This is a genomic window from Synechococcus sp. CC9605 (genome assembly GCF_000012625.1).
GTDB lineage: Bacteria > Cyanobacteriota > Cyanobacteriia > PCC-6307 > Cyanobiaceae > Parasynechococcus.
This window is the reverse complement of the sequence record NC_007516.1, coordinates 391,195-444,879: the sequence shown is the minus strand read 5'-3', so window position 1 is coordinate 444,879 and position 53,685 is coordinate 391,195. Positions and strand designations below refer to the sequence as shown.

65 protein-coding genes and 3 tRNA genes (2 of these 68 cut by a window edge) are annotated in these 53,685 nt (G+C 56.4%); 48 read left to right on the top strand and 20 right to left on the bottom strand.

The window, feature by feature from the left end:
- From SYNCC9605_RS02270 to SYNCC9605_RS14415, 3 genes are all read right to left on the bottom strand, one after another.
- Positions 1–290: the 5' portion of a hypothetical protein gene (locus SYNCC9605_RS02270; protein WP_011363462.1), read on the bottom strand. It extends 229 nt beyond the left edge of the window; only the first 290 of its 519 coding nucleotides appear in the window; its start codon is at positions 288–290; its stop codon lies beyond the left edge, outside the window.
- Between the two features lie 384 nt (positions 291–674).
- A complete protein-coding gene (locus tag SYNCC9605_RS02265) occupies positions 675–869 on the bottom strand; it encodes a CCRG-2 family RiPP (protein WP_041434358.1) in 195 nt (64 codons plus the stop codon).
- A gap of 473 nt (positions 870–1,342) precedes the next feature.
- A complete protein-coding gene (locus SYNCC9605_RS14415) occupies positions 1,343–1,519 on the bottom strand; it encodes a hypothetical protein (RefSeq protein ID WP_257929893.1) in 177 nt (58 codons plus the stop codon).
- Between the two features lie 168 nt (positions 1,520–1,687).
- Here SYNCC9605_RS14415 and SYNCC9605_RS02260 point away from each other — a divergent pair.
- Positions 1,688–1,760: transfer RNA gene (locus SYNCC9605_RS02260), tRNA-Phe, on the top strand.
- A 22-nt stretch (positions 1,761–1,782) separates the two neighbouring features.
- Positions 1,783–2,022, top strand: a complete 240-nt coding sequence (locus tag SYNCC9605_RS02255; RefSeq protein ID WP_011363461.1) for a hypothetical protein — start codon at positions 1,783–1,785, stop codon at positions 2,020–2,022.
- Here the strand turns inward: SYNCC9605_RS02255 and SYNCC9605_RS02250 are convergent, their stop codons facing one another.
- Positions 2,023–2,451 carry a hypothetical protein gene (locus SYNCC9605_RS02250; RefSeq protein ID WP_156782947.1) on the bottom strand — a complete coding sequence of 143 codons (429 nt, stop codon included), beginning with the start codon at positions 2,449–2,451 and terminating at the stop codon, positions 2,023–2,025.
- Positions 2,452–2,570: 119 nt separating this feature from the next.
- Between SYNCC9605_RS02250 and SYNCC9605_RS02245 the strand changes: the two genes are divergently transcribed.
- The 11 genes from SYNCC9605_RS02245 to SYNCC9605_RS13580 all read left to right on the top strand — a co-directional run bounded on the left by SYNCC9605_RS02245 (position 2,571) and on the right by SYNCC9605_RS13580 (position 11,219).
- Positions 2,571–3,227 carry a TVP38/TMEM64 family protein gene (locus SYNCC9605_RS02245; RefSeq protein ID WP_011363459.1) on the top strand — a complete coding sequence of 219 codons (657 nt, stop codon included), beginning with the start codon at positions 2,571–2,573 and terminating at the stop codon, positions 3,225–3,227.
- A gap of 109 nt (positions 3,228–3,336) precedes the next feature.
- The gene (locus SYNCC9605_RS02240) at positions 3,337–3,762 is read left to right on the top strand and encodes a hypothetical protein (protein WP_011363458.1); all 426 of its coding nucleotides are present in this window, start codon (positions 3,337–3,339) and stop codon (positions 3,760–3,762) included.
- Positions 3,696–4,334 (top strand): phycobilisome polypeptide, encoded by a 639-nt coding sequence (locus tag SYNCC9605_RS02235; RefSeq protein WP_257929892.1) that lies wholly within the window; start codon positions 3,696–3,698, stop codon positions 4,332–4,334. The genes SYNCC9605_RS02240 and SYNCC9605_RS02235 overlap by 67 nt, the downstream gene beginning before the upstream one ends.
- A 71-nt stretch (positions 4,335–4,405) precedes the next feature.
- Positions 4,406–5,164: a phycobilisome rod-core linker polypeptide gene (locus tag SYNCC9605_RS02230; RefSeq protein WP_011363456.1), complete on the top strand. Its 759-nt coding sequence runs from the start codon at positions 4,406–4,408 to the stop codon at positions 5,162–5,164.
- Between the two features lies 1 nt (position 5,165).
- Positions 5,166–5,885, top strand: coding sequence for a pentapeptide repeat-containing protein (locus SYNCC9605_RS02225; protein ID WP_011363455.1), 720 nt, complete (start codon positions 5,166–5,168; stop codon positions 5,883–5,885).
- Positions 5,886–6,057: 172 nt separating this feature from the next.
- Complete coding sequence (locus SYNCC9605_RS02220) at positions 6,058–6,942, top strand: phycobilisome linker polypeptide (protein WP_011363454.1); 885 nt, start codon at positions 6,058–6,060, stop codon at positions 6,940–6,942.
- A 55-nt stretch (positions 6,943–6,997) separates the two neighbouring features.
- Positions 6,998–8,647 (top strand): phycobilisome rod-core linker polypeptide, encoded by a 1,650-nt coding sequence (locus SYNCC9605_RS02215; RefSeq protein WP_011363453.1) that lies wholly within the window; start codon positions 6,998–7,000, stop codon positions 8,645–8,647.
- 75 nt (positions 8,648–8,722) lie between these two features.
- Positions 8,723–9,457: a phycobilisome rod-core linker polypeptide gene (locus tag SYNCC9605_RS02210; RefSeq protein WP_011363452.1), complete on the top strand. Its 735-nt coding sequence runs from the start codon at positions 8,723–8,725 to the stop codon at positions 9,455–9,457.
- A 288-nt stretch (positions 9,458–9,745) separates the two neighbouring features.
- A complete protein-coding gene (locus SYNCC9605_RS13590) occupies positions 9,746–10,288 on the top strand; it encodes a phycobiliprotein lyase (protein ID WP_071812995.1) in 543 nt (180 codons plus the stop codon).
- Positions 10,289–10,297: 9 nt separating this feature from the next.
- A complete protein-coding gene (locus SYNCC9605_RS13585; protein WP_011363450.1) occupies positions 10,298–10,912 on the top strand; it encodes a chromophore lyase CpcT/CpeT in 615 nt (204 codons plus the stop codon).
- Between the two features lies 1 nt (position 10,913).
- Complete coding sequence (locus SYNCC9605_RS13580; RefSeq protein ID WP_011363449.1) at positions 10,914–11,219, top strand: hypothetical protein; 306 nt, start codon at positions 10,914–10,916, stop codon at positions 11,217–11,219.
- A gap of 8 nt (positions 11,220–11,227) precedes the next feature.
- Here the strand turns inward: SYNCC9605_RS13580 and SYNCC9605_RS13575 are convergent, their stop codons facing one another.
- The 3 genes from SYNCC9605_RS13575 to SYNCC9605_RS13570 all read right to left on the bottom strand — a co-directional run bounded on the left by SYNCC9605_RS13575 (position 11,228) and on the right by SYNCC9605_RS13570 (position 12,127).
- Positions 11,228–11,461: a Nif11-like leader peptide family natural product precursor gene (locus SYNCC9605_RS13575; protein WP_071812994.1), complete on the bottom strand. Its 234-nt coding sequence runs from the start codon at positions 11,459–11,461 to the stop codon at positions 11,228–11,230.
- A 61-nt stretch (positions 11,462–11,522) separates the two neighbouring features.
- A complete protein-coding gene (locus tag SYNCC9605_RS02195) occupies positions 11,523–11,804 on the bottom strand; it encodes a Nif11 family protein (RefSeq protein WP_041435415.1) in 282 nt (93 codons plus the stop codon).
- Between the two features lie 2 nt (positions 11,805–11,806).
- On the bottom strand, positions 11,807–12,127 hold the full coding sequence (locus SYNCC9605_RS13570; RefSeq protein ID WP_011363447.1) for a hypothetical protein: 321 nt from the start codon (positions 12,125–12,127) through the stop codon (positions 11,807–11,809).
- Positions 12,128–12,376: 249 nt separating this feature from the next.
- On the opposite strand from SYNCC9605_RS13570, the gene SYNCC9605_RS02190 reads away from it, so the two are divergent.
- The 6 genes from SYNCC9605_RS02190 (at position 12,377) to SYNCC9605_RS02165 (ending at position 17,531) form a co-directional block, all read left to right on the top strand.
- Positions 12,377–13,573 carry a HEAT repeat domain-containing protein gene (locus SYNCC9605_RS02190; RefSeq protein ID WP_011363446.1) on the top strand — a complete coding sequence of 399 codons (1,197 nt, stop codon included), beginning with the start codon at positions 12,377–12,379 and terminating at the stop codon, positions 13,571–13,573.
- 181 nt (positions 13,574–13,754) lie between these two features.
- On the top strand, positions 13,755–14,291 hold the full coding sequence (locus SYNCC9605_RS02185) for a bleomycin hydrolase (protein ID WP_006850273.1): 537 nt from the start codon (positions 13,755–13,757) through the stop codon (positions 14,289–14,291).
- 46 nt (positions 14,292–14,337) lie between these two features.
- On the top strand, positions 14,338–14,835 hold the full coding sequence (mpeA, locus tag SYNCC9605_RS02180; RefSeq protein WP_006850994.1) for a class 2 C-phycoerythrin subunit alpha: 498 nt from the start codon (positions 14,338–14,340) through the stop codon (positions 14,833–14,835).
- A 338-nt stretch (positions 14,836–15,173) separates the two neighbouring features.
- Positions 15,174–16,040 (top strand): phycobilisome rod-core linker polypeptide, encoded by an 867-nt coding sequence (locus SYNCC9605_RS02175; RefSeq protein ID WP_011363444.1) that lies wholly within the window; start codon positions 15,174–15,176, stop codon positions 16,038–16,040.
- Between the two features lie 136 nt (positions 16,041–16,176).
- Positions 16,177–17,076, top strand: a complete 900-nt coding sequence (locus SYNCC9605_RS02170; RefSeq protein ID WP_011363443.1) for a HEAT repeat domain-containing protein — start codon at positions 16,177–16,179, stop codon at positions 17,074–17,076.
- A gap of 110 nt (positions 17,077–17,186) precedes the next feature.
- Entirely contained in the window at positions 17,187–17,531 is a 345-nt protein-coding gene (locus SYNCC9605_RS02165; protein ID WP_011363442.1) for a Nif11-like leader peptide family natural product precursor, read from the top strand.
- Between the two features lie 9 nt (positions 17,532–17,540).
- Here the strand turns inward: SYNCC9605_RS02165 and SYNCC9605_RS02160 are convergent, their stop codons facing one another.
- From SYNCC9605_RS02160 to cpeB, 5 genes are all read right to left on the bottom strand, one after another.
- Complete coding sequence (locus tag SYNCC9605_RS02160; RefSeq protein ID WP_011363441.1) at positions 17,541–18,179, bottom strand: HEAT repeat domain-containing protein; 639 nt, start codon at positions 18,177–18,179, stop codon at positions 17,541–17,543.
- A 73-nt stretch (positions 18,180–18,252) separates the two neighbouring features.
- Positions 18,253–19,578 carry a HEAT repeat domain-containing protein gene (locus SYNCC9605_RS02155; protein ID WP_011363440.1) on the bottom strand — a complete coding sequence of 442 codons (1,326 nt, stop codon included), beginning with the start codon at positions 19,576–19,578 and terminating at the stop codon, positions 18,253–18,255.
- 498 nt (positions 19,579–20,076) lie between these two features.
- Positions 20,077–20,511, bottom strand: a complete 435-nt coding sequence (locus tag SYNCC9605_RS13565) for a DUF2656 family protein (RefSeq protein ID WP_011363439.1) — start codon at positions 20,509–20,511, stop codon at positions 20,077–20,079.
- Positions 20,512–20,645: 134 nt separating this feature from the next.
- On the bottom strand, positions 20,646–21,140 hold the full coding sequence (cpeA, locus tag SYNCC9605_RS02150) for a class 1 C-phycoerythrin subunit alpha (protein WP_006851808.1): 495 nt from the start codon (positions 21,138–21,140) through the stop codon (positions 20,646–20,648).
- 61 nt (positions 21,141–21,201) lie between these two features.
- A complete protein-coding gene (gene cpeB / locus SYNCC9605_RS02145) occupies positions 21,202–21,756 on the bottom strand; it encodes a class 1 C-phycoerythrin subunit beta (RefSeq protein ID WP_006850931.1) in 555 nt (184 codons plus the stop codon).
- A gap of 309 nt (positions 21,757–22,065) precedes the next feature.
- Here cpeB and SYNCC9605_RS02140 point away from each other — a divergent pair, with 309 nt between their 5' ends.
- From SYNCC9605_RS02140 to SYNCC9605_RS02105, 9 genes are all read left to right on the top strand, one after another.
- Positions 22,066–22,299 (top strand): hypothetical protein, encoded by a 234-nt coding sequence (locus SYNCC9605_RS02140; protein ID WP_041435411.1) that lies wholly within the window; start codon positions 22,066–22,068, stop codon positions 22,297–22,299.
- A gap of 62 nt (positions 22,300–22,361) precedes the next feature.
- Positions 22,362–22,973: a phycobiliprotein lyase gene (locus tag SYNCC9605_RS02135; protein WP_011363437.1), complete on the top strand. Its 612-nt coding sequence runs from the start codon at positions 22,362–22,364 to the stop codon at positions 22,971–22,973.
- Between the two features lie 5 nt (positions 22,974–22,978).
- Positions 22,979–23,686: a 15,16-dihydrobiliverdin:ferredoxin oxidoreductase gene (locus SYNCC9605_RS02130; RefSeq protein ID WP_011363436.1), complete on the top strand. Its 708-nt coding sequence runs from the start codon at positions 22,979–22,981 to the stop codon at positions 23,684–23,686.
- Entirely contained in the window at positions 23,683–24,498 is an 816-nt protein-coding gene (locus tag SYNCC9605_RS02125) for a phycoerythrobilin:ferredoxin oxidoreductase (protein ID WP_011363435.1), read from the top strand. The genes SYNCC9605_RS02130 and SYNCC9605_RS02125 overlap by 4 nt, the downstream gene beginning before the upstream one ends.
- A 136-nt stretch (positions 24,499–24,634) precedes the next feature.
- Positions 24,635–25,153 carry a phycocyanin subunit beta gene (locus SYNCC9605_RS02120; protein WP_011363434.1) on the top strand — a complete coding sequence of 173 codons (519 nt, stop codon included), beginning with the start codon at positions 24,635–24,637 and terminating at the stop codon, positions 25,151–25,153.
- A 37-nt stretch (positions 25,154–25,190) separates the two neighbouring features.
- Positions 25,191–25,679: a phycocyanin subunit alpha gene (gene cpcA / locus SYNCC9605_RS02115; RefSeq protein ID WP_011363433.1), complete on the top strand. Its 489-nt coding sequence runs from the start codon at positions 25,191–25,193 to the stop codon at positions 25,677–25,679.
- Between the two features lie 79 nt (positions 25,680–25,758).
- Positions 25,759–26,337 carry a chromophore lyase CpcT/CpeT gene (locus tag SYNCC9605_RS13560; protein ID WP_071813080.1) on the top strand — a complete coding sequence of 193 codons (579 nt, stop codon included), beginning with the start codon at positions 25,759–25,761 and terminating at the stop codon, positions 26,335–26,337.
- A 41-nt stretch (positions 26,338–26,378) separates the two neighbouring features.
- A complete protein-coding gene (locus SYNCC9605_RS02110; RefSeq protein ID WP_011363431.1) occupies positions 26,379–27,857 on the top strand; it encodes a HEAT repeat domain-containing protein in 1,479 nt (492 codons plus the stop codon).
- The gene (locus SYNCC9605_RS02105; protein WP_011363430.1) at positions 27,850–28,326 is read left to right on the top strand and encodes a low molecular weight protein-tyrosine-phosphatase; all 477 of its coding nucleotides are present in this window, start codon (positions 27,850–27,852) and stop codon (positions 28,324–28,326) included. The genes SYNCC9605_RS02110 and SYNCC9605_RS02105 overlap by 8 nt, the downstream gene beginning before the upstream one ends.
- Here the strand turns inward: SYNCC9605_RS02105 and SYNCC9605_RS02100 are convergent.
- Entirely contained in the window at positions 28,310–29,827 is a 1,518-nt protein-coding gene (locus SYNCC9605_RS02100; protein WP_071812993.1) for a bifunctional pantoate--beta-alanine ligase/(d)CMP kinase, read from the bottom strand. The genes SYNCC9605_RS02105 and SYNCC9605_RS02100 overlap by 17 nt on opposite strands.
- Positions 29,824–30,363, bottom strand: a complete 540-nt coding sequence (locus tag SYNCC9605_RS02095) for a septal ring lytic transglycosylase RlpA family protein (RefSeq protein ID WP_011363428.1) — start codon at positions 30,361–30,363, stop codon at positions 29,824–29,826. Before SYNCC9605_RS02095 ends, SYNCC9605_RS02100 begins: the two co-directional genes overlap by 4 nt.
- Positions 30,364–30,683: 320 nt before the next feature.
- Here SYNCC9605_RS02095 and purM point away from each other — a divergent pair, with 320 nt between their 5' ends.
- Both purM and SYNCC9605_RS02085 read left to right on the top strand, forming a co-directional pair.
- The gene (gene purM, locus SYNCC9605_RS02090; RefSeq protein ID WP_041434355.1) at positions 30,684–31,721 is read left to right on the top strand and encodes a phosphoribosylformylglycinamidine cyclo-ligase; all 1,038 of its coding nucleotides are present in this window, start codon (positions 30,684–30,686) and stop codon (positions 31,719–31,721) included.
- 119 nt (positions 31,722–31,840) lie between these two features.
- Entirely contained in the window at positions 31,841–32,473 is a 633-nt protein-coding gene (locus tag SYNCC9605_RS02085) for a hypothetical protein (protein WP_011363426.1), read from the top strand.
- A 9-nt stretch (positions 32,474–32,482) separates the two neighbouring features.
- On the opposite strand, the gene SYNCC9605_RS02080 is transcribed toward SYNCC9605_RS02085, so the two are convergent.
- Complete coding sequence (locus SYNCC9605_RS02080; RefSeq protein ID WP_198002464.1) at positions 32,483–33,499, bottom strand: aldo/keto reductase; 1,017 nt, start codon at positions 33,497–33,499, stop codon at positions 32,483–32,485.
- Here SYNCC9605_RS02080 and SYNCC9605_RS14995 point away from each other — a divergent pair.
- Positions 33,498–33,656, top strand: coding sequence for a hypothetical protein (locus SYNCC9605_RS14995; protein ID WP_011363424.1), 159 nt, complete (start codon positions 33,498–33,500; stop codon positions 33,654–33,656). The two genes, SYNCC9605_RS02080 and SYNCC9605_RS14995, sit on opposite strands and share 2 nt — an antisense overlap.
- Positions 33,656–34,129: a hypothetical protein gene (locus SYNCC9605_RS02070; RefSeq protein WP_257929891.1), complete on the top strand. Its 474-nt coding sequence runs from the start codon at positions 33,656–33,658 to the stop codon at positions 34,127–34,129. Before SYNCC9605_RS14995 ends, SYNCC9605_RS02070 begins: the two co-directional genes overlap by 1 nt.
- An 11-nt stretch (positions 34,130–34,140) precedes the next feature.
- Here SYNCC9605_RS02070 and SYNCC9605_RS02065 read toward each other — a convergent pair.
- Positions 34,141–34,211: transfer RNA gene (locus tag SYNCC9605_RS02065), tRNA-Cys, on the bottom strand.
- A gap of 54 nt (positions 34,212–34,265) precedes the next feature.
- Here SYNCC9605_RS02065 and SYNCC9605_RS02060 point away from each other — a divergent pair.
- Both SYNCC9605_RS02060 and SYNCC9605_RS02055 read left to right on the top strand, forming a co-directional pair.
- Positions 34,266–35,486 carry a lipid-A-disaccharide synthase-related protein gene (locus tag SYNCC9605_RS02060; protein WP_041435401.1) on the top strand — a complete coding sequence of 407 codons (1,221 nt, stop codon included), beginning with the start codon at positions 34,266–34,268 and terminating at the stop codon, positions 35,484–35,486.
- A 19-nt stretch (positions 35,487–35,505) separates the two neighbouring features.
- Entirely contained in the window at positions 35,506–35,763 is a 258-nt protein-coding gene (locus SYNCC9605_RS02055) for a hypothetical protein (RefSeq protein ID WP_011363421.1), read from the top strand.
- Positions 35,764–35,772: 9 nt separating this feature from the next.
- Here SYNCC9605_RS02055 and SYNCC9605_RS02050 read toward each other — a convergent pair whose 3' ends face one another.
- On the bottom strand, positions 35,773–36,417 hold the full coding sequence (locus tag SYNCC9605_RS02050; protein WP_011363420.1) for a ribonuclease D: 645 nt from the start codon (positions 36,415–36,417) through the stop codon (positions 35,773–35,775).
- A 115-nt stretch (positions 36,418–36,532) separates the two neighbouring features.
- Here SYNCC9605_RS02050 and SYNCC9605_RS02045 point away from each other — a divergent pair, with 115 nt between their 5' ends.
- Genes SYNCC9605_RS02045 through SYNCC9605_RS02035 form a run of 3 tightly spaced genes read left to right on the top strand, consistent with a single transcriptional unit; the run spans position 36,533 to position 38,370 of the window.
- Positions 36,533–36,916, top strand: coding sequence for a helix-turn-helix transcriptional regulator (locus SYNCC9605_RS02045; RefSeq protein WP_011363419.1), 384 nt, complete (start codon positions 36,533–36,535; stop codon positions 36,914–36,916).
- Positions 36,917–36,966: 50 nt separating this feature from the next.
- Entirely contained in the window at positions 36,967–37,521 is a 555-nt protein-coding gene (locus SYNCC9605_RS02040) for a cofactor assembly of complex C subunit B (protein WP_011363418.1), read from the top strand.
- A gap of 3 nt (positions 37,522–37,524) precedes the next feature.
- Entirely contained in the window at positions 37,525–38,370 is an 846-nt protein-coding gene (locus SYNCC9605_RS02035; protein WP_011363417.1) for a hypothetical protein, read from the top strand.
- Here SYNCC9605_RS02035 and hemF read toward each other — a convergent pair.
- Positions 38,367–39,455, bottom strand: a complete 1,089-nt coding sequence (hemF, locus tag SYNCC9605_RS02030) for an oxygen-dependent coproporphyrinogen oxidase (RefSeq protein WP_011363416.1) — start codon at positions 39,453–39,455, stop codon at positions 38,367–38,369. The genes SYNCC9605_RS02035 and hemF overlap by 4 nt on opposite strands.
- 115 nt (positions 39,456–39,570) lie before the next feature.
- Here hemF and SYNCC9605_RS02025 point away from each other — a divergent pair, with 115 nt between their 5' ends.
- From SYNCC9605_RS02025 to SYNCC9605_RS01990, 8 genes are all read left to right on the top strand, one after another.
- Entirely contained in the window at positions 39,571–40,647 is a 1,077-nt protein-coding gene (locus SYNCC9605_RS02025) for an Mrp/NBP35 family ATP-binding protein (protein WP_011363415.1), read from the top strand.
- Positions 40,648–40,649: 2 nt separating this feature from the next.
- Positions 40,650–41,888: a rod shape-determining protein RodA gene (gene rodA, locus SYNCC9605_RS02020; protein ID WP_011363414.1), complete on the top strand. Its 1,239-nt coding sequence runs from the start codon at positions 40,650–40,652 to the stop codon at positions 41,886–41,888.
- Positions 41,885–43,234, top strand: a complete 1,350-nt coding sequence (locus SYNCC9605_RS02015) for a sensor histidine kinase (RefSeq protein WP_011363413.1) — start codon at positions 41,885–41,887, stop codon at positions 43,232–43,234. The genes rodA and SYNCC9605_RS02015 overlap by 4 nt, the downstream gene beginning before the upstream one ends.
- Before the next feature lie 102 nt (positions 43,235–43,336).
- A complete protein-coding gene (locus tag SYNCC9605_RS02010; protein WP_011363412.1) occupies positions 43,337–43,768 on the top strand; it encodes a photosystem I reaction center subunit II PsaD in 432 nt (143 codons plus the stop codon).
- 60 nt (positions 43,769–43,828) lie between these two features.
- Positions 43,829–45,346 (top strand): anthranilate synthase component I, encoded by a 1,518-nt coding sequence (locus SYNCC9605_RS02005; RefSeq protein ID WP_011363411.1) that lies wholly within the window; start codon positions 43,829–43,831, stop codon positions 45,344–45,346.
- The gene (gene gshA, locus SYNCC9605_RS02000; RefSeq protein ID WP_011363410.1) at positions 45,325–46,485 is read left to right on the top strand and encodes a glutamate--cysteine ligase; all 1,161 of its coding nucleotides are present in this window, start codon (positions 45,325–45,327) and stop codon (positions 46,483–46,485) included. Before SYNCC9605_RS02005 ends, gshA begins: the two co-directional genes overlap by 22 nt.
- Before the next feature lie 32 nt (positions 46,486–46,517).
- Positions 46,518–49,511, top strand: a complete 2,994-nt coding sequence (gene ppc, locus SYNCC9605_RS01995; protein ID WP_011363409.1) for a phosphoenolpyruvate carboxylase — start codon at positions 46,518–46,520, stop codon at positions 49,509–49,511.
- Between the two features lie 6 nt (positions 49,512–49,517).
- A complete protein-coding gene (locus tag SYNCC9605_RS01990; protein WP_011363408.1) occupies positions 49,518–49,973 on the top strand; it encodes a hypothetical protein in 456 nt (151 codons plus the stop codon).
- A gap of 16 nt (positions 49,974–49,989) precedes the next feature.
- Here SYNCC9605_RS01990 and SYNCC9605_RS01985 read toward each other — a convergent pair.
- Positions 49,990–50,063, bottom strand: a tRNA-Arg gene (locus SYNCC9605_RS01985).
- A gap of 82 nt (positions 50,064–50,145) precedes the next feature.
- Between SYNCC9605_RS01985 and recF the strand changes: the two genes are divergently transcribed.
- Positions 50,146–51,261, top strand: coding sequence for a DNA replication/repair protein RecF (gene recF / locus SYNCC9605_RS01980; RefSeq protein WP_071812992.1), 1,116 nt, complete (start codon positions 50,146–50,148; stop codon positions 51,259–51,261).
- Between the two features lie 31 nt (positions 51,262–51,292).
- Entirely contained in the window at positions 51,293–51,760 is a 468-nt protein-coding gene (gene speD, locus SYNCC9605_RS01975) for an adenosylmethionine decarboxylase (protein ID WP_011363406.1), read from the top strand.
- 16 nt (positions 51,761–51,776) lie between these two features.
- On the opposite strand, the gene larE is transcribed toward speD, so the two are convergent.
- Positions 51,777–52,604 (bottom strand): ATP-dependent sacrificial sulfur transferase LarE, encoded by an 828-nt coding sequence (larE, locus tag SYNCC9605_RS01970; RefSeq protein ID WP_011363405.1) that lies wholly within the window; start codon positions 52,602–52,604, stop codon positions 51,777–51,779.
- Between the two features lie 53 nt (positions 52,605–52,657).
- On the opposite strand from larE, the gene SYNCC9605_RS01965 reads away from it, so the two are divergent.
- A protein-coding gene (locus SYNCC9605_RS01965; RefSeq protein WP_011363404.1) for a cob(I)yrinic acid a,c-diamide adenosyltransferase crosses the window boundary here: on the top strand, positions 52,658–53,685 show its 5' portion. 121 nt of this gene lie beyond the right edge of the window; 1,028 of the gene's 1,149 nt are visible here — the first part of the coding sequence; it begins with the start codon at positions 52,658–52,660; its stop codon lies off the right edge, out of view.

Genomic DNA, 53,685 nt, shown 5'->3' with positions numbered 1-53,685 from the left:
TGCTGACGGTCAGCAACAAATTGCGGATAGTGATTCCACAGATCACGTTGCGCCTGTTGACTCAACTCTTGGCCTGATTCCAATTCAGCCAAGGTCGCAACGGAAAGTCCACCATCGGCTGCAATTCGCCACTCAGCAGCTTGTAATGGATCGATCTCAGCTACTGCAACCTGCAGCATGTCAGCCACCTTTCCAGACTTTTCGAATAGGTTAGCTGGAGCAATCTTGCTGGCATCGATTCCCGCCACCTGAAAGGCTTTTACCAACAATTCAATTTCAGTTTTGGTCATCCTTTTTGCGGGCTTCAATGTCCCGGATAGACCCCTTAATTTTAGTTGGCGCTAATAAACAAAATCTCAGCAAAAACCCCGCCATTGCTGACGGGGTGAAGTGTGTGTGTGAGGTTCTGTCGTGAGATGGATAGCAACAACAACGCCCCCTGCTTTCCCCCAAAGGGTCTTGTATTGCTTTCAGTTAGTAATGGCGTCGTGCTTCTCGGCGTTGAATGAATCCATAATGACCGGTGTGACTGATCTCGATGATGATCTGAGCCAGGGACAGCTGTGATGTTGCTCAAGCGTCCCTAGGGGTGGGCCCAGTGGCTTAGGTCACATGATCTTCAATAAAATTGCCCCGCCAAATAGACAAGTCCCTGTAATTTTGGAGATTATTTATCAATACATATCTCCTGGAATAAAACGATACATCTCACCAGGGATATACTTCATCTTCTTAACAAGCTCGCCAGAATCTGCTAGTTGCTTGAGATTGTTGGAACGTTTTGCATTACGCATTTTTTGGCGCCAGTGGGTTTCTGTTCCTGCACCGCTAATAGATTGCAGCTGGTCAAGAGTCAGTTCGTAGTTCATTGGTTTGTTGGAGTTGTAAGTGATGTCGTCGGGCTGTCCCCTCCGACGTACACACCATCTCCGGAATCACAGATCCAGTTGATGACCTGCCTCATGCAGGGCTGTGAGTTTGCTCACAGGTGCTCAAACACGCTGCAATAACTACTTTTAGAGGCTCTCCCCCCGTGAACACACTATCTCCGTTCCAGCTGAAATTCACCTCCCCCATCTGAGGGATTTATTCAGCGGGCTTCATCCCCCAAAAGGGTTAGACCGAATCTCGCTCCGCAACCGCGCGCTTAGCTCGCTGAATCTCCTCAATTAACTCCGCAGATCCGTGCTCTTCAAACACCACTAAACCCAACCTTTTCCACCTCATACTTCCCATTCCGCATCTCCACCGGTTGCCCCAATCCATTCACCATCCGGCCCCATGAATCACGCCGGTACTGATGCCGATCACCCCATGGCCCAAACCGCTCCGAACGGCGCTGCTAGTACTGCCCCACGCTCGAGCAGCCCGCCTGCCGCACCTTGTTGAACATCCGCGATGCCTTCCGTTGCATCACATCCCGCGGCCCCTGCAGACCCTTCTCCGCCATTTCTTGCAGCTGCTGAGCGGCATCTCCCCTCACCTTGAGGGTCATGACCTGTTCTGTAGCGGTGTCCATTCGTGGCTGGTACTAAACAGCACCCCTCACGACCGGGTCCACCGCTTTGGCTGCCGGTCAGGCCCTGAAGCTGCTGGTCACCACGTGGCTGGATTGATCTGCCTGGGACGAACCCCCGCAAGAGAGCGCAGGCGGTGATTTAAGATTCCGTTGTCGCTTCGGCGGCGCGCCGGGATAGCTCAGTTGGTAGAGCAGGCGACTGAAAATCGCCGTGTCCCCAGTTCAAATCTGGGTCCTGGCATCACATTGATGCCAAAACTGCCGTGTCATTCATCTCCCCAGATGCAGGCACAGACCGCGTTTTCGACAACGCCGACAGTTTTGCCATGGTGTTCGACCGCACCTGGAAGCAACTGCGAGACAGAAACAAGACTGAACTCAGCCAGGAAGAGCATCTCGAAGCCGTGCTCCAGGCGATGGCCGATCACCCCTTTCTGATCAGTTCCCCTGACATGGCACGCCAGGTGGCCGCCTTCCGGATCAGGCTGCTGGAACTGGCCTGATCAGGCGGAGAGCAGATCGATCTGGGGATCATCCACATATTCCGTGTCATCGCTGAGGGTCTCGTCACTGAAGGCCTCGTCCTCGACGCGGTCGTCGTCCCTCGCCATTTCAAGAGCTTCTGAGATGTCGTGATCTTCGTCTGCTGGAGCTTCCTCGGCGTGGGAATCAGGGTGAAGCTCCACCACCTCGCCTGGGCTCAGACGATCCCGAAGCATCCGCACCTTCTCTTCGCTGGCCAGGAGCAATTCGCCGGCGTCATCGCTGACCGCGGCGATTTCAGCATCCTCCTGTTGCTGGCCCTCAACGGCGGCCAACCGCGTCTCCAGCTCCATCAACCGATCCGCCAGCGTTTCCACCACTTCACTGAGGCTGAGTAGGTGGGTGCACAGCTGTTGCTCGAACGCGGTGCGCGGGGAGGTGGTGGTCACCGGGCTGGCCTCGTGTTGAGAAATCTCGCTGATGGTATCGATGCTGAGCTTCGTGTCCACGGCCCTGGGAAAAGCCACGACTGGCCTACATTCCCCAGGGCTTTCGAGCGATTGAAGAGATGTCCAGGCTGAAGACAGGGCTGAAGGTCAGCGCCTGGGTCGCCATCTTCATTGTTGCCGTCGTTTATCTGCAGCGATACGGCATCGCACCGCTGCAAAGCGCCGTGAATGACATGGGCATCTGGGCCCCACTCGGCCTTTTCCTGCTGCGGGGGGTGAGCATCATCCTGCCGGCGCTGCCGAGTTCGGTGTATTCCCTGCTGGCCGGCTCGCTGCTGGGCTTCAAAGCGGGCTACCTCACGATCATCCTGTCGGACCTGGTGTTCTGCAGCGCGGCTTTCTTCATTGCCCGCCGCTGGGGACGTGGACCGGTGAGCCGCCTGGTGGGGGCCAGCGCGATGAAACGCATCGATGGCTTCAGCAAGAACCAGCTGGAGGGCAACTTCTTCTTGATGACAGGCCTGCTGATGACCGGACTGTTTGATTTCCTCAGCTATTCCATCGGGATCAGCCGCACCCACTGGCGTCTGTTCGCTCCGGCCCTGCTGATCAGTGTGCTGATCAGCGATTCGATCCTCGTTGCCGTCGGAGCTGGAGCGGCTCAGGGCGCCAGCCTCACCCTGGGCTTGGCTCTGCTGGCCATGTTTGCTCTTGCCACCATCACTGGTGTGCTGAAAAAGAAATCCTCAGAGGCGCCCTCCAACAACGACTCCTGACAGGAGCCCTGGGGGATGACAGCCGATCCATGTCGATTCCCACGAACCGCTGATTGGGTCGAGGAAATTCCTGGACACTGGTTACATTCGTGTTGATCGGCGTTTCTCGATGAGCGCACTAGCAGATCCGAGAATTGCCACCCTGCAGAACCAGGCCGGCAGCAGCGGTGAGCTGGATCTACCGGTGGGAGACGGTTGTTTTCGGATCAATCTCCGTGATGAAAACATCGCGCTCTGGCAGGAGACATTTGATCAACACACCACGGCGGCCAACCTTCTGCTGGCTTGCGAAGAAAGCAATGGAGACCTCAAGGACACCCGACTGACCTGGGTGGTGGGATCTGCCATCCGTACAGCGACAGCCTCAAGCCCAGACGCCGTCGGCTGGCTGTTGACACAGTTGGGGGTACCTACTGAACTCACGGAAGCAGCCATCAGCCGTTGCCCTGGGTTGGGGAACGACCTGGTGTGGGCCTTTTACCTGGAACGCCACGGCTGGCTGATCGCCACGCCGGTGGCCAGCGTCAACCCTTGAACCTTGAAAACACCGACTTCAAGACCCTGGTGCATACCGCGCAGGTTCAAGGACTGAGCCTCAACCAAGATCTGCCACAGGCCACGCGCAGAATTCTTGAGCGTGCTGATCATGCCCGGCGCCAGCTCTCGAGCGATGAGCTCACAACGATCTGCCAGGTCTCCGGCATTGACGGATCGCTCGCCGACAACCTGATCAACCGATCGGATCACCTGGTGAACCAGGCACGGGCACATCTGCTTGAAGCCCAGCCGCATTTGGTGCAACCTGGCGGGGCTCTTCACCCGGAAGACAGAGCAGAGGCCTGCTGGCGCGACTGTTGGAACTTTCTTCGCGTCATCACGTATGCGGTGGCCTGCAACCAGAGCTGCTTTACAAACCCGAGTGGCATGGCTGCCCTGCGGGAGCTGTACAGACGAATGAACGTGCCCATCGAGGGGATGAACATCGCCCTCGATCAGCTCAAAGAGAAGGCCCTGGAGGGGGTCTCGCGATCGAACGACCGGCAGTTGATCCGCGACTGCTTCCAGCATTTACACGACGAGCTCAACAAATCTGCAGTTAAGAGCTGATAAGCGCTACGACCAAAATTTTTTGCTCAAGAGAGGATTACACCCAAGTATTTCTACTCACGGAGCACCCCATGGCCATCCCGCTTCTTGGGTACCCGCTCAACACCCAAAACGGTCGCGTTAGCAACCTGGCCGGCGACAACAGCACCATCAAGCCCCAGACATATGCCTCCTCTGCAGCAGGCGATGACAGCGCCAGAACAGAGATGGACAGCTTGATCGAACAGGCCTACCGCCAGGTCTTCTTCCATGCGATGCGCAGTGATCGCGAACCATTCCTGGAATCACAGCTCCGGAGCGGCAACATCACGGTGCGGGATTTCATCCGTGGCCTGCTGCTGTCGGAACGCTTCCAGCAGGGCTACTACCAATGCAACTCGAACTACCGGATGGTGGATCAGGTGGTGGGACGGGTGCTCGGCCGCCCGACCCATGGCGACGGCGAACGCCGGGCCTGGTCGATCGTGATCGGCGAAAAGGGCTCTACCGCCTTCGTCGACGCCCTGCTCGACAGCCCCGAATACATGAACTGCTTCGGGTACGACTTGGTTCCGCAGCAGCGCTCGCGCATGCTGCCCGGGCGGCCCCTTGGGGAAATCCCGATCTACCAACAATTCCCGCGCTACGGAACCGACTGGCGCGACGCCCTTCAAGATCGGGCGCCTATCCATCAAGGCGCGCCGTCAGAGCGACTGGAGGTTGCTGCCACGTGGGTGAAGGAGGAACCCCCTGCTTTCGCTCTCAAGCTCTGGCTCGGCCTGTTTGCCATCGGTGGATTCGAAATCGTGCGGGTGCTCCTTACCATCGTTGTCGCGATGCTGCGCAACTGAGATGTCGATGCCCAAATCTGGGGCTCTAAATCTGCGTGAGTGGAAGGCACCCGAAACCTGCGGAGCAACAAGCTCAGCCAAAAATCCAGTCGATGCTCGAGGGGCTGACTGGAGCGGTCAGGACTTGGGTGTGCTCGACCTAAGAGACGCCAAGCTCTGTCGCTGTGATCTGCGCGGCACAAACCTCAGCCAGTGCCAACTCGAAGGCGCTGATCTACGCCTGGCCCGTTACGACCAGACCACCCTGGTGCCTGAAGGCTTTGCACTTCACACAAGCGGTGCCGTTGGGCCGGGGGCGAAGCTGAATGGAGCTTTCCTCAACAGCACAGATCTGCGCGGGATGGACCTCAGGGGGAGCGTGTTGATGGGTGCCTATCTGAGTGGTTCGGATCTGAGTGGAGCATTGCTCGATGGCGTTTCCTTAGCAGGCGCTGACCTGCGATCAGCCACGTTTCGCGGCGCCATGTGCCGGGGGACCAGGTTCGGAACCTGCGAGATGGACATGGCCGATTTTCGCGGAGCCAACCTTGAGGGAGCAGCTCTCGAAACAGTTACATCGATTCGCGGCGCGGACTTTTCGCTCTGCACCGGGCTGGAGGACCAAATTGGAGCTCTTCTCAGTCGATCCGTCCAAGAGCTCGACTGCTGGAATCCGATGACCCGCTCCACGACGAGGGCGAGCCTTGAGTCCCTCTTCAAGGGGCAAGGGCAGGACGCCTAAAGCGAGCCATTTGAATCCAAACTTTTCCTACAGAACCCTCCGAGATCGCCGTCAAGCCGCGGGAATCAGTGCGTGACGCAACAGTCGGACACAATTGATTGAGGTTTATAAAGAATGCCCTTCGAGCGTGAGCTTCTGAAGGACTATTAGTCGAACCACTGCGTGTGAATTCATGCCTTTCGGTCCAGCCTCGCTTCTAGGGGTCGAACGCTTCTCTGAGGAGAGTGAAGCCCCTCTCGAGCTGATCCCAGGCGATGAGGACGCCAGGAAAGAACAGATCATCCGTGCTGTGTACAAGCAAGTGCTTGGCAACGCTTACGTGATGGACAGCGAGCGGCAGATCGTCGAAGAGTCGCAGTTCAAGCTCGGTGAAATCAGCGTCCGTGAGCTCGTGGGTCGCATTGCTAAAAGCGACCTGTACCGCAGCCGCTTCTTTGATAACTGCTCGCGATACCGCTACATCGAGCTGGCCTTCCGCCATCTTCTCGGTCGCGCACCTGCTGACTACGCGGAAATGCGTGAGCACGCCGATCGCCTGGACAGCCAAGGATATGAGGCTGATATCGACAGCTTCCTGAACAGCGAGGAATACCAAAACACCTTCGGCGAGTGGACGGTCCCCTATCAGCGGGGCTGGAAGACCGAAAGCTGTGCCACCTTGCAGGAATTCACCTGGAGCTTCCAGTTGCTGCGAGGCAACAGCAGCAGCAGCCTCAAGGGTGATCTTGCTGGCAACAGGAGCAAGCTGGGTGGCTCGGCTTATCTGAACCGACCCCTCGCAGTCGTTCCCCCATCCTCCAAAGAGACCGCTGGCTGGAGTTTCCGTCCCTCGACCAACCTTCAGGACGCACCCACGCGTCTAGGGGTTGGCGCAGGTGACCAAGGCATCACGTATCGGGTCGAGGTCACGGCCTACAAAGCCAACAATGTCAGGCGGATTTCCCGCTACACCCGAAGCAACCGCATCTTCTACGTGCCGTTCGACAAGCTCTCAGAGCAGTTCAAACGCATTCATAACGAAGGCGGCAAAATCGCCAGCATTACGCCGGTGACTTAGGCCAAATCCGAATTCCTCTCGACGCTCACACCTCCCCTCTCCCCTCACCAAAACAATGGCCAGCACCCAATCCTCCCTTGGTTTCGGCGCAACCACCAAGTGGAATGATCCCGTTCGCTTCCAGCGCAAGGGAGGCGCAGAACAAAGCGCTGCTCTCACCATTGGTGAGTTTCTGAAGCAGTCTTGTGATCAGATGGCGATTGGGGTTGGTCCCCGGAGTCACGCTGACTGCCCGCATCGCGTCACAAGCGAGTGCTACTCGCCAGAGGATGACGCGTCTTTGGAGACCGTGATCAGTGCGTCATATCGACAGGTTTTTGGTAACGCCCACGTGATGGATTTCGAGCGGTGCTCGGAATTGGAAGCTCAGCTGCGGGACGGTCGATTGACCGTGCGTGACTTCGTTCGTGGCCTGGCCAAGTCCAGCTTTTACAAAGACCGCTTCTTCAGAAGCGTTGCGCCACAGCGGGGTGTCGAGCTGAATTTCAAACATCTGCTGGGTCGTGCGCCTGAAACGCAGGCTGAAATCTCCGCCAAAATTTCCCTCCTGGCAGAACACGGTCACGACGGCTTGGTCGACAGCATCGTCGACTCCGCTGAATACCTCGAGGTCTTCGGCAGCGACGTGGTTCCGTATGCCCGTTCATGGTCTTCTCCCGCTGATTTATCGACAGCAGCATTCCCGATGCTGGCCGCTCTTCAAAAGAGTTTTGCTGGCAGTGATAGTGCCCGCGGCGCAGGTCCAGCGCTAACACGCAGCCTCGCCAATGGCGTGGCACCTCGCATCAGCCTGCCAAGTCAGCCTGTTGGTCTGCGTCCATCGTCTGGAAGCTTCACTGCCAAGAAGTTCAGCAGCAAAGCACCTGGGATCACTTCAGGCAAAGACTCTGCACCCATGCGCGGTGATATGTACGTCACCTTCGGCCTCGGCCAGCGAGAGCAAGAAACTTTCCAACGTTGCCCTGGTGACGGCCCCGATCAGCTCGCCGCGCTGATTCGTTCCACCTACAAACAGGTGATGGGCAATCCCCATCTGATGGAATTCGAACGGGTTATCTCAGCGGAAAGCAAATTCATCGATGGCTATCTGAGCACACGTGAATTCGTTCGTGCTGTGGGCCTTTCAGCCGAATACAAGCGTCGTTTCTTCGAAACCAGCGCGCCGTATCGATTCATCGAGCTGAACTTCAAACATTTCCTGGGAAGAGCACCGCGGTCCCAAGCCGAAATCAGCGAACACACCAAGATCCTTGCCGAAGGTGGCTATGAGGCTGAAATCTCCAGCTACGTGGATAGCCAGGAATATCAGAACACCTTTGGTGAAGACACAGTTCCATTCGCTCGAATTCTTACCGAAAGCGGCCGCTCTCAAGTTGACTTCAACCGTCAACTGAGCCTGGCAGAAGGGTACGCAGCGAGCGATACAGTCCTCGGAAGCTCTGCTTTGGTGAGTTCGGTCGCAACAGGGCTGGCACCCAGTGGCTGGAGCAAAACCACCAGCCGGGCCAACCGCACCGGAACCCAATCGGGTGCAGCTGATCCCACCAAGAAGCGGTATCGCATCGTTGTTGCTTCTCAGGCAGCACGCTCCCGCCAACGCACAGCTGGAAACAGCTACGTCGTGTCCGGAAAAGATATGAGCAGCCAAATGAAGTACATCCATGCTCGGGGAGGCAAGATCGTTTCCATCACTGAAGTGATGTAAAAGCATTCGATTGCTGCAACAGGGAGCCACTGCCTGAAGGGTGGCTCACTCACATCACCTTCTATTCAGACAAAAATGACTGGGCCAACAACTCTTTCCTCAGCTGCCAACGTCGACACATCACATGCTTCAGATGTGGTACGCCAAGCGTACCGCCAGGTGTTTGGCAATCGACACCTGATGGAACTCGATCTGAACCCTTCCATTGAGGCACTGTTCATGAACGGTGACCTAACGGTTCAAGGATTGGTAACTGCTCTCGCCCAGTCGGAAACCTATAAAAAGCTTTTTCTGGAAAGCAACAGCCCCTACCGCTTTGTTGAACTGAACTTCAAACATCTACTAGGCCGTCCTCCCCGTGACCAAGCTGAGTTGATGAGCCATGTTCGACTGCTGCAAGAAGAGGGATACGAAGCAGAAATCGCCAGTTACACCTACAGCGATGAATATCTTTCTGCCTTCGGCATCGATCAAGTTCCATACAATCGTGCCACGCAGACCGTGGTGGGCGGAAGCACGCTGTACTTCACACGTGCGAAAGCTTTGGATGCCGGATATGCCGGATACGACAACGCAGAAACAGATTCGAAACTTTTGAGTAGTCTCTGCACTGACAGTTCACCAGAGGCACAGGATCGCAGAAGCGTAGGCAACGCCAAGGCGTTGACGATCAACTGGACATCACGTCGTCAGGTGGGTGCCAACCGCCGAGCAGTCCAAAAATCGGTGGTGAATCAAACCTCCATGTCAGCCACCATCAAATCAATTCTGTCGCAGGGTGGGCAGATCCTTTCTATTGCGAAGGCTTAACCCTTGGGTAAATCTGGCAGATTTGACTGGTTGCTCAGTCATAATCTTCAAGTGATATTCAACCGGTCAATACGACCCTGTCGACAGGTACAAAACAAAATTTAGTTCCAGACATGCCCATTCTGCGTCCACCATCCAGCGAAAACCCAAACAGGAACACAACATTCCTGCAGTCGGTCTCATCAACACCCATGGCCATGTCCATGATGGTCGACTCTATGGTTAACATGATGCACATCAACTCTCCTTCACTGGATGAGCTCAGCTCAGAAAACAGCACAAGCCTGCATGAAGATTGAGCAATTTGTTGCTCAAAGCACAGGTAGATGGCGCTCAATGCGATCGGGTCACTCCTTAGCCTTCCAGCAGTTCGAAGAGGTACTGAGCGAAGTTACGATCGAAGAAATCAGCAGAGAGGACTCCGTAGTCAAAGAATTACTTGAGTCATCTTTAGTAAATCAATATAATTTAGATACAATTTCGTCTCCGTTTAAAATGGAATGGCGCGCGGAAAGTGACTGGGAACCAGATGATCCATCAGAAGTATCATCAGGATCTTGCATAATTGTTCCATTTGCAAAAGATATTTCTTCGGGGACGCTGATCAGAAGCGTTGGATATGCAGAAGCCGAGGCAGCCATCTCGGAATACAAGTTTTCCAACGACGGTACATTCACGCTCACAACAAATTACGAGCAGTCAATTGCCGAAGAAAAAATTTGGTTTGTCTCAGAGAATGTGCGCTGCAGATCATCTGTTTTAAGGACTTCAGCCGGATCAGGCGTGCTCCAAACATCCTTCGCCTCAGAAGTCAGACGAATTAATGCATAACTCACAAGGATGGACAAGAATTTAGCCCTTGCCGAGTTCGCCAAAACTCTTGCGGGCGTCTACGACAACATTGAACAGTCACAAAAAGACCCGAAGGATTTTGCTCGAATCAATATCTTTTTTCGACCATTGCCCTGGCATATTTTCGAAGGGCCAGGGTTTTATTCAGAACAATGTTACGACTATGCGCCTTGGGATCCCTACCGGCAAGGCATTCACCGATTAACTACGCATGAAGATACTTTTGTGGTTGAGAACTATGGATTCACAAATCCCAGAAGATTAGCGGGAGCTGGTCGGGATCCCCAAATCATGAATGCAATCAATTCCACAACACTAAAGGAACGCTGTGGGTGTGCCATGCACTTTCATCGCAAAGAAAAGGGACATTACATTGGAAAAGTTGAACCAGGAAAAAACTGCTTGGTTCCACGAGACGGAAAACTAACTTATCTTGTAAGCGAAGTTGAGGTAGACCAAGAAAACTGGATTAGTCGCGATCGAGGCTTTGATCCAAACACTGACGAACAAATTTGGGGCTCTGAACACGGACTTCTCAGATTTAAAAGAACCCAAAGCTTCTCCGCGGAAATCAATGAAGAGTGGCTGAATTCGAAAACCTAGAATGGAAGATGTCAAAAAACAAATGAAGTCTTGGATACGCTCACAACATCTAATATGTGTTGGCACAGACTTTATATTCGAAACAGTTGATCAAACTCAACTTGATAAGTTTGAGGCTTCTGTTCAAGCAATTGGGGGGAGAATAAGAACAGTCAAGGCAATTGGAAATTGGCCGATGGGACCAAGACGATCGTTCAAAATACTGCAAGCCACAGCAAGTGTACCCAGACCAGGAGGAGAAGATATTGTCACTTATTGGGCCAAAAAAGGCAGTAAAACAACAAGATATTCAGAAATCAATTCTTGAGTGAGTACTCATTCTTCGAACCAGCCCATCCAGGTGTCTTGAGTAAAATCAGTGTGTTTACTCCATTTTCTCAAAATAGCGGAGGAATCAATATCAAAACCATTAGCAGCAGCTATTTCAATAACTTGGTCCTGATTAAGGGCAGCCTTGATCTGAGCTTTTAGATCTGAATTTTGTCGAACTAAAGCAATAAAAGCCTCTAAGACTTGATCTTGACTTGCACTAAGAGCTGAACCGGTCATCAGAAGCCATCGAAATCACAAAAGCAATCTTAAACGAAACTTCTACCAGCAGGCCGTCAAACTAGGCACCATCCATCAACATGGCTCTCCACGGAGCAATCTGACGGAATGCCCACGACCAATGATCGGTCGCAATAGCTTGGATTGCCATGGCTTCAGAGTCAGATAAGCCAGCCGAATCTGATTCAACATACTGCAGCCAAGCTGTGATTGAAAATAAGTAATCACGGGAGGCCGCAAAATCCACGATATCTTGATCTGACTGGCAAGACTTCAATCCAGTTGCAACAGAATGGTCGTAAATAACCATCTGCACAAAATCAGCAATAACTGAATCGGACATCGTCAGCAGCTTTCGATCCAAAGCGCAAAATTTACCTTCTCACAAATCATCTGCAAAACCAAGGGCCCACCCGGGCATCGCAATAGCCGCCATGGAATATTTTTTTCTAAAACACCTGAATCAATGGTAATTTTTGGAGGGCTCGTCGCTTGTTCATAGGGAATCAATGCCGAACCCGTCAATGAAGGCTCAACATCATTAACGATTGCTTTTAATTGCTCCAAATCAACAACCAAGTTCAATTGATCTTGGACATCTGTTGATTTCTGGACAGCTTCAACAAACCGAGGAAGAGCCTGCTCGAGCTCGGGAGAGACTGGCATGATACAAAAATCCTTCTATTTACGATAACAGATGACGAGGACCTAATTCATGAAGGGACAGGGCAGATTAAAGAAGACAATCAACCAGTCATAAATCATCACTGAGACTAAGAGCTGAATGCTATGGTCAAAGAGAAGATGGAATTTCAACGTCACTACGATTCATCAGAATCAGGTCAGCTGCTCTAAAACTGCAGCTCAACACCAGCTGACAGAAAATCCAGGTTTTTCATTGATGACTCTTTAAACATGGCCGAGCGATTCGACAACTTAGTTGAAGGCTTGACGGAAGAGCGGGCCATGGCGGTGATTTTGGCTGATCCAGACTCACTCGAGAGGCCCGTTGACAAATACATGGCAGCCACAAGGCTTGGGGCAAGTAACAGCGAAGAATCACTCGATGTGCTGATTCAGGCTGCAGAGCTGGATCCAGAGCATCTTTTTAATCGAATCACGCGACGCAAGGCGATCGACGCCCTTGGCAGACGAAAAAGTCCAAAAGCACTACCCTCTTTATTTAAGGCCTTAAAATGCAGCGATGAAGCTGCAGTAATTAATTCTGTAGAAGCGATTACAAAAATCGACGCACCTTTAACAGAAGCAGATCATAGAAAATTACTTGAAGCCCTTGAGGGCGAGGATATTCAAAAGCGGGCTGTCATACAGGCATTTTGTCGTTTAGGGGTCCCCGGAGTCATTAACAGCATCAGCCCCCTCCAGAATGATTCCAATCCCTTGGTTGCGGGTGCAGCGAGGGCATACATGTCGAAAGTTGCCCAACAACCAAATGGGCTTGAAGTCCTGATCCCACAACTTGTTGACCCAATCGCCGGACGCAGGCGCTCTGCCGTAATTGATCTGGGCGATGCAGGTGACGTTACAAGGCTAGAAGCTCTTGTCACAGCTCCCGTGTCTATGTCTTTGCGAGCTAGGAGTGCATTTCAGTTGGTGGATCCTGATAAGAAATGCCAGGTACCGGAAAAATATGCAGAGCTGATAACACAACTCTTACAAGACAACCCTCAACAACTCAAACTTAGGAAAGAGTGGATTTGTGATATTGAGCCTACAGAGATCGAAAACAACCTTCAACATCGCGACGAAGCACGCCAATACGGTGGTGCCTCAAGCTTGATGGGCATGCCTAAAGCAGAGAGAATGATTTTAATTAACGAAATCAAAGAAAAATTGTGGAGTGATTACGTTACGCACTATTACCTGACTTCCGTCGTCGGTCTTCAGGGTTTGGAAGAACGAAGTGATCTAATCAGGCTTGCCTTAGCCGAAACAATTCCTCAATACACCAAATCCCGCATTGCTGCTGCATGGGGGTGCCTCCGCTTGGGCCTTGTGGACCAAAAGCCGCTCCTGGAGGAGCTTTCAGCCAGTGCCTTCTGGCTACCACTGAAATGGACCTGCCAACGCGTCCTTAAACAGTTGTCATAAAAAGACGAGCAGTAAATAAGGTGAACTAGCGGACGTTGGTTGACGACACACCCTTACTGATTTCGCCTTTGTCAACTTGTGTGTCCTGACGTCCTCCTTCAGGAAGACGGCCTGGGAAGCAGGGGTAGTGTCATTCGTGATGCGGAATGCATCTCCCCAAACAACGTATTCCACAACCCCCATGCTCGACGCATTCTCCCGGGCTGCTGTCTCGGCCGATTCCAGCGGCTCCTTTATTGGTGGCGGCGAACTGGCTTCCCTGAAGTCCTTCATTGCTGATGGCAACAAGCGCCTGGACGCTGTGAACGCCATCACCTCCAACGCCAGCTGCATCGTGTCTGACGCCGTCGCCGGCATCTGCTGCGAGAACACCGGCCTGACCGCCCCCAACGGTGGTGTGTACACCAACCGCAAGATGGCTGCTTGCCTGCGTGATGGCGAGATCGTTCTGCGTTACGTCTCCTACGCGCTGCTCGCCGGTGACGCTTCCGTGCTGCAGGACCGCTGCCTGAACGGTCTCCGCGAGACCTATGCCGCTCTGGGCGTTCCCACCGGTTCCGCCGCACGTGCTGTTGCCATCATGAAGGCCGCTGCTAGCGCCCTGATCACCAACACCAACAGCCAGCCCAAGAAGATGGCTCTGACCTCTGGCGATTGCGCCAGCCTGTCTGGTGAAGCTGCTAGCTACTTCGACATGGTGATCAGCGCCATCAGCTGAGCCAGGTATCGATTTTCTGCACACCTGAACACCCTTCTTCTGAATTATGAAGTCCGTTATCACCACCGTCGTCGGCGCAGCCGACAGCGCATCCCGCTTCCCCACCGCCTCCGACATGGAGTCCGTCCAGGGCTCCATCCAACGCGCCTCTGCTCGTTTGGAAGCCGCTGAGAAGCTGGCCAGCAACTACGACCAAGTTGCCCAGGAAGCTGTTGATGCTGTCTACGCCCAGTACCCCAACGGTGCCACCGGCCGTCAGCCCCGTAAGTGCGCCACCGAAGGCAAAGAGAAGTGCAAGCGTGACTTCGTTCACTACCTGCGTCTGATCAACTACTGCCTGGTCACCGGCGGCACCGGCCCTCTGGATGAATTGGCCATCAACGGTCAGAAAGAGGTGTACAAGGCCCTCAGCATCGACGCTGGCACCTACGTGGCTGGTTTCTCCCACCTGCGTTCCCGCGGTTGCGCCCCTCGCGACATGAGCGCTCAGGCTCTGACCGCTTACAACCAGCTGCTCGACTACGTGATCAACTCCCTCGGCTGATCACAGTCAAGCTGTGTGATTTTTTGATCTAACCAAGGGGTGGGCCAAAAGCCCACCCCTTTTTGTTTTCAAAATCAAAAAACACAAATTCTTGACAATTAAGAGCAAACAATTCTGGAGTGATCCAGAAAACCTGTGGCTAATTAACAAGCAATTTTGCCACAGTCATAGACGCAATGTTTACTCACGGTGGCAATTAGCGAATTATGAGCATCGATTCGCATCAATACTCAATTTCGCTGAAATATTCTCGGCAAAGCTTACTAACAACGACTCAAAGAGTTGTTTTAAAGCATGTTGGGAAGAGTCACCACAAATTACCTCCCCTCACCACACTTATGTTAAGCACACAAACCAGCCCCGCTGGAATGGCTTCGGCGAGTCGCACCAAGCCAGCCTCGTACGCCATGCCAAGCAAAGCTGGCAAAAACACTGTTCATCGGACAGTAGCTGGATCAATCGCTGAATTTAAGCGCAACACTTGTTCTCAGATGGGGCTCGGAATTGGCCCAAGACTGCACAGCGAATGTCCCTTCGGTGCAGTTTTTGATGAATATCACCCCAGTGATTCCTGGGCTTTGGAAAGAACCATTAATGACGCGTATAGACAGGTCTACGGAAACCTGCCTCCCACTGAAAACGAGCGGTACACCTCCCTTGAAGCACGCTTGATGAACGGGGAAATTACGGTCCGCGACTTTGTCAACGGGTTGGCAAAATCTCCTTTCTATAAGGATAATTACTTCCACAGTGTTGCCCCACAACGTGGGATCGAGCTTAATTTCAAACACCTCTTAGGGAGAGCACCTCTCAATCAAGAAGAAGTTCAAAACAGTATCAAGCTTCAAGCAGAAGAGGGTTTTGATGCTCTGATCGATAGCCTCACAGATTGCGCAGAATATGCAGAGGTTTTTGGATCGGACATCGTTCCCTATATGCGGGCGGGAGATTCCTACGCGGGAATGATGACCAGCTCCTTCAACATGATGAGAGAGCTTGCTGGCACAAAGGTTGCCGTCAGCGACAATGCACAAGGAAGTCGCAGTCGCACCAACACACAGCTGGCTGCGGCATCGATCAGCATGATGAAGCCGATCTTTAAGGGCGCACCAACTCTGCCCCAACAAAAGTATGGTGCACAACAGCCTCCCAAAAGGACAGGAGCTGTTCCGTTCCGACCGTTCGGAGTTAAACCGTTTGCCTGAGGTAAATTCAGGCAATTTATGCCATAACTCTTGCCCTCTTCCCAGGAAGGGGGCTTTCTAATTCAACACAACAATGAATGGCATGAGCCTGATCAGCGTCGCTTAGATTGCTGCACAGCAAAGAGGAACGTGCAAGATGCTCCAGGATCTCACCAATATTTCATCAATCAGCGACAGCCAGCTCACGGCAGAAGAAGCGCTCCAGCTCGCTGACGAGCTCAGTGGAAAATTAAGCGAAGGTGAGATCCCAAGATCTGATGCCGAATCTCTCAAACGCATGGTCGCCGGACTTGGGGACGCGAGAGGCGCTTTACGACTCACCTTTGCAAAAAGTCTAGGGGCGGTTGGGGATGAAGCTCTACCCATTCTTTGTAAAGCACTTCGCCAACACCAAAATGTAATCGTAAGACGAGCATCAGCTAAGACACTCAATTTGATTGGCAACAAGGAGGCGTTGCCTTATCTGCTTGAAGCCTTTTTAGAAGATGATGACCCAGTTGTTCTCGGTTCATCTGCTGGAGCGATGGCCACGATTGGACCAGACGCCATGGATTCGTTGCTTGGAATCCTAAAAAATCCAGACTGCACACCATTTCAGGTTGGATTAATCAATCTCGCACTGAGTTTCATCGGATCTAAGGCACCAGAAGCGTTGCTGAAAGCTGCAGATTCAGACGTGGCTGAAGTTCGAGTCGCCGCAATTTCAGCGTTGGGAGATCAAATCCAAAAGAGTGACGATTTAAGAGCAAAAAATAGAGTATTCCAAGCGCTCGAGGATGTCTCAGCGGACGTAAGAGCAGAGGCGGTAACTCTCATCGGTAAGTCATGCGATGCGGAAGACGTAGAAACATTGCTGCTGAACAAACTAAGCGACGAAGACACACAAGTTCGGAAAAATACTGCATTATCCTTGATGAAGCTAGACGCACTAGGAGCCATTAATCAGCTAAAGATTGCAGAACAAAATGAAATTGATACAGACGTAAAAGCCGTTCTCAGAGTCGCAATTAATATTTTATCGGCGAAAACCAGTTAAACCGCTCCCAAAAGGCTCGTCTAACTAAACAATCAATAAGTTTCAGCTCGTTGTCGCTTTAACGGTGAAGTTAGCGATATAGTTGAAGAGGCGGTCTATACAACAGGCAGATGTCAAGAGCTGAGTTCATCCGTTTTCTTGGTGTGCTCGAAGAAGACACCACCTTTAGGTCCTTATTTCGTGAGGCTGAGCCCGAGGAGATCCTCAAGCTCGCTGATCAACATGGATTTATCTTTTCTGATGAAATAAAGGGGCGTTTTCTTAATCGATGGGCGGGTGTGTACTTCTGCCCATTTGCCAATGATGTTGGGAGGCTGTGTCCCAAGATGGTGCCAGAAGGATTTAGTACTCTTCTGCACTATTCACAGACGACTTGTGCAAAAGACGACAAAGTAGAGCGTTTTGATTTCCGGGCTGGTGGTTACTACAAAGGAGTGGAAACTGTAGCTCGATAAAAAAACAATCTAACTCTTTGAGTTGAGCAGATTCTGAAGTCGTGCCAATGCAGACTGTGCAGCCTCCTGAATCAAGGGATCGGCATTGTTGTTCTGCAGTGCACGTAAAGCGTCTTCTGCCAAAGGATTGGGAATATCGGCAAGAGCCTGAGATGCACTGAAGATTAAAGCAACATTTTGGCTGCCGAGAGACTTTGTCAAAATTCTGATTGCCTCTTCAGACTTAAATTGTTGCTTACCGATCTGACCAAGACACATCAGTGCACCCTGCACCACAACCATATCTGAATCATCTATGCCTTGCTCAAGCATTTCCATGACTGAATCAGGAAACGGCTGATCTGGGAAGTTTTTGAACACCTGCACAAAGGCCTTAGGGCAGCAACGCCTTGCAGTTTGATTCTCTGTTGTTGCATAAAGTGCGATCAATGGATCAAACGCAGAGCTCCCAAAAAAACCAACACCTTTAACAGCCGCTCTATAGACCTTAGGATCATGATGACAGAAGAGATCCAATAATCTTGGCAACGCCTCTTCCCGATAGTTCTCAGAAAGAATTAAACAAGCTTCTTCTTGAATCCGAGGGTTGGGATGCATTAGATCTTCAAACAAAGCATCAACTGAAGGAATGCTCGAATCCCAGTTCATTTAAAAGCCTAAATCACTATCGTTCAATATTAGCATTTCAAGTCATGGGGCATGAAGAATTACCACTTAGTACTCAACCACGATCCAGAATGCTCTGTGCTTTTAGTCGCAGCAATCTATCGCCATCAGACTCAATAAGCTGTTGTAGCTGACGTTGATATCGAAGATGAAAATGCTCGGTCTGATCAGATTGGATCAAGAGGAGGCCTGCATAACGCATACCCCAACTAAGATTGTTTTCTAAAGACAAACATTTATCCAGAAAACAATCGCATTGGCCAGGGAACAGTAAAGCGAATGATAGCAAAGCAGCTGGGGGTGATTTTCTAAATTGAGGACGCTTATCTGTAATAGCATCTGAGAGAATTTTGCGAATATCAAGCAGTGCTTCGTCTGTCCAACCTTCGACAAGACCAAACAATCGCATCAAAAAATAATGTGCGCCATAGTCATTCTGGGCTTTATCTTGCCAGCAATTCTCGATAGCACTCCAAATCTCTTGAGCATCACGTTTTATTAGTGCCTGCATCGCAAGATAACAACGACTAAAATCGGGATGAAACAAGCCATCAATCAGTAACTCTGTAGGCAAAGGATCACCGTAATGATGAAGGACAGTGATCAAACGAGGATCATCAAGCAAAACTTGATCTACCGCTGATAGTGAATCATTATCTGAGAGTTTGTTTGACGGGTTATTCAAGAGGGATCTCACAGCTCGCATGCGAAATGCAGGCGATATGGGTGCTTCCATCAAATCAGACAAAAGCTCAACAGCATTCGCATCGATCACATCCTGCACTGCCGACTGGCGATCCATTTGATTAGAGCCATACAAATGATCTGAAAGATCAGCCAGATGAGATTGATCTCCAGATAGATGAATCATGGCAGCGATAGCAGCACCGCGAACCGACGTCTTCTCATGAGCTGTGTGAACAGAAATAGTCGAAATTGCTGATTTAACAGAAAGCTTTGAAAGACTTTGAATTAAGACTCTTTGATTCTGGCTAGCATCATCCAACAAATCAATCATATGTTGGTGCACTTCAGGATCTTGACAATTCAAATGAGACAAAGCCCAAGCAGCATTCTCAACCATATACACATCAGAGCTTCCTAAAAAACTAGCAATTTTTGGCGTAGCCTCTGCAACCCCTAATCGCGCAAGAACTTCTACAGCTTTTCGTTGTGCAAGACCTACTGGCACATCTTCAGAGCACTTATCTAGAAAAGCCAATAACGCTTGGCTTGTTATCGAGCCAGGAAAATTAATCAAATGAGAAACAGCCATATAATAATCACTCTCACTCTCAATATTATCAACTTCTTTAGATAAAATATCAACTGCCCCCTGTTGATCCAAGCCTGCATGAATATTATCGAAAAGACCAGTCATCGGTAATGGTCAACATTCGGACAATTCTACTTGAGGTGCGTAATTCAATAAGGCCTGTCGGGATAAGAAAGTAATAGCAAGCTTGCCATCAGGCGACACCGGAGGCAAAATTCTTCTAAGCCACTACAAAAAATATGGGACCTTTCCCAGGACGTTTGATCCATGTTTCCACTGGTGTGATGGACGGCTGCAGGCCCTCAACTTCCCACACAGTTTGTGTTGACACCCGTTTCATGGCGCAATGGATGAAATCCTTTAGAAATTGCAGTACACCGATAACATCTGTTGGCTGGAGCGCAGCAGATCAGCCTTCGATACCAGCACCTAAAAAGCAATCTTCTACATCCAAGGTTCGGAAACTAGTAGAGAAATTAACACCCCAAAAAGAAACCACTCCTAACAAGAAAGATAAAGCAGACTCAGACAAGCCAGAGGCCAACAAACGTAGAAGTACCTCTAGCCGCCGTAGGAATCGCCGGAAACAAGCCTGATTAAGATCTATGAGGCTCTCGAAGAGACTTCAAAGATCGCATCTTCGGGTCGTCCAGCTTTGAGAGCTTCCCAGTTGATCGCTTGAAGAAAAGTGCTTTCATCGGGCGTTTCAACCAAATCAACACCCCAATATCCCTCCTGGAGTGGAGCTCCAGGAGAGGCTTGGGAATCTTTCCTTCCACCAAGTGCCAGGACAACGTGGTTCATGTCGTGTCCGAGTTGACGACGGCATTCAGACCAAGTCTGCACTAAATCAACAGCCATATCTTGCGGAGATAAATCAGATGATATAGATAATTTCCAATGAGGATGACCAAGAACTTCCGTTGAAGAAATTTTTTTCGAAAGAGATTTAAGTTTTTGGGCAAGTAGTTCAAAATTCAATGCAGGCACGAGATCTGATTGAACCTGCAAGTTATGAGATAGAACAAACGTTGTCATCAAAAAAATACACCTTTGATGAATCTAATGGAATTTCAGCTTGTCTGTGATGGATGATCGGTAGTCTTCCATCTGGCTTACACAAAAAAAGGGGGGAGCTACTGCTCCCCCCTTTCCCTTAGATCTTGGATTGATCAAGACAGAGCGTTGATAGCGTAATCAAGATAGCTCTTGAACTCGTTAAGAGCCTGAGGGCTCATGTCGCGAGGAGCGCAAGCACGATCGCGAGTGTAAGTCAGAGCTTCGATGTAGGCGTTGGTGGGCAGACCCAAGGTGCGATACACCTCACGTGCGCCTGCAATACCCCACTCATCGAGAGGACCAGTACCACCCACGATGAGGCAGTAGTTGATCAAGCGCAGGTAGTGACCGAGGTCGCGGTAGCACTTGTCGACCTTCACTTGGCTATCACCGGCTTCACCGGGTTGCCGCAGATAGGCGTACTTATTGAAGCAAGCATCACCTGCTTCGCGGGTGACGTTGTCCAGACCGGCGGCCAGCTTTTCGGCAGCTTCCAGACGTGCAGCTGCACGCTGGATATTGCCCTGAACAGCCTCAAGATCGTTCTGGGAAGGGAAGCGACCGGCTGCATCAGCTGCGGTCACAACAGTGGTGACGACGGATTTCATTTGAGATCCTTTGGTAAAAGGTGCTGAGAAGGTAAGGAGAAAAGACTTGATCGTCCGCAGATCAGCTGATTGCGCCAATCACACGATCGAAGTAAGAACCTGCTTCAGCCACCAGTGCAGAGCAGTCGCCCTGAGTGGTTTCCATCTTGCGGTACTTAGCACCACCGCTGGCAGGAGAGTTGGTCTGACCAATCAGAGCCGTAGCAGCGGATTTCATGATCGCGACAGCACGGGCCGCAGACTGGGTAGGAACACCTAAAGCGATATAGGTTTCCTTGAGGCCATTCAAGCAACGGTCATCCAGCACGGACGCGTCACCAGCCAGCAGTGCGTAGCTGATGTAGCGAAGCACAATCTCACCATCGCGAAGGCACGCAGCCATCCGACGGGTGGGATAGCAGTTGCCGCCAGCCTGGATCAGACCTGTGTTTTCGCAGATCATGCCGGTGACTGCATCGGAGACGATGCAGTAGGCGTTGGAAGTAATGGCATTCACAGCGTCCAAACGCTTGTTGCCATCTTGCACGTAGGAGCGGAGGCTAGCGAGATCGCTACCACCAACAGGTGCAGTTTTGGCGTCAGCGCTGACGACTGTGCGGGAGAATGCGTCGAGCATTGGGGGCCAGACAGTTTTGGGGATGCAGTGCTTCGGAAACCGCCGGGTGAACAGGCCTAAGAAGCCCGGAGACCCAAGGGTGGTGGAAGCGCTGACCCAAGCTAAACTCAGTTATCAGCAGGGTTCGTCAAACAGACCCCTTTACGCAAAAGTTTGTCACCTTGGGCCAAATACCCCGGTTAGCGCCCTAGGAAATAGGCCGATCCGAGGGCAATCTCTCCTTTATTGACGCAAACCCGAGCAAAGGTTCACAAAAGCCTTGGGCAGGCTTCTGACAGGCTTAGGATCTTTTGGCTCAATCAGAACTTCATGGACAACGCAGCGTCCGATTTACCTACCCTTGAAGAGTTGCAAGAGTCCATCGATGAATTAGCTGCCTACAGGGAAAGACTGTTTCAAGATGTAGTTGGTTTGGGCAAAAAACTGCGCTTATCACAAAAGAAGATTGACACCACTGTTGCAGCACATCCAGAGCTTCAAAGACTCGACGAAGTGATGTCACAGCTGGTTGCACAGAGAAATGCACAGCAGAGCAAGCCTTGAATTGCAAAAAAAAATTTTACCGGCACGCCTATTTTAATTAATTTTCTTCAAAGCACAAACCAATGGTGCAGACACTTTCCCCGCCGATGACAATGGCGGATTTCTTCGAAGCCAGCCGCGGAACTTGGTTAAATAGGCGCGCTGTTCATCACCACGACTATCAAGATGATGAAGCTGCAGATTCCAATCTTGTCATTGAACCTTTCAATGCTGATGACCCAGTCGTCACCAAGATCTGCAATTCTTTGAACATTAAAACCGAAGACAGCTCAGGTGGAGCACGATTTTGGTGGGAAAGCAATATCAAAAAGGGTGTCCGTAACGATGATTACGCTGCAGTAGTCATCGACGTTCCTGACCATAAAGACTCCCGCAAGGGATTTCTACTTCGAGATGTTGGATATGTTGAAAAGCAATCTGTTTTAAGCACTTACAACTTCGCAGACGATGGCGTCGTGACGATCACGACGCGATACGACACCAACATTGGCATTGAACGCTGTTGGTTTGTGACCGATCAAATCAGAATGAGAGTGAGTTCTGTTCAGTGCTTGGATGGCGTTGCAATGACCACATACTGCACCGAGTTTCGGTGCCCTACTGATGCCGAAATTTCAGATATCACCCAGCGGGCACAACAACTGGCGATGGCGTCTTCAACAGGTAACAACTGATCACCATGTTTGATCCATTTCTTGAGGAATTGCTTTCAGGAATCAAAGCCCGGGGCGCAGTACCCGTTGAGGTTCCTCATGGACTTGAGCACAATCAATCATCCAAACGCTCGAGCACCATCAAGAGCTGGCTTTGGGACGTGCCTGGCTTTAGGAGGTGGCGCGTTACCCGGTTGGATGCTGGTGACAGCTTGCAGGTCCTGAATTCCGTTGCCTATCCCGACTACACCTACGACCATCCATTAATGGGGGTTGATCTGCTGTGGTTCGGTGCCAAGCAGAAGTTGGTTGCTGTTCTTGATTTCCAACCACTTGTTCAAGACAAGGACTATTTGGAGCGCTACTTCGATGGACTGAAGTCACTCAACGCTCAATTTCCGGATCTCAATGGTGAAGAGACCATGCGTTCCTTTGACCCAAATCAATACTTTTCCTCATGGCTACTGTTCTGCCGGGGCGGAGCAGAACAGGCGACATCATCGCTACCCACAGCTTTCAGCGCTTTTCTAAAAACCTACTGGGATTTACACGACAAGGCCGTTAAAATTCCTTCTTCCATTAATCCCATCGAAGTGGCACAACTTCAGAAAAATTATGATATTTACAGTGCAGAGAGAGATCCTGCACACGGCCTATTTACCAGCCATTTCGGAAGCGAATGGTCTGACCGTTTTCTGCACGAATTTCTCTTCCCCGCCAGCCAGCCCAAATGACCCTCCCTCTTCGCACGACGAGTCTTGATCCTGTCCAGATTCCCGGATGGCGCTGGCAGCCTTTTCTCGACACAGCCGTTGCGGCACTGAGCTCTCTGCAGCCGGATCCTTATCCAATTGCGGAACGATTTCTGCAGAAAGAGGGCAGCACAGGATCAAAGGCCAAACCAGTGCCAGTCAGGACTGCAACCTGGGCCTGTTCAACAGAAAAGCTGCGCCAAGTGCGCTGTGCCTGCGTTGAAGCTGGTGCCGCTGCATCGGTGCTCAACTTCGTGATCAACCCCAGCAGTCGTTTTGATCTTCCTTTCTTCGGAGCCGATCTCGTAACACTGCCCAACGGGCACTTGCTCGCTCTGGATTTGCAACCTGTCGACAAGACAGATCCCGATCACACGGGCCCGGTTTGGCAGCGGCTAATGCCGCTGTTCGAGCGCTGGCGCGCCCAACTGCCCGATGGGGGGCCCATTCCTGAAGAAGCACAGCCCTATTTCTCACCTGCCTTTCTCTGGACCAGGATCCCCCTTGGGGAGGAAGGCGACGCGCTGATTGACCGCGTGATCCGTCCGGCTTTTGCGGACTACCTCCAGCTCTACCTGGCGTTGGTGGAGGAGGCTCAGCCCGTTGACCATGAGCGTGCTGCACACCTGCTCTTGGGCCAGAAGCGCTACACGGCCTACCGCGCCGAGAAAGATCCAGCCCGCGGCATGTTGACGCGCTTTTACGGCAGTGAATGGACGGAGTCGTACATCCACGGCGTGCTGTTTGACCTCGAAGAAGCCACCGCCACTTCCTTGTCGCCGCAAGGGAGTTAAGCATTATGAACAGCTTTCGGGAGGCTCCCGAGCTGTTGGCCAGAATCACGGGCGACGGGATGGAGGCAATAGCCTTCAACTATCCCCTTCAAGTCTGAGATTCCCGCTCCAGACGTAGTTCACAGGAACAACAACCATGTTCGACGCCTTCACCAAGGTTGTCGCCCAGGCCGATGCCCGGGGACAATTCATCAGCACCAGCGAGATCGACGCCCTCGCTGCCATGGTTTCCGACAGCAACAAGCGTCTGGATGCCGTTAACCGCATCTCCAGCAACGCCTCCAGCATCGTTGCTTCGGCCGCTCGTCAGCTTTTTGCCCAACAGCCTTCTCTGATTTCCCCTGGCGGTAACGCTTACACCTCCCGTCGTATGGCTGCTTGCCTGCGCGACATGGAGATCATCCTGCGTTACGTCACCTACTCAGCTTTCACCGGTGATTCTTCAGTGATGGAAGATCGCTGCCTGAACGGCCTGCGCGAGACCTATCTGGCCCTTGGCACTCCCGGCGCATCGGTTGCAGCTGGAGTCAACCTGATGAAGGAAGCCGCTCTGGCACTCGTCAACGACAAAGCTGGCATCTCAGCTGGTGACTGTGCCTCTCTGAACAGCGAAATCGGCACCTACTTCGACAAAGCCGCAGCTTCCGTCGCCTGATCGACGCCTTGATTCGACGTCTTACTTCTCCTAACCAATGAAAACCCCTCTCACCGAAGCTGTTGCAGCAGCCGACTCCCAGGGTCGTTTCCTGAGCAACACAGAAGTTCAGGCTGCCTCTGGGCGTTTCAATCGCGCCAAGGCCAGCCTTGAGGCTGCCAAGGCTCTCACCGGCAAGGCCGACTCCCTGGTGAACGGCGCAGCTCAAGCTGTGTACACCAAGTTCCCTTACACCACCCAGATGGCGGGGCCCAACTACTCAGCAACTCCCGAAGGCAAAGCTAAGTGTTCCCGTGACGTGGGCTACTACCTGCGCATGATCACCTACTGCCTGGTCGCTGGTGGCACCGGCCCCATGGATGACTATCTGATTGCTGGTCTGGCCGAAATCAACCGTACTTTTGAGCTCTCCCCCTCCTGGTATGTGGAAGCTCTGAAGCACATCAAGGCCAACCACGGCCTCAGCGGCGACGCTGCTACCGAAGCCAACAGCTACATCGATTACGCCATCAATGCTCTGACCTGATCGGTTAGATCACAATCTGACAGCCCTCCTGATGGGGGGCTTTTTTATTGTTCAAACAGCTTGGGCCAGGATTCTAAAAATGACCCCGACGGAGCAGAACTTTCTCAGCTTGCTTTGCGGCGAATACAGCAATCAGCAGCAAGCATTGGATAACCCGCCTTTCTTTGCACATATTTTCCTAAGATATCGACCTTTAGAACACCTCCAAGAAGGATCTATTTTGCTAGAACAAAGCTATGCAGTAGATCCAAAGCATCCTTACCGACTACGCATGATAAGAGCGGAAGAACAATCACCTGGAATTATTAAATTATGGAATCATACTTTCCGCGAGCCATCAAGATTTTCCGGAGCGACCTTTGATAAATACTGTCGGCAGACCATTCAAAAAAGCGACCTCATCTGCCTTGACCAATGTCACTACCAAGTCGAATACAAGAGTGGTGGATATTATGGATCAATCGAACCAGGCTGCCGGTGTATGGTCACCCGAAATGGTCAAGAAACAGTTCTAGCAAGCACTTTTCACCTCCAAGAGGACACATTAAAAACTCTTGACCGTGGTCATGACCCAAAAACGAATGAAAGAGTTTGGGGCGCCATCGCAGGAGAATTTAAATTCAGACGAACAAAATCATGGGAAGCAAAATGGGAGTAGGACATTTATTCATGAGCATGGATAAGGAGCCCATTTTTTAAGTGCCTGAGACAGTGGGGCAAGCCTATAGAATGCAAAGGAAGTTTTTTTTAAACAAAACTACATTGATCCCAATTGACTCCGTTACATCCGCTCTTGAAGCCCTCGATCACCAAGATGCGGGTGTTCGGTATCACGGTGCTTGGTGGCTCGGAAAAAACAGATCTGTTGAGGGAGTACCACGATTGGTGGAATGCCTTCTAGACGAAAGGGACAAGACATGTACGGGGGGATACCCCCTAAGAAGGCAAGCAGCAAGATCACTGGGAATGATCAAAGATTCACGCTGTTTACCAGAGCTTCTTAAAACACTAGAAACAAATGACGTGCAATTACATGAAGCAACACTTAGAGCCCTAATTGAAATCAAGAGTGATCAATGCTCAAGCTCACTTATAAGCTACCTTGACCGAGACATTCCCAACAAACCAATAGAAGCACTTATAGAAGCCTTAACAGAACAAAAACTGTGGGATGTTGCAGAAAAGATCCAACCTTTTCTGAAAGATAAATCAGAGAGAATCGTTGGCTCGGCCGCTGCTTTTTTCTACAGCTACACAGGTGAGATGACCTATTTAAACAAAGTTATCTCACTTCTTGATCACCAGAATCGATTCATCAGGCAATCCGCTGCATTCGACCTTGCCCGCATCGGACCAATCAAGGCAGCAGATCCAATACTGATTGCCAAGATCCCCAACAACGTCAAGATGTTTGCAGTAAAAGCCATACTGAATAAATCACTCAGCTTTTGTAATCAGGCAGATTCTACTCCAGAAAATGACCTCGAATCGATTCATTTCTCTCTCTTCAAAGCACTTGACAACCTTGCCAGAGACAACTTTTCGGGAAACCTATTAATCGAGGAAGATAATCAAATCCCAGAAACCTATGCAGGAGGCGACTCAACACAAGGCGATCTACTTTCAGATGCACTCGAGAACCTAAGGTCACCGTCCTTGACGCGCAGAAAAACAGGCATAAAACAACTCATCCTTGGCGCTGATCATTTCAAAATCGATCTTCTTGACCTGTACTTCTCAGAATCAGATCAGGACATCACAATGGGACTAATCAAGGCCATGGCTGAACTAAAAAATCCCCATTACGCAAACGCACTTGTTAATGCCATTGGAGTCGAAATTGGCAATCATTGCCAAGGAAACATTCGACGCGTCGCGGCGTGCGCTCTTGGTGACATCAATTGGGACGAATGGCTTTCGTCGCACTCACTACATACCGTTTTCAACAAACTTGAATGGACACTTCATTCACCTGAAGACTGGGGTTTGCGCTATAGCGCATGCTTGGCGCTGGAAGGAATTGGCAATGCCAATTCAATTGAAATTTTAAGTGAAGCTAAAGCAAAAGAAACAGACCCAGTCCTTTCTGCACGCCTTGATAAGGCAATACTAAAATCAAAAGGTAAGACTTCTATCCATCAGGTCGAACACAATAAGATTTCTAAAGGTAATGATTAAAGTATTATTCGTCTGCCTCGGCAACATCTGCCGCTCACCAGCAGCCGAAGGCGTCTTCCTACATCTGCTCGAAGAACGCGGTCTCAGTGATCAGTTCGTGGTGGATTCCGCAGGAACGGGCGGATGGCATGTGGGCAATCCGGCGGACCGACGCATGCAGGCTGCTGCCAACCGCCGCGGCATCAACCTCCCCAGCCGCGCTCGACAGATCAGCCTCGACGATTTCTCGAGTTTCGATCTGGTGCTCACCATGGACGACGACAATCTCACGGCCGTCCAGGGACTGGCTCGCGAAGCTGGGCCTCGAGCAACGGCCAGCATCAAGCCCATGCTCAGCTATGCCCGGGGATTCTCCGAAACGGAGGTGCCTGATCCTTACTACGGGGGCGAGGCGGGTTTCGAGCATGTGCTCGATCTGCTCGAGGATGCCTGCGCCAACCTGCTCGACGAGCTCAGCCCGCTGGCGTAGGCCAGGCCTCTTCACCCACCCGAGACCGGAACTGCCCCACCAAGGCGTCGATCACAGCCTCAATGCTCATGCCATCGGTCACAAGCTCCAGGGCATCGTCCGCCTGCACCAGAGGAGCCTCCTCGCGGGTGCTGTCGAGGTGATCCCGTTCGGCGATCTGCGCTTCGAGCTCAGATCGCTCGGGCACCGGGAAACCCCGCTGCTCCAGATCCAGTGCCCGCCGCCGGGCCCGTTCGCCCACCGTGGCTGTGAGAAAAACCTTCAGATCAGCATCCGGGAAAACAGCAGTGCCGATGTCGCGGCCTTCTGCCACCAAGCCACCCTTGGCACCCATCGCTTTCTGTTGAGCGGTCAGGGCTTGCCTAACGCAACGATGGGCGGCCACTGCCGAAACCGACGCTGTGACCTCCGGCGAGCGAATCGCATCACTTACGTCCTGCCCGTTCACCAACACCTGCTGGCCACCACCGGGCAACGACTTCAGCTGAAGGTCGAGGTCGTTCAACAGCGGTGCAATCGACACCGCATCCTGGTGGTCCACACCGTTCTGTTGCACCAACCAGGTCACCGATCGGTACATCGCGCCGGTGTCGAGGTAAACCAGCCCCATCCGCTCAGCAAAGGCGCGAGTAACGGTGCTTTTGCCAGCACCGGCAGGGCCATCGATGGCAACAAGAGGCTGGCGGGTCATCAGGAAGACGTGATCAATCAAACGGGTCGTCCCGCAACGCACCGCCGCGGCCAACAGTGAAATGGCCGTTTCAGGGCCACAGGGCTGAAGGGTGCGGGGGTCGACCCTCTCTACATACTCCACTTCGAGCCCTGCTTTAGCGAGGCTCTGACGCACTGAACTCTCAGGATCACTGGGATCGGCATGACGCAGTGCCGCAGGCAGAGCAGCGGCTCGAGCCCGATCAGCGGGGAAAAGGTATTGGTTGCGGGAACTCAAGGCCAGACCATCAGATTCACGAACGGTGGGAACGCCCTTCACCACCACGCCCAGATCAAGATCGACCACGAGCCGGCGCAGGATCACCAGCTGCTGCCAATCCTTCTCACCCAGCCAAAGGCAAGACGGCTCCACCAGCTGCAGCAGCCGGGCCACGACCGTGACCACACCATCAAAGTGACCGGGACGGGAAGCTCCACAAAGATGGGTCTGCAGGCCTGCCGGTGCTGAGCGCGACACCGCTGACGGGAGCCCACTTGGATAGATGGCATCAACACTCGGAGCCCAAAGGGCGTGAGCACCACAACATTCGGCTAAACCCCGATCCGCTTCAAGCGTTCGCGGGTAGCGATCAAAGTCTTCAGCTGGCCCGAATTGGAGTGGGTTGACGAACACACTCACCAGCACAGGCCCCTGTTCCGAGGCCCGGCGAATCAATTCACCGTGGCCTTGGTGCAGCCCCCCCATGGTGGGCACGAATTGCAGCGGCCCACTGAGGTTGGCCCGGAAGCGTTCCAGCTCGGCCTGGGTGGAGAGAACGGCGCAGCTCAGCGCAGCACCTCAAGCTTGACTTGGGCGATTCCAGAGGCGGTCAACCCCAGATCAGAGGCGGCACCGTGGCCAAGGTCGATCACCCGGTGATCGATGAAAGGTCCGCGATCGTTGATGCGGATTACGGCCGTGCGCCCGTTCCAGAGGTTGGTGACGCGCACTTTCGTACCAAAAGGAAGCGCACGGTGGGCTGCCGTCATCGTGCCGCGTCTGTAAACCTCACCATTGGCGGTGCGGTTGCCATAAAAACCGGGGCCATACCAACTGGCTTCACCAGTGATGACTTTCACCACCTCCGGTACAACCTTCAGCTTCGGCTTGGGGAGCTCAGAGGAAGGAGGTGCAAGGACCGGTTTGACCTCCGCAGAAGGAAGGGTTGCTTGCAGCTCAGGGGCTTGGGGCTCGACCACCAGATCCAGAGGGTCAAGCGGCTCTGCACCGTTGACCGAGAGGAAATCACACGCCACGACAGGCAGGAGGGCTGCACTGCCTGAAATCGCTCCAGAGAGCGTGGCCAGCGTCAGAAGGACTCGCATGCAGAGCGGCTTAGCCTAGGTCTTGGAACTGAACGCACAGTTCTCTGCCGTTGGCGGGCCTCACTAGAAAAGATTGCTGTGAACCTAAAAAAAGTGCTCCTGAAAAGAAACTGGGCGCCATCACAACGATCGGCACAACCAACCAGCCCTGCCTCCACTGCCAATCCGCGTGCTGACTGACAGATCAACGACAGAGCGCAAGTCCTGGTTCATAAGCCGAGATCTAACGGCTTATAAGCGCAGGCAATCAAATGTTGTGCCGACGGAACAATCAGCACAGGCTCCGCGGCATTGCAGGATCAATGCATCGGATTCATTCCATGGATTACAAGAGCGCTGGAGTTGACGTAGAGGCCGGGCGCGCGTTCGTGCAGCGCATCAAGGCGTCTGTGGAAGCCACCCACCGACCGGAGGTCATCGGCGGCCTTGGTGGTTTTGGCGGTCTAATGAGTCTTCCAGCAGGAATGCGCAAGCCCCTGCTGGTGTCAGGCACCGATGGCGTGGGAACCAAACTGGAACTGGCTCAAGAACATGGCAGCCATCACGGCGTGGGCATCGACCTGGTGGCGATGTGCGTCAACGACGTGATCACCTCAGGAGCCGCGCCGCTGTTTTTCCTGGATTACATGGCCACCGGGGCCTTAGCGCCATCGGCAATGGCCGAGGTTGTTGAAGGCATCGCCGATGGCTGCAGACAGAGCGGCTGCGCCCTGCTCGGCGGCGAAACGGCCGAGATGCCTGGGTTCTACCCCCAGGGGCGCTATGACATCGCCGGCTTTTGTGTGGCGGTTGTCGAAGAAGACGAGCTCATCGACGGCCAGCGCATCCAGCCTGGCGACAGCGTGATCGGCGTGGCCAGCAGCGGCGTGCACAGCAACGGCTTCAGCCTGGTGCGCAAGGTGCTGGAGAAGGCCAATGCAGATGCGAACACCGTGTATGGCGACAACCAGCGCCCTCTGATCGGCGACCTGCTGGCGCCAACAACCCTGTATGCCGACCTGGTGCAGCACCTGATGCAGAGCGGATGCGAGCTCCACGGCATGGCCCACATCACCGGCGGAGGACTCCCCGAAAACCTGCCGCGCTGCCTGCCGGAAGGCTGCTCTGCGCGCATCGATGCCTCCAGCTGGACAAGGCCAACCCTGTTCCGATGGCTGCAGGAGGCCGGAAACATTCCCGAACGGGACCTTTGGCACACGTTCAACCTCGGCATCGGCTTCTGCCTGGTGGTGCCAGCGAGGAGCGAAGACGCTGTGATCGAGCATTGCCGCGGCAAGAACCATCAGGCTTGGTTGATTGGCAACGTGACCTCCAACACCCCAGGCAACGCTGCTGTTCTGGAAGGTGTGCCTGCCTGATTGCGTCAGTTTCAGACGGGTTTGACACCGCAGACCACCGGCCCAGAAGGGATCTAATAAGCTGCCGATATGCACAATCGGAATTTTCTCCGATAGCGGCGTCAATACATCTTTTTTCAATGCCTTTTGATAAACCCCAGCGCATTACGCGCCGTCGATCGTCTGCAGGTCCGATACCTCCAAGACGTCCATTGCCTTCAGGCCAGGTCAGGCAACAGGGCTACAGACAAGGCGCACGACCAACCTTTCTCACGCTCCGTGATCATGGCAAGGTGTTCGTGGCTGACATGCCCCACCTTTCGGATGGGCAACTCGCGCACATCGGCAAGGAAGCCCAGGAGGTTTTGGAGAGCCTCGAACGGCGGATTCAAGACATGGAGCAGGAGCTCAGCCATGGTCCTCAAGAGCGCGACACCCTGATCAAGGCGTCCACCAAACGCGACGTCACACGCCGGTTCATCCGCGCCATTCAGGACGAACAAGAGCATCGTCAGAACAATCCTGCTCTGAGGAGCGCTGCAGGCGAATCGCTTCCGCGCACCTTTCTCGAGGTCGCCCGGCATCGTCTTCCTGGGGCCACCTTTGATTCCTTGCTGCAGGAAGCCCTCGCCGCCTGCGCCCAGCAACAGGACACTCCCCCTGCCCCCACTCGCCTGGAACTCTCCCAGGACAAAGTCATTCCGATTCGCAATGACGGCGACAGCCTCCCGGTGGTGGTGAGCCCGGCTCCAGAATCCGCCTCCGAAGCCTGAGCACAACGCTCAGCGACTCTGGAAGGGATTGGCGGGCATTCGCTCGCTGCATCGGAGCCGGGCCGCATCCAAGGTCTGAAGCTCGTGCTGTGACATTGACCACTCCAGTGCGGTGGAGACATCCCTGGCCTGTTCTGGAGTTCGCAGCCCCGGAATCGGCGTTGTGCCAAGAGCTCTGCACCAGTTCAAAGCAACTTGAACCATCGAAGCCCCGCGCTCGCTTGCGATCGCCTGCACCGCACTGCGCAACTCAAGGCTGGCCGGAAGCAGGCGCTGGAACAGACGTCGTCTCAACCAAGTGGCAGAACGTTTCTCCTCAGCCCCAGGAGCACAACCCAGCACGCCGAAAGCCAGAGGGCTGTAGGCCAAGACCTCCACGCCAAGGTCTCTGCTGACGGCGATCAACTCGCGCAGCTGATCATCCGCAGGTGCCAACAGCGAACACTGCACCTGAATGCTGCGCAAGGAAACGCCGCGCTCCAACAGACGGCGATGGAGCAACACGAGGCGTTGGGGGCCCAGGTTGGACACCCCCAACTCGTCCACCCGGCCAGCCAGAACGAGCTCAGCCAAGCCATCAAGAAGGCCTGTCTCCTGCCAGGGCGCGTAGCGGGCCGTGCTCCAGTGCAACTGCACCCGCCGCAGCTGCCCTTTAAGCCGTATTCGACTGGATTCAAAGGCGGCATCAAAGCCCCGACGCCCCCAGCGCCAGGGAAATGGGGCCAGCTTCGTGGCCACCGTCAACTGGGATCGCCGCAGGGCAGGCAACTCGGCGATGAAGTCGCCAAGCAGCGCTTCACTGCGTCCACTCAGGCTCCCCGTTCCATAGGAATCCGCGGTGTCGATCAAGTTGAGCCCAGAGCTGAGGGCCTGACGAAACGTGGCGCGAAGTCGATTGTCGTCCCGCTGGGCGTCGTACCCCCAAACCGCCTTGTTGCCCCAGGCCCAGGTGCCAAAACCGATGCCGTTCAACGGGGCGATGCTGCTGCCAGCCATGATCGCCATCAACCCGTCTCGCTGCGTCATGACCGCATCCCCCGCACAGGAACCTGCGAGATCGACCGATCAGGCCGTAGAGGGATCGAACCTCGAGGAAGAACGCATTCTCTGCAACCACTGCCGCAGAACCGCCAGCAATGGCATTCGCTGCCTGGGCATGTGCGTCGCCGACAGCGATTACTGATGATCCAACTGTGGATGGCGCCACTGCTGCTCGCCGTCCCGGCAGCGGCAGAACCAAAGCTGAGCTTTGGCCGTCTGGAGCAAAGCCCTGCGCATTGCCGCATCGTCGTTGGGGGGCGTTCTCTGGCCTGCGAACGCCTGCAGATCAGCGCGAACGGAAGCAGTGGCCTGCGGCTTCGTTTCATCGGAGACGATCAAACAACAGGCGGCAGCTACCAGTTGAGCTTCGTCAGCCTTGATGAAGACCATGGCAATCCGCTTAGCTGCGACAACTCCGGCTGCCGTGTGGATTCACGCCGCTGGAGTGGAAGCCTGCTCAGCACCTCCTGGGTCCGGTTTGATGCCAGAGGCCTCCCCACGGGTCTTCCTGCAACCCGCATGGCCGAGGGGCGTTGCTGGATTGCTGCAGGCACCGTCAGCTGCGAGAGTCACTCACGCAACGTTGCCGAAATGAGCGCGGAGGCTCAACTGTGATGAGGATTCAAAGGCGGCACCCAGATTCGAACTGGGGATAAAGGATTTGCAATCCTCTGCCTTACCACTTGGCCATGCCGCCGCCCGGGAACAGCTGTCCCCATCAGGGGATCGTATCAGCCATGGCCCTGGCTCTCTGCTGTTTCTCTGCAACGGCCACGGCGAAGACATGATCACCCTGCGGATCATCCAGGCCGTGCATCGGCGCGCACCGCGACGCCCCCTGACCGTGCTCCCTTTGGTGGGCGCCGGCCGGGTCTTTGATTCTGCGGTTCAGCAGGGATGGTTGACATGCCTGGGGCCGAAAGCGGCCCTGCCCAGCGGTGGCTTCAGCAACCAAAGCCTGAGAGGTCTGCTGGCAGACGTCAGGGCTGGACTCCCCAGTCTGAGTTGGAGTCAATGGCGCTTGGTGTGCCGCCTGGGCCATGAGCGCCAACCCATCGTTGCCGTTGGCGATTTACTGCCACTGCTGATGGCCTGGAGCAGTGGCGCTCCCTTCGGCTTCATCGGCACTCCCAAAAGCGACTACACCTGGCTCAGTGGTCCTGGAGGGGCCAAAAGCGACTGCTACCACCGGCTCAAGGGCAGTGAGTGGGATCCCTGGGAATGGCGCCTGATGCGCTCACGCCGCTGTCAACTGGTGGCCATGCGTGATCGGCTCACAGCCCGTGGCTTGCAGCGCAAGGGCGTGGGCGCCCTTGCACCGGGAAATCCGATGATGGATGGGCTCCAGATCCAACCGCTGCCATCGGCCCTGGAACGCTGCCGCCGAGTGCTCCTGCTCTGCGGAAGTCGCATGCCGGAGGCCCAGCGAAACCTGCAGCGGTTGGTTCGCAGTGCCATGGCGCTGACCGGCCGTGTGCCGATGGCACTGCTCGTGGCCGTGGGCGCCCAACCCGATGCAGAGGTTCTGAGCGACAGTCTTGAGCAACTGGGGTTTCGACGCAGCCTTCCGCCTTCGGACCTACTGGGTGCCGAAGCCTGCTGGGTGAAAGGAGCCTGTCTGGTCCTGATCGGGCGAGGTTGCTTTGACCAATGGGCCGGCTGGGCAGAAGCCGGCATCGCCAACGCCGGAACGGCGACGGAACAACTGGTTGGGCTGGGCATTCCGGCCTTGTCCCTGCCTGGACCAGGACCGCAGTTCAAGCCAGGCTTCGCCCGCCGTCAGAGCCGCCTGTTGGGGGGAGCGGTTCGTCCCTGCTCTGATGAATCCGAGCTCACTAGACGGCTCGAAGTGCTTCTGGCTGAACCGGAACTCCGCTCCCATCTGGGACGGATCGGGTCGCAGCGGATGGGGCCAGCAGGGGGGAGCGATCAGCTGGCACGCCTGATCCTGGATCGCTTCAACGGATACTGAAGATCCCCGGTTGGTTGCGATGGCCGCGATTCAAGACCCCACCCTCGTCAAACTTTGTGCCCAGTTGGCGAGTCGACTGAGCATCAGCCTGGCCAGTGCCCGGCGCCAGGTGGAACAGGCCGCGGCCCGAGAAGGTCATCGCGATGTGGAAGGACGGCGAGCAATGGCTGAATCCATGCTGGCCGCCCTCGACAAGGACAACGGTGACCACGCTCGTCAGCTGGACGCGTTGCTTGAGAACAGCGAAGGCGACGGCAACTTCATTCTGGAAGACTGAGCTCCAGCCTCAGTGCTCAAAGATCTGGTGAAAGCGCAGCCGATCAAGCTCGGCAACCACCGGAACGCATTGAAAGCAGCGTTGTGCCAGATCCCAACGCCCTTCCCGCCGCAACATTTGCTCCAGGCGCTCGCGGGCTGGCAGCAAATAGCGCACATCGTTGGCGGCGTAGGCCAACTGGGCATCCGTAAGTTCGTCCACCCGGCCCCAGTCACTGCTCTGGGCGCCCTTGTCCAGCTCAACGCCGACCAATTCCATCACCAGATCCTTAAGGCCATGGCGGGGGGTGTACGTGCGGCCGAGCCGACTGCCGACCTTGGTGCAGAACACGGGGTTCACTTCGATGCTCAAACCGGCAGCAAGCGCAGCCACATCGAAACGGGCGAAGTGAAACACCTTCTCCACCGTGGGCGCCTCAAACAGGCGCTTGAGATTTGGTGCCTCGGTCTGGCCCAGGCCAATGCGGACACAGGCCACACGGTCCTCGGCGTCGGCGATCTGAACCAGGCAAAGCCGATCACGCCCATGAATCAGCCCCATCGCTTCGGTATCAACGGCAAGCCGCGGGGACTGCAGGTAGCGCTCCGTCCAAGCTGCATCGAGATCGCGATCAAAGACCGCGAATTCCGCTGGGGATGACGACTTCTCAGCCATGGCTTCAGGAAGGGATAGGGCCAGTGTGGCCAATCACCTCCACAGCAAGTCTCAAGACTCTCCTCTTGAATCTTGAAATGAGATCGCTTTTGATTGATGCAGTTGTCCCGCGCCTGTGTTCTCTCGCAGAAAGCCTTCGCGCACCTGTCTGGCAGACATCGAGCAGTACTTCCATCAACCGCCGCCGCAATTCCTCGATCTCGAGCTGGCTGTCTGCTGGATCCTCGAGTGCTTGCTCAAAGACGACAACTACCCCTCCGGACTCCTGCAGAAACTGATCCGGGAGGAGCCACAACTGCGGCTTTCTGAAACCGTTCTGCAACAGGCGCTGGAGTTCCTTGAGCAACATGGCTCGATCAGCAGTTACACCCAACGCTGCCCAAGTCGCGGACGGCCACGGCGCATGCTGCACCTTGAATCCGATGCACGCGGCGAAGCCGAGCGACTAATGCAGCCCTGGCGCAGCTGGCTGGACTCCCACCGGTTCGCCTTGAACTAAGCGATTCAGCCGGCGCAAGGCTTAAAAAGGTTGAACACAGTCGGGATGCCATGCCTGCAGGATTCCAATCCACCCTCCTGCTGACTGTTCTGCTGGCAATTGGTCTGGTTTTCTTTCTGCGTGCAGCCAGCAAGGACCGAACCACAGTGGTGGACGTGATGTCCCCCCAACCCCCCATCACCGTTCTTGACGGGCTCAGCACTTGGCTGGAAGACCGCGGCTGGAGCCGAGATGGCGGCGACGCTGAGCGCCAGGTGCTCCGCTTCAAGGGGAAGGTGGCCTCCAGCCAACCCCTTGCAATCTTGCTGTCAGTGCTGGCGGCCATTGGCTCCGCCTGCTTCGGTCTGGTCCTGCGTCAGCTGGCACCCCAACTGCACTGGTGGCCTCTGCTGCTGATCGGCCTCGGTCCTCTGGCGGGAGCTGTTTACACCCGGCGGGCCGCTCGCACAGAAGCCCTTGAACTGCAACTCCTTCCTGCTACCGAGGGAGACGGCAGCGCCATTCGTCTGAGGGCTCATCGGGACGAACTGATCGCCATCGAACTGGAACTGGCTGAGACCCTGCAACTCGCCAGTGATGGATCCCTGCTCTCCTCCCCCATCTGAACCATGCATTTGCCGGGCTGGATGCGACGGCGTCGCGTTGCCTCAGGGCTTGCCATCACAGGCCTGTCACTGGCAACCCTGGCGATGACCAAGGCTGCGGAACAGCACAACTGGCTTGGCACAGCCGAGCCCAGCAACGAACCAGCAGAGCAACCCGCACCGGAACCGCCGGAGCCCTGTCCTGAGCCCGCCACACCAGATCCCCTGCTCGGCCCACGCACAAAGAAACCCGGGAGCTGGGTTGGGCGAAGCCCTGTGCAGAGCAACCTGCCAATCGTCGTCATGGCAGGACATGCCGACTCCCAGGGCACCGCCAGTCCAGGAACCCCTGGATATGCCGTGGATCAGCAGAAGCGAGCGCCGATGCAACCGGGCATTCGCGATGAGCTGTTCTGGAACCGCCAGGTTCAGGCCGCAGTGGTGAGCCAAGGCCAAGCCCGTGGCTTGAATATCCGCGCCTACACCCCGCCGTCAATCAGCATCTCGAACGACGACGACCCTGCCACCAACTGGTCGAAGGCCAAGGTCTTTTCGGAGCGTGGTGAATATGTGTTGGAGATCCATTTCGATGCCTACCGGCCCCATGGCTTCGGCTCCGGCCTGATTCCAGTGCTCGCCAATGTGCGTGAACTGAATGTCGCCGATGAAAGCCTGGCCCTGGCATTTGGGCGATACCCACGCCTGTTCCGCGGAGGCCTTGGCGGTCCGCGTCGCGGCATCGGAATTCTCGAAATCGCCATGCTTGAACCTCCCCTCGAGACGAAACTGAGGGATCCGAGCTCAAGGGAGCACACGGTGAACTGCCTGGCCGAGCGCGTGGTGAACGCGCTCGTTCAAGGCGTCAGTTAATTGATCGCTCCATGGGGTCGGCAGCGCTCATCCAGCGAGGCATCACCCAGCCAGTCCTGAGGCTTGGTGAACAGTTCGGTCAGCAGGGCTTCCCGTGATCCGGCCTCTGCGGTGTAGCCGTACTCCCAACGCACCAGCGGGGGCAGAGACATCAGGATCGATTCCGTGCGTCCATTGGTCTGCAGACCGAAGATCGTGCCGCGGTCCCAGACCAGGTTGAACTCCACATATCGGCCCCGTCGATAGAGTTGAAAATCCCTCTCGCGATCGCCATAGGCCATCGGATGACGCTTCTCCACGATGGGGGCGTAGGCGGGAAGGAAGGCTCTGCCGTTGGCCTGCCCCAAGGAGAACAGCTGCTCCCAACTCAGCGGCCGAGCTCCCAAGCTGGCGGACACCTGAGCCGCAGGACCGGAGGGATCCTGACCCTTGTAGAGGGTGCCGTTGGCATCTTGGTAGTCGTAGAAGATGCCGCCGACGCCGCGGGTTTCACCGCGGTGCTTCAAATAGAAGTATTCATCGCACCAGGGCTTGAACACCTTGTGCAGATCCGGGTGAACCGAATCACAGGCCGCCTGATGGGTGCGATGGAAATGACGGGCGTCGTCGAGAAACGGGTAGTACGGCGTCAGGTCGGCACCGCCGCCGAACCACCACACCGGGCCAGCCTCGAAGTAGCGGTAGTTGAGGTGAACCGTCGGGATGTAGGGGTTGCGCGGATGCAGAACCATCGAGGTTCCGGTGGCGAACCAGGGATGCCCCTTCGCCTCTGGACGCTGCTTGAGGATCGACGGGGGCAGTTCTTCGCCTTGAACTTCGGAGAAATTCACGCCGCCCTGTTCAAAGACGCGGCCCTCACGCATCACCCGGGAGCGCCCCCCACCCCCTTCATGCCGCACCCAACTCTCCTCAACGAAGCGACCTTCACCGTCGAGGGCTTCCAGGCCTGCACAGATTTGATCCTGCAGCCCCATCACCATCGCCCGAGCCCGCTCTCTGGAATCGCTTGGGGGCAGCTCAAGGGGAGCGTTGCTGACACCCACGTCCTGGCGTCCGAGGACGCGGCGAATCAGGGAGCGGACCATGTGTCAGAGACTGAAGACATCGAAACCTAACCAGGTCACCCCAGGCCTGGACAAGCATCCGTCAGGGACTGTCACGGGCGGCGCCCCTAGGATCCGGCTTACCTTGTTGAAACGGATGACCCCGGTCGAGCAGGCCAACAAAGCCCTCCAGCAAGTCAAAGATGCCGGCAGTGGCAAAACGGCCCTGGAGCTCGGCTGGATCGAACAGATCCGCATCACCCCGCCGCGGGCTGTGTTTCGCCTCAGCCTCCCAGGCTTCGCCCAAAGCCAGCGTGACCGCATCGTGGCCGAAGCACGGGGCGCTCTGATGGCGCTCGACGGCATTGAAGACGTGCAAATCGAGATCGGCCAACCTCCAAGCCAGGGTGGTATCGGCCAAGCCGGCCATGGTCAGCCGGCAGAACGCCAGTCGATCCCCGGCGTTCGCCAGGTGATTGCGGTGAGCAGCGGCAAAGGCGGCGTCGGCAAGAGCACCGTCGCCGTCAATCTGGCCTGCGCCCTCGCCCAGACCGGGCTGCGGGTAGGACTTCTGGACGCCGATATTTACGGGCCGAACGCACCAACCATGCTGGGCGTCGCTGACCAAACACCGGAGGTGCAGGGCAGCGGCGATCAACAGCGGATCGTCCCGATCGAGACCTGCGGCATCGCCATGGTGTCGATGGGTCTGCTGATCGACGATCACCAGCCTGTGATCTGGCGCGGCCCGATGCTCAACGGCATCATTCGGCAGTTCCTCTACCAGGCCGAATGGGGTGAGCGGGACGTCCTCATCGTTGACCTGCCGCCGGGCACCGGTGATGCACAGCTCTCTCTGGCCCAGGCGGTGCCGATGGCCGGCGTTGTGATCGTGACCACCCCCCAGCAGGTGTCGCTGCAGGATGCGCGAAGGGGTCTTGCCATGTTCCGGCAGATGGGCATTCCTGTCCTCGGCGTGGTGGAGAACATGAGCGCCTTCATTCCCCCAGACCGTCCCGACTGCCGCTATGCCCTCTTCGGCAGTGGCGGCGGTGCCCAACTCGCCTCGGACTATGACGTTCCCTTGCTGGCTCAGATCCCCATGGAGATGCCAGTGCAGGAAGGCGGTGACACGGGACGACCGATCGTGATCAACCGCAGCGACTCCGCCAGCGCCGCCGAGTTTAAGGGCCTTGCTGAGGCCGTGCTCAAGGCCGTCACTCAGACCGTCTGACGATGTTCAGCCGACGTGACCGCCGCAGATCGCACCGGGAGTGGGTGCTCTGGGGTGTTCCGCTCGGGATGATCGCCATCGCCGGGGTGCTGATCGCCAGCACCCAACGCCAGGCGGACTATGCCGACTGGTATCACCACTGGATCACCGCGGCCTTCGGTGTGCTGCTGGCGCTGGGGTTGGAACGGCTGCCGCTGCAGCGTCTCCGGCCCCTGTTGGTTCCCGTCTACGCCCTTACGCTGATAAGCCTCATAGCGGTGCGCGTGATTGGAACCACAGCGCTGGGTGCCCAACGCTGGATCAGCATTGGCGGGGTTCATGTCCAGCCATCGGAATTCGCCAAGATCGCGGCGATCCTGCTCGTGGCAGCGGTGTTGTCGCGACACCCGGTGGAGCGACCGATTGATCTGATGCGCCCGCTGGGGGTGATTGCGGTGCCTTGGCTGCTGGTGTTCATCCAGCCTGATCTCGGCACATCGCTTGTGTTCGGAGCCCTAATGCTCACGATGCTCTATTGGTCTGGGATGCCGGTCGAGTGGGTGATTTTGTTGTTGTCACCGCTGGTGACAGCCCTGCTCTCAGGCCTTCTCCCCTGGGCCATGGCCCTCTGGATCCTATTAATGGGAGTTCTCGCGTACCGCTCCCTGCCATGGAAACGTCTGGCAGCCACAGCAACCCTGGCGATCCATGGCGCCATGGCTGCTGTGACGCCATGGCTCTGGATGCATGGTTTGAAGGACTATCAACGGGACCGTTTGGTGCTGTTCCTCGACCCCAGTCAGGATCCATTGGGCGGGGGCTATCACCTGCTCCAGAGCACTGTGGGCATCGGTTCAGGCGGCGTCTTAGGCACAGGTCTTCTTCAAGGCCAACTGACCAAACTCCGTTTCATTCCTGAACAGCACACCGATTTCATCTTCAGCGCCCTGGGCGAGGAAACCGGTTTTGTTGGCTGTCTTCTGGTGGTTCTTGGCTTTGCAGCGTTGATGGCGCGGTTGCTCCAGATCGCGCGCAATGCCCGTACCGACTTCGAATCACTGGTGGTGATCGGGATCGGCACGATGCTGATGTTCCAGGTGGTGGTCAACATCTTCATGACCATCGGCCTCGGCCCCGTCACAGGGATCCCCCTGCCCTTCCTTAGTTATGGGCGCTCAGCCATGGTGGTGAACTTCATCGCGCTCGGCCTCTGCCTGTCGGTGGTCCGGCAAAGCCGTCGCTCCTTGGCGCAACTCCGTTGACCGGGCCCTCCTTCACCGCCCTGCGGCAACGGCTGGCGCAAGACGTGCCCCAGGGCCGCTGCGATGAGATTGGTGTTCGGCGGCTTTGGTGGGCTGCTCTGGAAACCCTGCAACAGGACCTGCTTGAGCGCGGCCTGGAACGCGGAATCTGGCTGGCTGCCCCCCTGCCGGCTCTCTATGAACCGGAGTTGCTCCAACATCTGCAGGGATGGGTGTGGGCTCCGGATCAACTGGATCAACTGAGTCCGCATCCAACAGCACTGCCGGGACGGTCCAGCAGCGATGAGCCCGGTTCCCTGCGGGGATTCCAACGCTTGTCCCTGGGCCCCGACGACGGGGATGACCCACTGCTACTAGTGATCACGCCTGAGGTCCAGGTGGCCCTTGCGCTGCATGGGCCGGCCCAGAAGCGTCAGCTGCTGATGCGTTGCGACCCGGCAACGCTCAGTGATGTTCTGGTGCAGCTGGGGGGTCGGCTGGAGCACCAGTCACCAGCGCAGGCCGAGCAGCTGCGCAAAGCGCTCGAATCGATCGGCTCCCTGCAGAGCAATGCAGCCTGGTCAGAACAGTTCTGGCCCCGTCTCACCGAGCGGCTCACCGGCACAGCCCCTGGGCTGATGCTGCAACCCATCCAGGCTGAGCGCCCACCGGAAGCTCCGAGCCATGGAGATCTGAATTTACTGGAAGCGATCACCCATGAGGTGCGAACCCCTCTGGCCACGATCCGAACATTGATCCGCTCTCTGCTGCGGCGGAAGGATCTGGCTGATGTCGTTGTGAATCGCTTGCGGCAGATCGATGTGGAATGCAGCGAGCAGATCGATCGCTTTGGCCTGATCTTCCATGCCGCTGAACTGCAACGGGAGCCCAACGAGGCCAATCTGGCCCGCACTGATTTGCAAGCCATGCTGAGCGCCCTTGCGCCCAGCTGGACGGAGCAGCTGGACCGTCGCGGGATCGCCTTGGAGCTGGATCTCAGCGCTGACCTGCCCGCGATCCTGAGTGATTCCCGGCGACTGGAACCGATGCTGGGGGGTCTGATCGACCGCAGCACCAGGGGGCTCCCCTCAGGAAGTCAGCTCACGCTTCACCTCCAGGCAGCAGGTCCGCGGGTAAAGCTTCAGCTGCATGTGGAGCATCCCGACAGGAGCCAGGCCACAGAGGCCGGCTCGGAGCCCCAGCGCGAAAACGTGGGGACCGTCCTCAGCTGGGATCCCAGCACCGGCAGCCTGCAGTTAAGCCAGGATGCGACCCGCCAGATGATGGCCAGCCTGGGGGGCCGCTATCAGCCCAAGCGCGACCGCGACATCACCGTTTTTTTCCCGGTGCATACGCCCGGAGAGTGATGGGTTTGTTGACGGGTGTGAAGCTTGCTTTCGGAGGTCAAAACAGGCCCCAACGACGGTGCTACTTTCCAGCCATAACGGCTCTTGTGGATTCTTTCAGCCATGGCAGCAACGGCGTTGAACGGTCAACTTCCCCAGCACATCGCCAGCACTGGCGGGCTTCTGAATTCAGCGGAGACTGAAGAGAAATACGCAATCACCTGGACCAGCAAGACAGAGCAGGCCTTTGAGCTGCCCACCGGTGGTGCCGCTCTGATGAATTCAGGTGAAAACCTGATGTATTTCGCTCGCAAAGAACAGTGCCTCGCCCTCGGCACTCAGCTGCGCACGAAGTTTAAGCCCCGGATTGAGGACTACAAGATCTACCGGATCTACCCCGGTGGTGACACCGAATTCCTGCATCCCAAGGATGGCGTGTTCTCCGAGAAGGTGAACGAAGGTCGTCCCATGGTGGGCCACAACCCCCGTCGCATTGGCCAGAACGTCAACCCGGCCAACATCAAGTTCAGCGGCCGCAACACCTTCGACGCCTGATCTCTCAAAACGGTCGCCCGGAGGTCATGATCTCCGGGTCTCGGCTGCGATGATCAGGTCATGTTCAGTCCCGATCGCGACGCCTTTCATCAGGCTGTTTGCAGTGGTGCCAACCTGATTCCTCTGGCTCAGAGTTGGCCTGCAGATCTTGAAACACCCCTCACCACCTGGATCAAGGTGGGCGACGGAAGGCCTCCAGGCGTGCTGCTGGAATCTGTCGAAGGTGGTGAAACCCTCGGGCGTTGGAGTGTGATCGCCTGCGATCCTCTCTGGACGGCATCGGCGCGGAACGATTGTCTGACGCGCACCTGGCGTGACGGTCGTGAAGAGCAGTTCAGCGGTAACCCGTTCGAATCCCTGCGCGACTGCCTCGCGCCGTACTCCTGCGTCAACCTGCCGGGCCTCCCTCCCCTGGGACAGCTGTACGGCGTTTGGGGCTACGAACTGATCCAGTGGATCGAACCCACCGTCGCAGTCCACCCCCGTGTTGCGGCCGATCCCCCGGATGGGATCTGGATGTTGATGGACGCGATCCTGATCTTTGATCAGGTGAAACGACAGATCACCGCCGTCGCCTTCGGCGACCTCTCCAACAGGGTGGATGAGGAGCAGGCCTGGGAGACCGCCATCGGACGGATCGAGGCCTTGCGCCAACGGATGAACGCACCTCTGCCCGCCGTCAAACCACTGACCTGGGACGCGAGAAGCAAAGAGCTTCCCGCTGTGCGCTCCAACCGCAGCCGCGATGAATTCGAAGCCGCCGTAGACACCGCCAAGGAACACATCGCAGCCGGCGATGTGTTCCAACTGGTGATCAGTCAGCGCCTGGAGACGGAGGTCCCTCAATCACCCCTAGAGCTGTACCGCAGTCTGCGGATGGTGAATCCATCGCCATACATGGCGTTCTTCGATTTCGGGGACTGGCAACTGATTGGCTCCAGTCCGGAAGTGATGGTTCAAGCCGAACCGGCTGCTGATGGCATCCACGCCAGCCTGCGACCCATCGCCGGAACACGCCCTCGCGGCGCCACGCCCCTGGAGGACCGCGAGCTGGAAGCTGACCTGCTGGCCGATCCCAAGGAACGGGCTGAGCACGTGATGCTGGTGGATCTAGGCCGCAATGACCTCGGCAGGGTCTGTCAGCCCGGAAGCGTGGCAGTGCAGGACCTGATGGTGATCGAGCGCTACTCCCACGTGATGCACATCGTCAGCCAAGTCGAAGGACGTCTGGGCCCGGCACACGATGTGTGGGATCTGCTGATGGCGGCGTTCCCCGCCGGCACCGTCAGCGGTGCACCAAAAATCCGAGCGATGCAACTCATCCACGAGCTTGAACCCGATGCGCGTGGCCCCTATTCCGGGGTGTATGGATCCGTTGATCTGGCCGGGGCCCTCAACACAGCAATCACCATCCGCACCATGGTGGTGCAACCCCGTGATGGCGGAGGATGCCGGGTCAAAGTGCAGGCTGGGGCCGGTGTTGTGGCCGATTCACAGCCAACGGCGGAGTTTGAGGAGACCCTCAACAAAGCCCGTGGAATGCTGACCGCACTGGCATGCCTGAATCCGCCGGAATGACAGCGCAACCCCTTCTGCTGAAAGGCTTCGAAGTTGAACTGTTCACCGGTCGCACCAACGGAGCCAACGTGGGCGTCGCCTCCGACGTTGCCAGGGACCTGCCTGGCTTTGTGACAGAGCCGGACTGTCGCAACCTCGAATACGTCACCGACCCGATCCGGGATTACGCCGCCCTGCCCGAGGCGCTGCTCGCTCCCCGGCGGACGCTGCGTCAGTGGCTGCAGAAGCGTGATCTGACGCTTCTTCCCGGCAGCACCATGAGCCTGGGCGACAGCAGCCGATTCGAACGCTCCGACCCAGACAACGCCTATCACGCGCTGATTGAACAGCTGTATGGCACCAGGGTCGTGACAGCCAGCATCCACATCAACCTCGGGATCACCGATCTCAACTGGTTGTTTGCAGCAGTCCGGCTCGTGCGCTGCGAAGCGGCTTTGCTGCTCGCCCTGAGTGCCAGTTCTCCCTTCCTGGATGGGCGTAACACCAGCCACCACTCCCAGCGATGGCATCAATTCCCGCTCACGCCCCCTGCGGTTCCCCTGTTCCGGGATCACGAGCACTACATCCAATGGGTGGAAGAGCAACTGGCCACGGGTGGCATGCGCAACGAGCGTCACCTGTGGACGTCCGTTCGGCCCAATGGTCCTCGGCGCCCCTACGACCTCAACCGGTTGGAGTTACGAATTTGTGATCTGGTCACCAATCCCGATGAACTGCTGGCGATCACCTGTCTGCTGGAGCTGAGGCTGCTGGCCCTCAAAACCAACATCGAAAGCCTCGATCCGCTTCGTAGCAGCTCCCTTTCCGCCGATGAACTGGTCCAACTGGCCGACAGCAACGACGCCGCCGTGGCCCGATCCAGCCTGAATGCTGAACTCAGGCATTGGCAGGACGGCCGTGCCATCAATTGCAGGGACTGGCTGATGGAGCTGCTTGATCAGCTGGCTCCCCTGGCCGAATCGCTCCAGCTCAGCGCCTGCTTGAAGCCCTTGGATTCCCTGCTTGTTCATGGCAATCAGGCCATGCGCTGGGAAACGGCCCATGGCCAGGGCCAATCCATCGAAGACCTGCTTCAGAAAGGTATTCAGCGGATGGAAGAGGAGGAACGGATCTCCACTGGGGAAGCCTGTTTGGGATGATCGTGTTGAGTTCGTCGCAGCGTGGAGACTTCATGCCCGAGTCCACCACCCCTGTCTCCGAGCAAGAGACTGCACGCATGAGCGGTGGTGGATCCGGCGCAGGGCAGCTTCTTCAGCACCGTCTGGATCTGATTGAAGATCTCTGGAAGTCGGTGCTGCGCAGTGAGTGCCCACCGGAGCAGAGCGAACGCCTGCTGAGGCTCAAACAACTCAGTGACCCCGTCTCTCTGGAAGGGCGGGACGGCAACAGCACGAGCGAGGCGATCGTCGAGCTGATCAAGGCCATGGATCTTTCAGAGGCCATCTCAGCGGCCCGTGCCTTTTCGCTGTACTTCCAGCTCATCAACATTCTTGAGCAGCGGATCGAGGAAGACAGCTATCTCGACAGCCTCAGGCCCAATCCCAGTGCTGACGCCGCGCATCGGGATGCCTTTGATCCCTTCGCTCCGCCCCTCGCCAATCAAACCGATCCAGCCACTTTTGGAGAGGTGTTCGAGCGGCTGCGACGGATGAACGTCCCGCCTGCGCAGGTGGAGCACCTGCTGCGGGAACTGGACATCCGACTGGTCTTCACTGCACACCCCACCGAAATCGTGCGGCACACGGTGCGGCACAAAATCCGCCGGGTGGCCAATCTGCTCCAGCAACTTCAATCCGATGCTCCTCTGGCGCATCAGATGCGTGAGGAATGCCGCGGCCAACTGGAAGAGGAAATCCGCCTGTGGTGGCGAACCGATGAACTCCACCAGTTCAAGCCCACCGTGATCGATGAGGTGGATTCAACCCTGCACTACTTCCAGCAGGTGTTGTTTGACGCGATGCCGACACTGCGCAGAAGGCTGATTACTGCCCTGCATCGCCACTACCCCGATGTCCAGGTCCCCCAGGCGTCGTTCTGCACTTTCGGCTCCTGGGTGGGTTCCGATCGGGACGGCAATCCCTCGGTCACACCCGAGATCACCTGGCGCACAGCCTGTTATCAGCGTCAGTTGATGCTGGAGCTCTACATCAGCTCTGTGCAGTCGCTCCGCCAGCAGCTGAGCATCTCCATGCAGTGGAGTCAGGTGGCTCCGTCCCTGCTGGAGTCCCTGGAGATGGATCGGCTCCGGTTCCCGGAGATCTACGAGCGCAGGGCAGCGCGATACCGGCTGGAGCCCTACCGGCTGAAGCTCTGCTACGTGCTCGAAAAACTGGAGCGCACCCTTGCCCGCAACAACCAGCTGTCGGAAGCGGGCTGGCAGATGCCCTGTGAAGCTCTGGCTGATCCCCAGGCCGGGCTGAGCGGCGCTGAGGTTCTCCACTACACCTCGGTGGACCAGTTCCGTAGTGATTTGGAATTGGTGCGCAACAGCCTTGTCAGCACCGAACTGAGCTGCGAACAGCTCGACACGCTGCTGCACCAGGTGCACATCTTCGGGTTCTCGCTGGCCAGCCTCGACATCCGTCAGGAGAGCACCCGCCACAGCGATGCCATCGATGAACTCACCCGCAACCTGGACCTTCCCCAGGCATATGGGGACATGGATGAAGCGGAGCGGATGGCATGGCTTCTGCAGGAACTGCAGACCCGTCGCCCCCTGATTCCGCCTGCCGCCAGCTGGTCGGCGGCGACAGCCGAGACACTGGCGGTGTTCCGCATGCTTCAACGTCTCCAGGAGGAGTTCGGTCCGCGGATCTGCAACTCCTACGTGATCTCCATGAGCCACACGGCATCGGATCTCTTGGAGGTTCTGCTGCTGGCCAAGGAGGCAGGCCTGGTGGATCCCCCCAACAAACGCGCCTCCCTGTTGGTGGTGCCGCTGTTCGAAACCGTGGAGGATCTCCAAAGGGCCCCTGAGGTGATGGAAGGACTGTTCAAGACGCCGCTTTACCGCGAACTCCTCCCCGTTGTTGGGCAGCAGAAACAGCCGCTGCAGGAGCTCATGCTGGGCTACTCCGACAGCAACAAGGATTCCGGCTTCCTCTCCAGCAACTGGGAGATTCATCAGGCTCAGATCGCCCTTCAGGAACTCGCCAGCCGCCAGGATGTGGCACTTCGCCTCTTCCACGGCCGCGGTGGATCCGTCAGTCGTGGCGGCGGGCCGGCCTATCAGGCGATCCTGGCCCAACCCAGCGGCACGCTGCAGGGCCGGATCAAAATCACCGAACAGGGTGAAGTGCTGGCCTCCAAATACAGCTTGCCTGAGTTGGCGCTCTACAACCTGGAGACCGTCACCACGGCCGTGGTGCAGAACAGCCTGGTGACCAACCAGCTTGATGCGACACCCAGCTGGAATCAGCTGATGAGTCGTCTTGCCACCCGCTCACGGGATCATTACCGGGCTCTGGTTCACGACAACCCTGATCTGGTGGCGTTTTTCCAGCAGGTGACACCGATCGAGGAAATCAGCAAACTGCAGATCTCCAGCCGACCGGCCCGCCGCAAAACCGGCGCCAAAGACCTCTCCAGCCTGCGGGCGATTCCCTGGGTCTTCGGCTGGACTCAAAGTCGATTCCTTTTGCCGAGCTGGTTTGGCTTCGGCACGGCGCTCACGGAAGAAGTGGGCGGCGACTCCGAACAGCTCGACCTGCTGCGGCGCCTCCATCAACGTTGGCCATTCTTCCGAATGCTCATTTCCAAGGTGGAAATGACCCTCTCCAAGGTGGATCTCGACCTGGCCCATCACTACATGAACAGCCTGGGGCACCCCGAACAGCGGGAAGCCTTTGAAGCGATCTTCCAGGTGATCGCCAAGGAATACGAACTCACCCGCAAACTGGTTCTGGAAATCACAGGCCAAAACCGATTGCTGGGCGCTGATCAAGGGCTGCAGCTGTCGGTTGATCTGCGCAACCGCACCATCGTTCCCCTGGGCTTCCTTCAGGTTGCGCTGCTGAAAAGGCTGCGGGATCAGAACCGGCAACCCCCCATGAGTGAGACACCAGGAGCCCCCGAGGACACCCGCACCTACAGCCGCAGCGAACTGCTGCGGGGGGCCTTGCTCACCCTCAACGGCATTGCCGCCGGCATGCGCAACACCGGTTGATCCACAGTGCTGTCGTTCCTTCAACAACCCTCGATTCCACCCTTGCCTGAGGGAACGAGACTCGAAACATCGACCCCTCCCACTTCCCAGCAGCTCAACACGCTTCTGATGTCCTGCGGGGAATCAACCCACCCGGAGGAACGCTGGGAGCTCGCCCTCCAGCGCAGCCTGTGGCAGATCAGCATCCTGGAGGAATCAACAGGGGAACTGATCGGATTTGTGCGGGCCACCAGTGATCTAGCCCTCAACGCCAATCTTTGGAACCTGGCCGCCAAACCCGGACCAAACCAGGGGGCTCTTTTTGCCGTTCTGGTGCACCGTGCCCTGCAGATTCTCCGCCGGGATCTGCCCGGCTGCAGCCTCTCGATCTCGGCCCCTGCAGCTGCCTTGGAGGCACTCAAACAGCAAGGTTTCCTGATTGATCCCAATGGCATCCGCGCCATGGGCCTCAGCCTGAACTGAGACGTAAGGATCAACACGAGCATGGAGGGACTCGAACCCCCGACCCTCAGAACCGGAATCTGATGCTCTATCCAACTGAGCTACATGCCCACTGATCGGCGTTAAGCCGCAGTGATATCGAGCGGCAACCGTCCCGATACAGGTACCTTACTCACTGGTCGCCCCAGCATCCATCCGGCTCCACAGGCTCCAATTGCAGGGCTTCCGGAACCACACCGTTCTGCAGCTGGAACTAACGCAGCCACGCCTGCTGGTGATCGGCCCCAATGGCATTGGCAAGTCCAACCTGCTCGAAGCAGTTGAACTGCTGGGCAGCCTGCGCTCGCATCGCTGCAGCAATGATCGGGACCTGATTCAGTGGGACACACCCCAGGCCCTGATCCGAGCCGACGTGGGGGATGGGGATCGCCTGGAACTGGAACTGCGGCGCCAGGGAGGCCGTCAGGCCAGACGAAACGGAAAGCTGCTGGATCGGCAGCTCGACCTGATTGGGCCGCTGCGCTGCATCGGCTTCAGCGCCCTCGATCTTGATCTGGTGCGAGGTGAACCCGCCCTACGCCGCCAGTGGCTGGACCGGGTGGTGCTGCAGCTTGAGCCGGTGTACGCCGATCTGATGGCACGGCTGAACCGGTTGTTGCGACAACGCAGCCAGCTCTGGCGCCAGAGGCAGATCTCCAGTGGCGAACGCCACGCACTGCTCGAAGCGTTTGACGTTCAGATGGCGCTGGTGAGCACCCGGATTCACCGGCGTCGGCAACGAGCCCTGCATCGGCTGGAACCGATCGCCCAGCGCTGGCAGACCCACCTCAGCGGGGGAACAGAAACCTTGGAACTGCACTACAAACCCGGCAGCCGGCTCGATGGTGAGGATGCCGAAGAACCCTGGCGACTGGCCATCGAAGAGCAACTGCGCCAGCAGCGGGAGGAGGAGGAACGTCTTGGCAGCTGCCGTGTGGGCCCGCACAGGGATGAGATCGCCCTGCTGCTGGGGGGCAGCCCGGCAAGACGGTTTGGTTCAGCCGGCCAGCAGCGGTCGCTGGTGCTGGGCCTGAAGCTCGCCGAACTCGAGCTGGTGACCCAGCTGTGTGGGGAGCCTCCACTGCTGCTTCTCGATGACGTGCTTGCCGAACTGGATCCCACCCGCCAGCAGCTCCTGCTCGAAGCTGTGGGTGAATCGCATCAATGCCTGGTGAGCGCCACGCACCTTGAAGGCTTTGGCGGCGGGTGGCAGCAGCAGGCCCAAATTCTCGGAGCAAGAGAGCTGAGACCCGACCTGAAGATCGGATAAGGTGGCGAACCTATTTTTCTCTCATCGCCTGATGGAGCAGACCCTCTCTGAACTGCATCCCAACCCGGGATGGGGGGCACCTGAGATTCATGCCACCGACATGGTCGGCAAACACTGCATTCTCGAGCTCTATGACTGCGACCCGAGCAGGCTCGACGACGAAGCATTCATCCGCACAACAATCACCTCAGCAGCCAAAGGCGCTAGTGCGACGCTGCTGAACCTGATCACCCATCAATTTCAACCCCAGGGCGTCACGGGCCTGGCCCTGCTGGCGGAATCCCACATTTCCATCCACACCTGGCCGGAATCCGGCTACGCCGCTGTTGATGTGTTCACCTGTGGTGACCACACCATGCCGGAACAGGCCTGCGCCATTTTCTGCAGTGAGCTTCAAGCAAAACGCCATGCGCTGAAGAGCTTTCTGCGAGAAACGCCGGCAGCCATCGCCACAGGGGTGAGAGAACCCGTGGAAACGCCGAGCCAGCTCGCAAGCTGAACCGGCCCAGGCGCTATCAGCGGCGGTTCAACTTTCCGCTGATCAGGCCTTCAAGATCCAGATTGACGGATGTGAAGCCTAGGGAGCGAAAGGCCTCGACCAGAGGTTCGCTCTCCGCAAGCGCGAGCACAGCGCGAATCTGCTCGCTGGGCACCTCAATCCGTGCGGCGAGACCGTGGGACCGCACACGGACGGTGCTGAATCCCCTGGCGATCAACCAAGCTTCCGCCTGGCCCACCCGCTTCAACCGATCGGCGCTGATGCTTTCGCCGTAGGGGAAGCGAGAGGCCAGGCAGGGCTGTGCCGGCTTGTCCCACCAGGGAAAGCCGAGGGCCCGGGATAAGGCACGGATCGCTGCTTTGTCGATCGACAATTCAGCCAGAGGAGAGCGAACCCCTGCCTCTCGTGCCGCGTCAATGCCGGGGCGGTGATCACCGAGGTCATCGAGATTGACCCCATCAATCACCAAGGCATCACCCGCAGCCGCGGCAATGGGCTGAAGGTGGTGGTGCAGTTCACGCTTACAGGCAAAGCAGCGATCCACCGGGTTGCTGCTGTAGTCGGGGTCGTTCAACTCAGCCGTTGCACACTCCCGATGCGCAATGCCGATCCACGAAGCCTGATTACGGGCTTCCCGCAACAGATGCGGCGCCAGGGCGGGAGAAACCCCAGTGACCGCCAGGGCGGCATCGCCCTTGGCTTCGTAGGCCATCGCCGCCACCAGGGTGCTATCGACCCCACCGGAGTACGCCACACACAAGGCTGACTGCGCCGCCATCCAGTGCCGCAGGTCTGCCAGCAGCTGCCGCTCTCGATCCGCCAAAGGCTCCTGCAACCGAAACATCAGCGGGGAAAACCAGTTGAGCTAGGTAGGCTCCAACGGTAAGAGCCGTCCTCATGCCTCGAAGCATCGGCATTGTCACCGCAGCGGACAGCCGCGAGCGCAGCCACGGACAGCTGCACATCTATGACGGCGAGGGCAAGGGCAAAAGCCAGGCAGCCCTTGGGGTTGTGCTGCGCACCATTGGACTCGGCATCTGCGAGCAGCGGCAGACCCGGGTACTGCTGTTGCGCTTCCTCAAAGGCCCAGGCAGGGCCTACGACGAGGATGCGGCCATCGAGGCCTTGCAACAGGGGTTCCCCCATCTGATCGACCACCTGCGCACAGGGAGGGCCGATCACTTCACCGCCGAGGAAGCCACGCGATTCGACCGGGACGAAGCCCAGCGGGGCTGGGTGATTGCGAAGGGTGCCATCGCCAGCGCCCTTTACTCGGTGGTGGTTCTGGACGAGCTGAATCCTGTGCTCGATCTCGGTCTCCTGGACCTGGAGGATGTGGTCCGCACCCTGAGCAACCGACCGGAGGGGATGGAAATCATCATCACCGGTCGGGCCGCACCGGCCCCCTTGGTGCGTGAGGCCGACCTCCACTCCGAGATGCGGGCCCATCGCCGTCCGGGCATGAACGACAACCGGGTGGTGCCTCTCAATGTGAGCAGCGGCATTGAGATCTACACCGGTGAAGGCAAAGGCAAATCAACCAGTGCACTCGGGAAAGCGCTGCAGGCCATCGGGCGGGGCATCAGCCAGGACAAGAGCCATCGGGTCTTGATCCTGCAGTGGCTCAAAGGCGGCAGCGGCTACACCGAAGATGCAGCCATCGCCGCCCTGCGCGAGAGCTATCCCCACTTGGTGGACCACCTCCGCTCAGGCCGCGATGCCATCGTCTGGCGTGGCCAGCAGGAGCCGATTGATTACGTGGAAGCCGAGCGGGCCTGGGAGATCGCACGAGCAGCCATCTCAAGCGGCCTCTACAAGACCGTGATCCTCGATGAGTTAAACCCCACAGTCGACCTGGAGCTGCTACCCGTCGAACCGATCCTGCAGACCCTGCTGCGCAAACCGGCGGAAACCGAGGTGATCAT

Excerpts from the sequence above, each read along its gene's own strand:
- SYNCC9605_RS02265 (WP_041434358.1), bottom strand. The coding sequence starts at position 869 with ATGAACTACGAACTGACTCTTGACCAGCTGCAATCTATTAGCGGTGCA.
- SYNCC9605_RS14415 (WP_257929893.1), bottom strand. The coding sequence starts at position 1,519 with ATGGACACCGCTACAGAACAGGTCATGACCCTCAAGGTGAGGGGAGAT.
- SYNCC9605_RS02245 (WP_011363459.1), top strand. The coding sequence starts at position 2,571 with ATGTCCAGGCTGAAGACAGGGCTGAAGGTCAGCGCCTGGGTCGCCATC.
- SYNCC9605_RS02240 (WP_011363458.1), top strand. The coding sequence starts at position 3,337 with ATGAGCGCACTAGCAGATCCGAGAATTGCCACCCTGCAGAACCAGGCC.
- SYNCC9605_RS02230 (WP_011363456.1), top strand. The coding sequence starts at position 4,406 with ATGGCCATCCCGCTTCTTGGGTACCCGCTCAACACCCAAAACGGTCGC.
- SYNCC9605_RS02225 (WP_011363455.1), top strand. The coding sequence starts at position 5,166 with ATGTCGATGCCCAAATCTGGGGCTCTAAATCTGCGTGAGTGGAAGGCA.
- SYNCC9605_RS02220 (WP_011363454.1), top strand. The coding sequence starts at position 6,058 with ATGCCTTTCGGTCCAGCCTCGCTTCTAGGGGTCGAACGCTTCTCTGAG.
- SYNCC9605_RS02215 (WP_011363453.1), top strand. The coding sequence starts at position 6,998 with ATGGCCAGCACCCAATCCTCCCTTGGTTTCGGCGCAACCACCAAGTGG.
- SYNCC9605_RS02210 (WP_011363452.1), top strand. The coding sequence starts at position 8,723 with ATGACTGGGCCAACAACTCTTTCCTCAGCTGCCAACGTCGACACATCA.
- SYNCC9605_RS13590 (WP_071812995.1), top strand. The coding sequence starts at position 9,746 with ATGAAGATTGAGCAATTTGTTGCTCAAAGCACAGGTAGATGGCGCTCA.
- SYNCC9605_RS13585 (WP_011363450.1), top strand. The coding sequence starts at position 10,298 with ATGGACAAGAATTTAGCCCTTGCCGAGTTCGCCAAAACTCTTGCGGGC.
- SYNCC9605_RS13580 (WP_011363449.1), top strand. The coding sequence starts at position 10,914 with ATGGAAGATGTCAAAAAACAAATGAAGTCTTGGATACGCTCACAACAT.
- SYNCC9605_RS13575 (WP_071812994.1), bottom strand. The coding sequence starts at position 11,461 with ATGACCGGTTCAGCTCTTAGTGCAAGTCAAGATCAAGTCTTAGAGGCT.
- SYNCC9605_RS02195 (WP_041435415.1), bottom strand. The coding sequence starts at position 11,804 with ATGTCCGATTCAGTTATTGCTGATTTTGTGCAGATGGTTATTTACGAC.
- SYNCC9605_RS13570 (WP_011363447.1), bottom strand. The coding sequence starts at position 12,127 with ATGCCAGTCTCTCCCGAGCTCGAGCAGGCTCTTCCTCGGTTTGTTGAA.
- SYNCC9605_RS02190 (WP_011363446.1), top strand. The coding sequence starts at position 12,377 with ATGGCCGAGCGATTCGACAACTTAGTTGAAGGCTTGACGGAAGAGCGG.
- SYNCC9605_RS02185 (WP_006850273.1), top strand. The coding sequence starts at position 13,755 with ATGCTCGACGCATTCTCCCGGGCTGCTGTCTCGGCCGATTCCAGCGGC.
- mpeA (WP_006850994.1), top strand. The coding sequence starts at position 14,338 with ATGAAGTCCGTTATCACCACCGTCGTCGGCGCAGCCGACAGCGCATCC.
- SYNCC9605_RS02175 (WP_011363444.1), top strand. The coding sequence starts at position 15,174 with ATGTTAAGCACACAAACCAGCCCCGCTGGAATGGCTTCGGCGAGTCGC.
- SYNCC9605_RS02170 (WP_011363443.1), top strand. The coding sequence starts at position 16,177 with ATGCTCCAGGATCTCACCAATATTTCATCAATCAGCGACAGCCAGCTC.
- SYNCC9605_RS02165 (WP_011363442.1), top strand. The coding sequence starts at position 17,187 with ATGTCAAGAGCTGAGTTCATCCGTTTTCTTGGTGTGCTCGAAGAAGAC.
- SYNCC9605_RS02160 (WP_011363441.1), bottom strand. The coding sequence starts at position 18,179 with ATGAACTGGGATTCGAGCATTCCTTCAGTTGATGCTTTGTTTGAAGAT.
- SYNCC9605_RS02155 (WP_011363440.1), bottom strand. The coding sequence starts at position 19,578 with ATGACTGGTCTTTTCGATAATATTCATGCAGGCTTGGATCAACAGGGG.
- SYNCC9605_RS13565 (WP_011363439.1), bottom strand. The coding sequence starts at position 20,511 with ATGACAACGTTTGTTCTATCTCATAACTTGCAGGTTCAATCAGATCTC.
- cpeA (WP_006851808.1), bottom strand. The coding sequence starts at position 21,140 with ATGAAATCCGTCGTCACCACTGTTGTGACCGCAGCTGATGCAGCCGGT.
- cpeB (WP_006850931.1), bottom strand. The coding sequence starts at position 21,756 with ATGCTCGACGCATTCTCCCGCACAGTCGTCAGCGCTGACGCCAAAACT.
- SYNCC9605_RS02140 (WP_041435411.1), top strand. The coding sequence starts at position 22,066 with ATGGACAACGCAGCGTCCGATTTACCTACCCTTGAAGAGTTGCAAGAG.
- SYNCC9605_RS02135 (WP_011363437.1), top strand. The coding sequence starts at position 22,362 with ATGGTGCAGACACTTTCCCCGCCGATGACAATGGCGGATTTCTTCGAA.
- SYNCC9605_RS02130 (WP_011363436.1), top strand. The coding sequence starts at position 22,979 with ATGTTTGATCCATTTCTTGAGGAATTGCTTTCAGGAATCAAAGCCCGG.
- SYNCC9605_RS02125 (WP_011363435.1), top strand. The coding sequence starts at position 23,683 with ATGACCCTCCCTCTTCGCACGACGAGTCTTGATCCTGTCCAGATTCCC.
- SYNCC9605_RS02120 (WP_011363434.1), top strand. The coding sequence starts at position 24,635 with ATGTTCGACGCCTTCACCAAGGTTGTCGCCCAGGCCGATGCCCGGGGA.
- cpcA (WP_011363433.1), top strand. The coding sequence starts at position 25,191 with ATGAAAACCCCTCTCACCGAAGCTGTTGCAGCAGCCGACTCCCAGGGT.
- SYNCC9605_RS13560 (WP_071813080.1), top strand. The coding sequence starts at position 25,759 with ATGACCCCGACGGAGCAGAACTTTCTCAGCTTGCTTTGCGGCGAATAC.
- SYNCC9605_RS02105 (WP_011363430.1), top strand. The coding sequence starts at position 27,850 with ATGATTAAAGTATTATTCGTCTGCCTCGGCAACATCTGCCGCTCACCA.
- SYNCC9605_RS02095 (WP_011363428.1), bottom strand. The coding sequence starts at position 30,363 with ATGCGAGTCCTTCTGACGCTGGCCACGCTCTCTGGAGCGATTTCAGGC.
- purM (WP_041434355.1), top strand. The coding sequence starts at position 30,684 with ATGGATTACAAGAGCGCTGGAGTTGACGTAGAGGCCGGGCGCGCGTTC.
- SYNCC9605_RS02085 (WP_011363426.1), top strand. The coding sequence starts at position 31,841 with ATGCCTTTTGATAAACCCCAGCGCATTACGCGCCGTCGATCGTCTGCA.
- SYNCC9605_RS14995 (WP_011363424.1), top strand. The coding sequence starts at position 33,498 with ATGACCGCATCCCCCGCACAGGAACCTGCGAGATCGACCGATCAGGCC.
- SYNCC9605_RS02080 (WP_198002464.1), bottom strand. The coding sequence starts at position 33,499 with ATGACGCAGCGAGACGGGTTGATGGCGATCATGGCTGGCAGCAGCATC.
- SYNCC9605_RS02070 (WP_257929891.1), top strand. The coding sequence starts at position 33,656 with ATGATCCAACTGTGGATGGCGCCACTGCTGCTCGCCGTCCCGGCAGCG.
- SYNCC9605_RS02055 (WP_011363421.1), top strand. The coding sequence starts at position 35,506 with ATGGCCGCGATTCAAGACCCCACCCTCGTCAAACTTTGTGCCCAGTTG.
- SYNCC9605_RS02050 (WP_011363420.1), bottom strand. The coding sequence starts at position 36,417 with ATGGCTGAGAAGTCGTCATCCCCAGCGGAATTCGCGGTCTTTGATCGC.
- SYNCC9605_RS02040 (WP_011363418.1), top strand. The coding sequence starts at position 36,967 with ATGCCTGCAGGATTCCAATCCACCCTCCTGCTGACTGTTCTGCTGGCA.
- SYNCC9605_RS02035 (WP_011363417.1), top strand. The coding sequence starts at position 37,525 with ATGCATTTGCCGGGCTGGATGCGACGGCGTCGCGTTGCCTCAGGGCTT.
- hemF (WP_011363416.1), bottom strand. The coding sequence starts at position 39,455 with ATGGTCCGCTCCCTGATTCGCCGCGTCCTCGGACGCCAGGACGTGGGT.
- SYNCC9605_RS02025 (WP_011363415.1), top strand. The coding sequence starts at position 39,571 with ATGACCCCGGTCGAGCAGGCCAACAAAGCCCTCCAGCAAGTCAAAGAT.
- rodA (WP_011363414.1), top strand. The coding sequence starts at position 40,650 with ATGTTCAGCCGACGTGACCGCCGCAGATCGCACCGGGAGTGGGTGCTC.
- SYNCC9605_RS02010 (WP_011363412.1), top strand. The coding sequence starts at position 43,337 with ATGGCAGCAACGGCGTTGAACGGTCAACTTCCCCAGCACATCGCCAGC.
- SYNCC9605_RS02005 (WP_011363411.1), top strand. The coding sequence starts at position 43,829 with ATGTTCAGTCCCGATCGCGACGCCTTTCATCAGGCTGTTTGCAGTGGT.
- gshA (WP_011363410.1), top strand. The coding sequence starts at position 45,325 with ATGCCTGAATCCGCCGGAATGACAGCGCAACCCCTTCTGCTGAAAGGC.
- ppc (WP_011363409.1), top strand. The coding sequence starts at position 46,518 with ATGCCCGAGTCCACCACCCCTGTCTCCGAGCAAGAGACTGCACGCATG.
- speD (WP_011363406.1), top strand. The coding sequence starts at position 51,293 with ATGGAGCAGACCCTCTCTGAACTGCATCCCAACCCGGGATGGGGGGCA.
- larE (WP_011363405.1), bottom strand. The coding sequence starts at position 52,604 with ATGTTTCGGTTGCAGGAGCCTTTGGCGGATCGAGAGCGGCAGCTGCTG.